The sequence below is a fragment of the Streptomyces sp. NPDC051576 genome (genome assembly GCF_040681835.1).
Taxonomy (GTDB): domain Bacteria; phylum Actinomycetota; class Actinomycetes; order Streptomycetales; family Streptomycetaceae; genus Streptomyces.
This window is the reverse complement of the sequence record NZ_JBFAZO010000002.1, coordinates 809790-867460: the sequence shown is the minus strand read 5'-3', so window position 1 is coordinate 867460 and position 57671 is coordinate 809790. Positions and strand designations below refer to the sequence as shown.

At 70.2% G+C, this 57671-nt stretch carries 47 protein-coding genes and 1 riboswitch (1 of these 48 only partly in view); of the genes, 34 read left to right on the top strand and 13 right to left on the bottom strand.

Annotated features, from left to right (window positions below; translation table 11 throughout):
- Positions 1-97 precede the first annotated feature (97 nt).
- From nrdR to AB0M63_RS09465, 3 genes are all read left to right on the top strand, one after another.
- Complete coding sequence (gene nrdR / locus AB0M63_RS09475; protein ID WP_355902265.1) at positions 98-649, top strand: transcriptional regulator NrdR; 552 nt, start codon at positions 98-100, stop codon at positions 647-649.
- Between the two features lie 165 nt (positions 650-814).
- On the top strand, positions 815-3709 hold the full coding sequence (locus tag AB0M63_RS09470; RefSeq protein WP_366018957.1) for a vitamin B12-dependent ribonucleotide reductase: 2895 nt from the start codon (positions 815-817) through the stop codon (positions 3707-3709).
- A 171-nt stretch (positions 3710-3880) separates the two neighbouring features.
- A complete protein-coding gene (locus AB0M63_RS09465) occupies positions 3881-4576 on the top strand; it encodes a DUF6215 domain-containing protein (protein ID WP_366018956.1) in 696 nt (231 codons plus the stop codon).
- A gap of 20 nt (positions 4577-4596) precedes the next feature.
- Here the strand turns inward: AB0M63_RS09465 and AB0M63_RS09460 are convergent, their stop codons facing one another.
- The gene (locus AB0M63_RS09460) at positions 4597-5133 is read right to left on the bottom strand and encodes a TerD family protein (protein WP_355902259.1); all 537 of its coding nucleotides are present in this window, start codon (positions 5131-5133) and stop codon (positions 4597-4599) included.
- A 152-nt stretch (positions 5134-5285) separates the two neighbouring features.
- On the opposite strand from AB0M63_RS09460, the gene AB0M63_RS09455 reads away from it, so the two are divergent.
- The 3 genes from AB0M63_RS09455 (at position 5286) to AB0M63_RS09445 (ending at position 7636) form a co-directional block, all read left to right on the top strand.
- Complete coding sequence (locus AB0M63_RS09455; RefSeq protein WP_355902257.1) at positions 5286-5891, top strand: YdbC family protein; 606 nt, start codon at positions 5286-5288, stop codon at positions 5889-5891.
- 140 nt (positions 5892-6031) lie between these two features.
- Positions 6032-6691: a histidine phosphatase family protein gene (locus tag AB0M63_RS09450; RefSeq protein WP_355902255.1), complete on the top strand. Its 660-nt coding sequence runs from the start codon at positions 6032-6034 to the stop codon at positions 6689-6691.
- A gap of 12 nt (positions 6692-6703) precedes the next feature.
- Positions 6704-7636: an ADP-ribosylglycohydrolase family protein gene (locus AB0M63_RS09445; protein ID WP_366018955.1), complete on the top strand. Its 933-nt coding sequence runs from the start codon at positions 6704-6706 to the stop codon at positions 7634-7636.
- 210 nt (positions 7637-7846) lie between these two features.
- Here AB0M63_RS09445 and AB0M63_RS09440 read toward each other — a convergent pair whose 3' ends face one another.
- Positions 7847-9394, bottom strand: a complete 1548-nt coding sequence (locus tag AB0M63_RS09440; RefSeq protein ID WP_355902251.1) for an MFS transporter — start codon at positions 9392-9394, stop codon at positions 7847-7849.
- A gap of 187 nt (positions 9395-9581) precedes the next feature.
- On the opposite strand from AB0M63_RS09440, the gene AB0M63_RS09435 reads away from it, so the two are divergent.
- The 3 genes from AB0M63_RS09435 (at position 9582) to AB0M63_RS09425 (ending at position 11698) form a co-directional block, all read left to right on the top strand.
- Complete coding sequence (locus tag AB0M63_RS09435) at positions 9582-10205, top strand: TetR/AcrR family transcriptional regulator (RefSeq protein WP_355902249.1); 624 nt, start codon at positions 9582-9584, stop codon at positions 10203-10205.
- An 81-nt stretch (positions 10206-10286) separates the two neighbouring features.
- On the top strand, positions 10287-10988 hold the full coding sequence (locus AB0M63_RS09430; protein WP_355902247.1) for a ribonuclease HII: 702 nt from the start codon (positions 10287-10289) through the stop codon (positions 10986-10988).
- Between the two features lie 68 nt (positions 10989-11056).
- On the top strand, positions 11057-11698 hold the full coding sequence (locus AB0M63_RS09425) for a hypothetical protein (protein ID WP_358849731.1): 642 nt from the start codon (positions 11057-11059) through the stop codon (positions 11696-11698).
- Between the two features lie 267 nt (positions 11699-11965).
- On the opposite strand, the gene AB0M63_RS09420 is transcribed toward AB0M63_RS09425, so the two are convergent.
- Complete coding sequence (locus tag AB0M63_RS09420; RefSeq protein WP_366018954.1) at positions 11966-12601, bottom strand: hypothetical protein; 636 nt, start codon at positions 12599-12601, stop codon at positions 11966-11968.
- A 368-nt stretch (positions 12602-12969) separates the two neighbouring features.
- Between AB0M63_RS09420 and AB0M63_RS09415 the strand changes: the two genes are divergently transcribed.
- The 8 genes from AB0M63_RS09415 (at position 12970) to AB0M63_RS09380 (ending at position 26352) form a co-directional block, all read left to right on the top strand.
- Entirely contained in the window at positions 12970-15129 is a 2160-nt protein-coding gene (locus AB0M63_RS09415; RefSeq protein WP_366018953.1) for a RecQ family ATP-dependent DNA helicase, read from the top strand.
- A 168-nt stretch (positions 15130-15297) separates the two neighbouring features.
- Entirely contained in the window at positions 15298-16815 is a 1518-nt protein-coding gene (locus AB0M63_RS09410) for a DUF4192 family protein (protein WP_366018952.1), read from the top strand.
- A gap of 605 nt (positions 16816-17420) precedes the next feature.
- Complete coding sequence (locus AB0M63_RS09405; protein ID WP_366018951.1) at positions 17421-19403, top strand: glycogen debranching N-terminal domain-containing protein; 1983 nt, start codon at positions 17421-17423, stop codon at positions 19401-19403.
- 130 nt (positions 19404-19533) lie between these two features.
- The gene (locus tag AB0M63_RS09400) at positions 19534-20292 is read left to right on the top strand and encodes an NUDIX hydrolase (protein ID WP_355902241.1); all 759 of its coding nucleotides are present in this window, start codon (positions 19534-19536) and stop codon (positions 20290-20292) included.
- Positions 20293-20383: 91 nt separating this feature from the next.
- Positions 20384-22396 carry an ATP-binding cassette domain-containing protein gene (locus tag AB0M63_RS09395; RefSeq protein WP_366018950.1) on the top strand — a complete coding sequence of 671 codons (2013 nt, stop codon included), beginning with the start codon at positions 20384-20386 and terminating at the stop codon, positions 22394-22396.
- A gap of 162 nt (positions 22397-22558) precedes the next feature.
- Positions 22559-23446, top strand: a complete 888-nt coding sequence (locus AB0M63_RS09390) for an FCD domain-containing protein (RefSeq protein ID WP_355902237.1) — start codon at positions 22559-22561, stop codon at positions 23444-23446.
- Between the two features lie 373 nt (positions 23447-23819).
- Complete coding sequence (locus AB0M63_RS09385) at positions 23820-25361, top strand: RNA polymerase sigma factor (RefSeq protein WP_355902235.1); 1542 nt, start codon at positions 23820-23822, stop codon at positions 25359-25361.
- A 133-nt stretch (positions 25362-25494) separates the two neighbouring features.
- Positions 25495-26352 (top strand): serine protease, encoded by an 858-nt coding sequence (locus AB0M63_RS09380; protein ID WP_355902233.1) that lies wholly within the window; start codon positions 25495-25497, stop codon positions 26350-26352.
- 116 nt (positions 26353-26468) lie between these two features.
- On the opposite strand, the gene AB0M63_RS09375 is transcribed toward AB0M63_RS09380, so the two are convergent.
- Positions 26469-26702 (bottom strand): hypothetical protein, encoded by a 234-nt coding sequence (locus AB0M63_RS09375; RefSeq protein WP_355902231.1) that lies wholly within the window; start codon positions 26700-26702, stop codon positions 26469-26471.
- 443 nt (positions 26703-27145) lie between these two features.
- Here AB0M63_RS09375 and AB0M63_RS09370 point away from each other — a divergent pair, with 443 nt between their 5' ends.
- The 6 genes from AB0M63_RS09370 to AB0M63_RS09345 all read left to right on the top strand — a co-directional run bounded on the left by AB0M63_RS09370 (position 27146) and on the right by AB0M63_RS09345 (position 34065).
- Complete coding sequence (locus tag AB0M63_RS09370) at positions 27146-29266, top strand: DNA topoisomerase IV subunit B (RefSeq protein WP_355902229.1); 2121 nt, start codon at positions 27146-27148, stop codon at positions 29264-29266.
- A 227-nt stretch (positions 29267-29493) separates the two neighbouring features.
- Positions 29494-30018 (top strand): DUF1453 domain-containing protein, encoded by a 525-nt coding sequence (locus AB0M63_RS09365; protein WP_366018949.1) that lies wholly within the window; start codon positions 29494-29496, stop codon positions 30016-30018.
- Positions 30015-31166, top strand: a complete 1152-nt coding sequence (locus tag AB0M63_RS09360; protein WP_366018948.1) for a histidine kinase — start codon at positions 30015-30017, stop codon at positions 31164-31166. The genes AB0M63_RS09365 and AB0M63_RS09360 overlap by 4 nt, the downstream gene beginning before the upstream one ends.
- A complete protein-coding gene (locus tag AB0M63_RS09355; RefSeq protein ID WP_355902223.1) occupies positions 31163-31849 on the top strand; it encodes a response regulator transcription factor in 687 nt (228 codons plus the stop codon). The genes AB0M63_RS09360 and AB0M63_RS09355 overlap by 4 nt, the downstream gene beginning before the upstream one ends.
- Positions 31850-31918: 69 nt before the next feature.
- Positions 31919-32479: a DUF485 domain-containing protein gene (locus AB0M63_RS09350; RefSeq protein WP_366018947.1), complete on the top strand. Its 561-nt coding sequence runs from the start codon at positions 31919-31921 to the stop codon at positions 32477-32479.
- Positions 32476-34065, top strand: coding sequence for a cation acetate symporter (locus AB0M63_RS09345; RefSeq protein WP_355902219.1), 1590 nt, complete (start codon positions 32476-32478; stop codon positions 34063-34065). Before AB0M63_RS09350 ends, AB0M63_RS09345 begins: the two co-directional genes overlap by 4 nt.
- A 65-nt stretch (positions 34066-34130) precedes the next feature.
- Here AB0M63_RS09345 and AB0M63_RS09340 read toward each other — a convergent pair whose 3' ends face one another.
- Positions 34131-34823 carry a response regulator gene (locus AB0M63_RS09340; protein ID WP_355902217.1) on the bottom strand — a complete coding sequence of 231 codons (693 nt, stop codon included), beginning with the start codon at positions 34821-34823 and terminating at the stop codon, positions 34131-34133.
- 159 nt (positions 34824-34982) lie between these two features.
- Between AB0M63_RS09340 and AB0M63_RS09335 the strand changes: the two genes are divergently transcribed.
- The 3 genes from AB0M63_RS09335 (at position 34983) to AB0M63_RS09325 (ending at position 37793) form a co-directional block, all read left to right on the top strand.
- On the top strand, positions 34983-35798 hold the full coding sequence (locus AB0M63_RS09335; RefSeq protein ID WP_355902215.1) for an ABC transporter ATP-binding protein: 816 nt from the start codon (positions 34983-34985) through the stop codon (positions 35796-35798).
- Positions 35788-36666 carry an ABC transporter permease gene (locus AB0M63_RS09330; protein ID WP_355902213.1) on the top strand — a complete coding sequence of 293 codons (879 nt, stop codon included), beginning with the start codon at positions 35788-35790 and terminating at the stop codon, positions 36664-36666. Before AB0M63_RS09335 ends, AB0M63_RS09330 begins: the two co-directional genes overlap by 11 nt.
- A 77-nt stretch (positions 36667-36743) precedes the next feature.
- Positions 36744-37793: an ABC transporter substrate-binding protein gene (locus AB0M63_RS09325; RefSeq protein ID WP_366018946.1), complete on the top strand. Its 1050-nt coding sequence runs from the start codon at positions 36744-36746 to the stop codon at positions 37791-37793.
- Positions 37794-37864: 71 nt separating this feature from the next.
- On the opposite strand, the gene AB0M63_RS09320 is transcribed toward AB0M63_RS09325, so the two are convergent.
- The 4 genes from AB0M63_RS09320 to AB0M63_RS09305 all read right to left on the bottom strand — a co-directional run bounded on the left by AB0M63_RS09320 (position 37865) and on the right by AB0M63_RS09305 (position 42598).
- Positions 37865-38545 (bottom strand): response regulator, encoded by a 681-nt coding sequence (locus AB0M63_RS09320; RefSeq protein ID WP_355902209.1) that lies wholly within the window; start codon positions 38543-38545, stop codon positions 37865-37867.
- Entirely contained in the window at positions 38542-40212 is a 1671-nt protein-coding gene (locus AB0M63_RS09315; RefSeq protein ID WP_366018945.1) for a sensor histidine kinase, read from the bottom strand. Before AB0M63_RS09315 ends, AB0M63_RS09320 begins: the two co-directional genes overlap by 4 nt.
- A gap of 136 nt (positions 40213-40348) precedes the next feature.
- On the bottom strand, positions 40349-41287 hold the full coding sequence (locus AB0M63_RS09310) for a sucrase ferredoxin (protein WP_366018944.1): 939 nt from the start codon (positions 41285-41287) through the stop codon (positions 40349-40351).
- A 54-nt stretch (positions 41288-41341) separates the two neighbouring features.
- Entirely contained in the window at positions 41342-42598 is a 1257-nt protein-coding gene (locus tag AB0M63_RS09305; RefSeq protein WP_355902203.1) for a citrate synthase, read from the bottom strand.
- Positions 42599-42695: 97 nt separating this feature from the next.
- On the opposite strand from AB0M63_RS09305, the gene AB0M63_RS09300 reads away from it, so the two are divergent.
- On the top strand, positions 42696-43862 hold the full coding sequence (locus AB0M63_RS09300) for a citrate synthase/methylcitrate synthase (RefSeq protein ID WP_355902201.1): 1167 nt from the start codon (positions 42696-42698) through the stop codon (positions 43860-43862).
- A gap of 181 nt (positions 43863-44043) precedes the next feature.
- Here AB0M63_RS09300 and AB0M63_RS09295 read toward each other — a convergent pair whose 3' ends face one another.
- Positions 44044-44280: a hypothetical protein gene (locus tag AB0M63_RS09295; protein WP_086772214.1), complete on the bottom strand. Its 237-nt coding sequence runs from the start codon at positions 44278-44280 to the stop codon at positions 44044-44046.
- Between the two features lie 148 nt (positions 44281-44428).
- Positions 44429-44995, bottom strand: a complete 567-nt coding sequence (locus tag AB0M63_RS09290) for a DUF6082 family protein (RefSeq protein ID WP_355902198.1) — start codon at positions 44993-44995, stop codon at positions 44429-44431.
- A 306-nt stretch (positions 44996-45301) separates the two neighbouring features.
- Here AB0M63_RS09290 and AB0M63_RS09285 point away from each other — a divergent pair, with 306 nt between their 5' ends.
- Positions 45302-46390 (top strand): GTP-binding protein, encoded by a 1089-nt coding sequence (locus AB0M63_RS09285; RefSeq protein ID WP_366018943.1) that lies wholly within the window; start codon positions 45302-45304, stop codon positions 46388-46390.
- 7 nt (positions 46391-46397) lie between these two features.
- On the opposite strand, the gene AB0M63_RS09280 is transcribed toward AB0M63_RS09285, so the two are convergent.
- Positions 46398-48854 (bottom strand): DNA topoisomerase IV subunit A, encoded by a 2457-nt coding sequence (locus AB0M63_RS09280; protein WP_355902194.1) that lies wholly within the window; start codon positions 48852-48854, stop codon positions 46398-46400.
- Between the two features lie 332 nt (positions 48855-49186).
- Between AB0M63_RS09280 and AB0M63_RS09275 the strand changes: the two genes are divergently transcribed.
- From AB0M63_RS09275 to AB0M63_RS09260, 4 genes are all read left to right on the top strand, one after another.
- Positions 49187-50551 (top strand): pitrilysin family protein, encoded by a 1365-nt coding sequence (locus AB0M63_RS09275; RefSeq protein WP_355902369.1) that lies wholly within the window; start codon positions 49187-49189, stop codon positions 50549-50551.
- Positions 50548-51936 (top strand): pitrilysin family protein, encoded by a 1389-nt coding sequence (locus tag AB0M63_RS09270; RefSeq protein WP_366018942.1) that lies wholly within the window; start codon positions 50548-50550, stop codon positions 51934-51936. The genes AB0M63_RS09275 and AB0M63_RS09270 overlap by 4 nt, the downstream gene beginning before the upstream one ends.
- A 204-nt stretch (positions 51937-52140) precedes the next feature.
- A riboswitch (cyclic di-AMP (ydaO/yuaA leader) is annotated at positions 52141-52305 on the top strand.
- Between the two features lie 13 nt (positions 52306-52318).
- Positions 52319-53074, top strand: coding sequence for a M23 family metallopeptidase (locus AB0M63_RS09265; RefSeq protein ID WP_366018941.1), 756 nt, complete (start codon positions 52319-52321; stop codon positions 53072-53074).
- Between the two features lie 187 nt (positions 53075-53261).
- Positions 53262-53921: a GntR family transcriptional regulator gene (locus AB0M63_RS09260; protein WP_355902188.1), complete on the top strand. Its 660-nt coding sequence runs from the start codon at positions 53262-53264 to the stop codon at positions 53919-53921.
- Positions 53922-54092: 171 nt separating this feature from the next.
- On the opposite strand, the gene AB0M63_RS09255 is transcribed toward AB0M63_RS09260, so the two are convergent.
- Positions 54093-54374 carry an HPr family phosphocarrier protein gene (locus AB0M63_RS09255; RefSeq protein ID WP_046257077.1) on the bottom strand — a complete coding sequence of 94 codons (282 nt, stop codon included), beginning with the start codon at positions 54372-54374 and terminating at the stop codon, positions 54093-54095.
- 188 nt (positions 54375-54562) lie between these two features.
- Here AB0M63_RS09255 and AB0M63_RS09250 point away from each other — a divergent pair, with 188 nt between their 5' ends.
- Both AB0M63_RS09250 and AB0M63_RS09245 read left to right on the top strand, forming a co-directional pair.
- On the top strand, positions 54563-57364 hold the full coding sequence (locus AB0M63_RS09250; protein WP_366018940.1) for a GNAT family N-acetyltransferase: 2802 nt from the start codon (positions 54563-54565) through the stop codon (positions 57362-57364).
- A 76-nt stretch (positions 57365-57440) separates the two neighbouring features.
- Positions 57441-57671: the 5' portion of a DUF5998 family protein gene (locus AB0M63_RS09245; protein ID WP_355902183.1), read on the top strand. The gene runs 357 nt beyond the window's last position; 231 of the gene's 588 nt are visible here — the first part of the coding sequence; the start codon lies at positions 57441-57443; the stop codon falls past the right edge of the window.

Here is a 57671-nt window from a genome sequence, read left to right as displayed (position 1 = left end):
TCACAGTCTCGGCCATCGCCTATGCTTGGGGCTGCTTCGAGAGGCCCAAGGGGTCTCACGAGGCTATTGAGTCTGCTGTGAGGGAGGGTTGGAGATCATGCACTGCCCCTTCTGCAGGCACCCCGACAGCCGTGTCGTCGACAGCCGTACGACCGACGACGGCACGTCGATCCGCCGCCGCCGCCAGTGCCCTGACTGCTCCCGTCGTTTCACGACCGTGGAGACGTGCTCGCTCATGGTGGTCAAGCGGTCCGGAGTCACCGAGCCTTTCAGTCGTACCAAGGTCATCAACGGTGTGCGCAAGGCATGCCAGGGACGGCCTGTCACCGAGGACGCACTCGCCCAGCTCGGCCAGCGGGTCGAGGAGGCGGTGCGGGCCACCGGAAGCGCCGAACTGACCACCCATGACGTCGGGCTGGCCATACTCGGCCCGTTGCAGGAGCTCGACCTCGTCGCCTATCTGCGATTCGCCTCCGTCTACCGGGCGTTCGACTCGCTTGAGGACTTCGAGGCCGCGATCGTGGAACTGCGGGAAGCGACGCCAGGCCCCGCCGCGGACGACGAAGACGCGGAATCGGGGAGCCAGGAGGACGACGGCGGGCCCGGAGGGACTGTTCAGGTCCCCGTGCCCGCCCACTCCGCCGACTGACCGGCGGGCCGGAACGGGGCGGAGACCCCGGTTCCGGCCGGTGGTCGGCGGACCAGGACTTGTTGCGGGGCCATGAGCGTGTGGGCGGCCGCGACACCAGACAAACACTCTGCCACGGGAACATCGTGGCATTTCAGGGCGTTTTTGCCTGTACAGGGAGGCGGCATGACAGAGACGGCGAGCGGTCCGGCACGAGGTTCCCGCGCGAAGGGAACCAAGGCCACCAAGGGACTGCGCATCGAGCGTATTCACACCACCCCCGGCGTGCATCCGTACGACGAGGTGGAATGGGAGCGCCGTGACGTCGTCATGACCAACTGGCGCGACGGCTCGGTCAATTTCGAGCAGCGTGGCGTCGAGTTCCCCGGCTTCTGGTCGGTGAACGCGGTCAACATCGTCACCAGCAAGTACTTCCGCGGTGCCGTGGGCACCCCGCAGCGTGAGGTGAGCCTCAAGCAGCTCATCGACCGCATCGTGAAGACGTATCGGAAGGCCGGCGAGGACCACAAGTACTTCGCCTCGCCCGCCGACGCCGAGATCTTCGAGCATGAGCTGGCGTACGCCCTCCTGCACCAGGTCTTCAGCTTCAACAGCCCCGTCTGGTTCAACGTCGGGACCCCGCAGCCCCAGCAGGTCTCGGCCTGCTTCATCCTGGCCGTCGACGACTCCATGGAGTCGATCCTCGACTGGTACAAGGAAGAGGGCATGATCTTCAAGGGCGGTTCCGGCGCGGGCCTGAACCTGTCCCGCATCCGCTCCTCCAAGGAGCTGCTCTCCTCCGGTGGCAATGCCTCCGGTCCGGTCTCCTTCATGCGCGGCGCCGACGCCTCCGCGGGCACCATCAAGTCCGGTGGCGCCACCCGCCGCGCGGCCAAGATGGTCATCCTGGACGTCGACCACCCCGACATCGAGGACTTCATCCAGACCAAGGTCAAGGAAGAGGAGAAGATCCGCGCCCTTCGTGACGCGGGCTTCGACATGGACCTGGGCGGCGACGACATCACGTCGGTGCAGTACCAGAACGCCAACAACTCGGTCCGCGTGAACGACACGTTCATGAAGGCTGTCGAGAACGGCGACAAGTTCGGCCTGACGTCCCGCATGACCGGCGAGGTCATCGAGGAGGTCGACGCCAAGCAGCTCTTCCGCAAGATGGCCGAGGCCGCCTGGGCCTGCGCCGACCCGGGCATCCAGTACGACGACACCATCAACCAGTGGCACACGTGCCCGGAGTCCGGCCGTATCAACGGCTCGAACCCGTGCAGCGAGTACATGCACCTGGACAACACGTCCTGCAACCTCGCCTCGCTGAACCTGATGAAGTTCCTCAAGGACGACGGCAAGGGCCACCAGTCCTTCGAGGTCGAGCGCTTCGCCAAGGTCGTCGAGCTCGTCATCACCGCGATGGACATCTCCATCTGCTTCGCGGACTTCCCGACCCAGAAGATCGGCGAGAACACGCGCGCGTTCCGCCAGCTCGGCATCGGCTACGCCAACCTCGGTGCCCTGCTGATGGCGACGGGCCACGCGTACGACTCCGACGGCGGCCGTGCCCTCGCCGGTGCCATCACCTCCCTGATGACCGGCACGTCGTACAAGCGCTCCGCCGAACTCGCCGCTGTGGTCGGCCCGTACGACGGTTACGCCCGCAACGAGCAGCCGCACCTGCGCGTCATGAAGCAGCACGCCGACGCCAACACCACGGCCACGCGCGTGGACGACCTGGACACCCCGATCTGGGCCGCGGCCACGGAGTCCTGGCAGGACGTGCTGCGCCTCGGCGAGAAGAACGGTTTCCGTAACTCGCAGGCGTCCGTCATCGCCCCGACCGGCACCATCGGTCTCGCGATGTCCTGCGACACCACGGGACTTGAGCCCGACCTCGCGCTGGTCAAGTTCAAGAAGCTCGTCGGCGGCGGCTCGATGCAGATCGTCAACGGCACCGTCCCGCAGGCCCTGCGCCGCCTGGGCTACCAGGAGGAGCAGGTCGAGGCGATCGTCGCCCACATCGCCGACAACGGCAACGTGATCGACGCCCCGGGCCTCAAGACCGAGCACTACGAGGTGTTCGACTGCGCCATGGGCGAGCGCTCCATCTCAGCGATGGGCCACGTCCGCATGATGGCCGCCATCCAGCCCTGGATCTCCGGCGCGCTCTCCAAGACGGTCAACCTGCCGGAGACGGCGACCGTCGAGGACGTCGAGGAGGTCTACTTCGAGGCCTGGAAGATGGGCGTCAAGGCGCTCGCGATCTACCGCGACAACTGCAAGGTCGGCCAGCCCCTCTCCGCGAAGACCAAGGAGAAGGAGAAGGCGGAGGTCACCGCCAAGGCCGAGGACACCATCCGGACCGCGGTCGAGAAGGTCGTCGAGTACCGGCCCGTCCGCAAGCGCCTCCCCAAGGGCCGCCCGGGTATCACGACCTCCTTCACGGTCGGCGGCGCCGAGGGCTACATGACCGCCAACTCCTACCCGGACGACGGTCTTGGTGAGGTCTTCCTGAAGATGTCGAAGCAGGGTTCGACCCTCGCGGGCATGATGGACGCCTTCTCGATCGCCGTCTCCGTAGGCCTGCAGTACGGCGTGCCCCTGGAGACGTACGTCTCGAAGTTCACCAACATGCGCTTCGAGCCGGCCGGCATGACGGACGACCCGGATGTGCGGATGGCGCAGTCGATCGTCGACTACATCTTCCGCCGCCTGGCGCTCGACTTCCTGCCCTTCGAGACGCGGTCCGCGCTCGGCATCCACTCCGCCGAGGAGCGCCAGCGTCACCTGGAGACCGGTTCGTACGAGCCGACCGAGGACGAGGTCGACGTAGAGGGCCTGGCCCAGTCGGCGCCGCGCACCCAGGAGTTGAAGGCCGTCGCCGCACCGAAGGCCGCGGTCGAGGCGGCCAAGCCCGCCCCGCAGCAGGCGCACACCAGCGCCGAACTGGTGGAGATGCAACTGGGCATCCAGGCGGACGCCCCGCTGTGCTTCTCCTGCGGTACGAAGATGCAGCGGGCCGGTTCCTGCTACATCTGCGAGGGGTGCGGCTCGACCAGCGGATGCAGCTGAGCCAGAGCATCCGCTTGACGTGAACTAGCTGCTCAGGGCGGCGGAGCCGGGATTCCGGCTCCGCCGCCCTCGGCGTTTCCCGGCCCGGGCGAATCCGGTTTCCCAGTGGAACGATCAGCAGTTAATCTCCCTCAGCGCGCATAGGTCGCGCACAGGGGAGGGTGGGGGGCAATGGTCGACGATTCCGTCGAGCCCGAAAGAGGTATGAGGGCGGGGGCCCAGGCAGTCGCGGCGGTGGTAGTGGTCGGCGGCGTGCTGGGCGGTATGTGGGGACTCGGGGGAGTCCTGCCGAAGACATCGGCACAGGACGGCAAACCGGCGACCTGTACGGCGAGCACGGACGGCACACTGCCGGCGAAGTACGTGTCGCCGACTGCGCTCTGCACGGCGCTGAACCGCGCGGACCTACCGGTCCTCCTGGGGACACCGGACGAGCATGCGGAGACCGCCTCGGGGAGTGCGGGCTGGATGACTCTGGCCGGTGGAACCAAGATCGCCAGTCCTGAGGCCGACGTCGACCTGAGGACCTATTCCGTGCGGCTGTCGGCGTCCTACGACGACATTCCCGTCACGCAGGCGGCCCGATATCTGGACTCGACCTCGCAGGTGAAAATGGTCCTGGGGCACCCGGCCGTCGTCTACTCGGACCGGACCATCGCGATCAGCTTCAATCTCGGTGGCGGCAAGGCCAGTACGGGTCCTGGGGGCATCGCCCGCAGTCTGCTGGTCTCCACGAGCGAGAAGGACGGCGGCGACTCCTTCGAAATATCCATCTGGCGTCAGGACGACGTGCCGCCCGACGACGAGGCGCTGTTCCGCATCGCGGAAGAGGTGCTGCCGACGGTCCCGGGCTGGACCGCCGGCTGACGACTCGTCCGGGGCAGGGCTCAGGACTGCTGTGCCCTGCCCATCGTCCTGGTGAAGGTCGCGGGATCGTCCTCGAAGCCCTGGATGCCGGGGTGGAAGTCCCAGCTTCCGGACTCGTCCCGGACGAACTCCCCGACCGTCGCCGCCGTCGCACCGAGGACGTCACCGAAGTCGTCCTCGGTGAGGACGGTGTACCCCTCGCGGATGCGCAGCTTCGGGTTCAGGACGTTCACGAACGTGCGGTGCGCGACACGCTGTTGGATGACCACGCCGACCACCACACGCGCGTACCGGTCGGCGAGCCGGTCGAGTTCCAGCGTCATGACCTCGTCCCAGCCGAAGCCCTTGCCGTCCTTGCTGTCCCGGTTGAGATAGATGGTGCCGTCGGGGGAGCGGCTGTCGAAGTACACCGCGTAAGCGGGAGCGCCGTACGGATCGTTCGCCACATAGGTCGCGGCCACGATGTCCAGATCGACAGGCGGCTGCCCCGTGGGACTCGGATCCCACTGAAGCCCGACTTCGGCTTTGCGGATCCCCTTGTTGAGGCCGTTGACCACAGTTCCCCTTCCCCGTTCGCCTCGATCGCGCGCCCCAACTGCTGGGCAATCAGCGTTCGTTGTCCATCGTGCCACGCGCGCGGGGGCGTGTGCGCCGACGATCTCCGCCGGAGCGTGACCGGCGCCACGCTCCGTGGCCTTACGATGGCGCCGTGCTGGTCAAGTGGATTCGCTGCACCGTGGTTGACCGCCGCGGCTTCGAGCGCGGGCAGCGAAAGTGGGCGGGGCTTCTGGGGGAGCCGGGATTTCGGGGACAGGGGGGAGGCTGGAGCCGGGCGCGGCCCGGAGTGGCGCACATCTTCGCGTTCTGGGAGAGCCGTGCCTTCTACGACTCCTTCATGGCTCGATCCCATGACCGGCTGGCGTCGGCCCAGGTGGGCACCTTCAAGGACACGCAGGTCAAGCTGTTCGACCATCGCTTCGACGTGAAGACGGGCTTCGAACCGCGCTTCACCGACGCCGACCTGGTGCGGGTGGCACTGTGCCGTGTCCACGAGGAGCGCGCCGAGCACTTCACGCTGATGCAGGAGAAGGTCTGGAATCCCGCGATGGCCGGTTCCCCGGGCATGCTCCGCGGACTGTTCGGCGAGGCCCCGGGACACGAGTTCATGGTGCTCTCGATGTGGCACTCGGCCGCCGAACACGGCAAGTACCGCGCCGAACGCGTGGAACGGCTCGCACTGAGGGCCCAGATCGAGGCGGACGTCGCCTCCCTCACGGGTGACATCGTGCAACTGGAACCGAGCTGGATAGTTTGAGATCCGGACTGACTCAACCGGCGTCCCGGTGTGTGAATCGTGCGCCCCTATGTGTCCCATCGGGCAGAATTCGTGTGACCTACGCCGTATGGAGCCCGTACGACTGCTCGATATGCCGTCACTCGATCTAGGGTTTTGGCATGGCACGACCACGGCGCATCGTCCTTGTCCGGCACGGCGAGTCAACGGGCAATGTTGATGACACCGTGTACGAGCGTGAACCCGACCATTCCCTGGCGCTGACCGACCAGGGCTGGCGACAGGCGGAGGAGACCGGCAAGCGGTTGCGGGAGGTGTTCGGCCGGGAGCGCATCAGCGTGTACGTCTCCCCGTACCGCCGTACGCACGAGACCTTCCGCGCCTTCCACCTCGACCCCGAGCTCGTGCGCGTACGCGAGGAACCCCGGCTGCGCGAACAGGACTGGGGGAACTGGCAGGACCGGGACGACGTCCGCCTCCAGAAGGCGTACCGGGACGCCTACGGGCACTTCTTCTACCGGTTCGCCCAGGGTGAGTCCGGCGCCGACGTGTATGACCGGGTCGGCGGCTTCCTGGAGAGCCTGTACCGCAGTTTCGAGGCCCCCGACCACCCGCCGAACGTGCTCCTGGTGACGCACGGCCTGGCGATGCGGCTGTTCTGCATGCGCTGGTTCCACTGGACGGTCGCGGAGTTCGAGTCGCTGTCCAATCCGGGGAACGCCGAGATGCGGATGCTCGTTCTGGGAGACGACGGCAGGTATGCGCTGGACCGGCCGTTCGACAGTTGGCGGGATCCGGAGCCGTACGGGATCAGTGGATAGGGTGGCGGATCGATGATCGCTGACTCCGCCCTCGACTCTTCCGACTCCTCCCATCCTTCTGACGTGCGCCTGAGCCGCGCCCTGGCCAGCCTGCGGGGGCTGGCCGTGGGGGACGCGCTGGGCTCGCAGTTCTTCGTGCCCGCGAACCACCCGCTGCTCAAGCGCCGCGAGCTGCCCCCGGCGCCCTGGCAGTGGACCGACGACACAGAGATGGCCTGCTCCGTGGTCGCGGTCCTGGCCACCCACCACCGCGTCGACCAGGACGCCCTGGCCCGTTCCTTCGCCGAGCGGCACGACTTCGATCGCGGCTACGGCCCCGCGGTCAACCGGCTGTTGCGCCTCGTTCGTGAGGGCGGCGACTGGCGCGAGCTGTCCGCAGCGCTCTTCAACGGCCAGGGATCGTGGGGCAACGGCGCCGCGATGCGGATCGCACCCCTGGGTGCCTGGTACGCGGACGATCCCGAGCAGGCGACCCACCAGGCGGAGATCTCGGCGTACCCCACGCACCAGCACCGTGAGGCCGTGGTCGGCGCCATGGCCGTCGCGGCGGCCGCAGCGCTGGCCGCGTCCCCCGACGGCCCGCCCAGCGCCGAGGCGCTCCTCGACGGCGTCATCGCACTCGTACCGAAGAGCGCCGTCGGCGCGGGGCTCCGGCGCGCGCGGGACATGCTCGACTACGCGGACGCCGGCACCGTCGCGGCGGTACTGGGTTGCGGCCGTCGTACGACGGCACACGACACGGTCCCCTTCGCGCTCTGGTCGGCCGCCCGAGGGCTCGGCGACTACGAGCGGGCGTTCTGGGCCACCGCCCAGGTCGGCGGGGACGTGGACACCACCTGCGCCATCGTGGGCGGTGTGATCGCCGGTGGGAAGGCGGGGACGCCACCCGCCGCGTGGGTGGAGCGGACGGAGGCGCTGCCGGACTGGGTTCCGACGTCCGCCTGACGCTTCGGACTCCCCGCCGGGCAGCCTCACCCCACGCGACTGAAACTCTCTGTGCCTGCCGGGAACTCTCCGTGACCGCTTGGCCGTTGTCCTGGCAGCCGCGCTGCGACACATGAGTCCGCACGGGCAGACAGGACACGACAGTTGTAGGGGGTGGTCATGAGGTGTTCGCCGGTGCCGGTCGGCCGGGCCCTCGCCGGGCCCGACCGGTCAGCCGATTCCTGGACCCGCAGTCCCCGCGAGGGCGTCGAGGTCGCTCTTGCGGACCCGGATCACCAACCAGGCGGTGACCAGGGCGAGTGCGGCCATCGCGGCGGCCGGGACGAAGGCCGTCGAGATGCCGTGCGCGAGCACTTCGTGCCCCCATGGCGCCGGCAGTTGATGGGTCTTGCCGAACTCGGCCTTCTGCTCGGCCGATCCATCGGTCAGGAACTGCGGCAACTGCTTCTTCGCCTCGTCCTTGCTGGCCGAGCCGAACACCGTGGTCAGAATGGACAGACCGAGCGAACCACCCACCTGCTGCATGGCGTTGAGCAGCGCGGACGCCGCGCCCGCCTCGTGTTGGGCGACACCGGAGACGGCGGTGATCGTCAGCGTCACGAAGTTCAGGCCCATGCCGAACCCGAACACCAGCATGGGGCCCAGCACTCCGCCGACGTAGGAACTGTCCGAGCTGATGAGCGTCTGCCAGGTGAGCCCGATCCCCGCGAGGGCCGAGCCGACGAGCATGAACGGCCGGGGGCCGAACCTCGGCAGGAAACGCTGGGACAGTCCCGCGCCGGCAGCGATCACGACCGTCACCGGCAGGAAGGCCAGACCCGCCTGGATCGGGCTGTACCCCAGCACGTTCTGCACGAAGAGCACGATGTAGAAGAACATGCCGAACATCGCGGCGGCCAGGCTCAGCATGATCACGTACGTGCCCGAGCGGTTGCGGTCGGCGAACATCCTGAGCGGGGTGATCGGCTCCTTGGCCCGGGACTCGATGATCACGAAGGCCAGCAGCAGGACGGCCGCCGCGCCGAAGGACCCAATGGTCAGGGTGTCGCGCCAGCCCTGGTCCGCCGCGCGGATGAAGCCGTAGACGAGGGACGCCATGCCCGCCGTCGAGGTCAGCGCGCCCGCGATGTCGAACCGGCCGGTGTGCCGTTCGGACTCGCTGATGTACACCGGCGTGAGTGCGGCGATCAGCAGGCCGATCGGCACGTTGACGAAGAGCACCCAACGCCAGTCGAGCCACTCGGTGAGCATGCCGCCCGCGAGCAGACCGATCGCGCCGCCGCCCGCCGAGACCGCGGCGAAGACTCCGAACGCCCTGTTCCGCTCCGGGCCTTCGGGGAACGTGGTGGTGATCAGCGCGAGCGAGGTGGGCGATGCGATCGCGCCACCCACGCCCTGGAGGACGCGTGCGGCCAGCAACTGCCAGGGTTCCTGGGCGAGTCCGCCGAGCAGCGAGGCGAAGGTGAAGAGCAGGATGCCGGCCGTGAACACCCGTCGCCGGCCGAGGATGTCGCCGGCCCGGCCGCCGAGAAGCAGCAGGCCGCCGAAGGTGAGCGTGTACGCGCTGACGACCCAGGTGAGGTCGGTGGTGCTGAAACTGAGCGCGGCTTGAATGTGCGGGAGCGCGATGTTCACAATCGTCGCGTCGAGTACCACCATGAGTTGGCAGGCCGCGATGACTGCGAGCGCGATGCCGGGATGCCCCTCCCGGCGGGCCGCTCCTGGCTTTGGGTCCTTAATCAACTGAGAGGTTGTCACTATGGGTCCCCCACAAGTGCGTTAGTGAACGCTCGCGTTCACTGCCGCGTCAACGGTAGTGAGTCCCCGACAGTGAACGCAAGCGTTCACTTAACTCGCCGTCGAGCGACGCCTCCCCCGCCGCTGCCTCGGAACGCATCCCCGATCCCCGGAATCCCCCATTCCACTGCTCGCTGGAGACACTCAGATGGTTACTTCGGGCTGGACGGCCGCCCCCGCTCAGACGGCCTCCCTCCGCCGCCGCGGCGCCGTGCTCGAACGCGCGATCCTGGACGCCGCACTGGAGCAACTCAGCACGGTCGGATGGAACGCCCTCACGATGGAAGGCGTCGCCGCCGGTGCCCAGACGGGCAAGGCCGCCGTGTACCGGCGCTGGTCCTCGAAGGAGGACCTCGTCGCGGACGCGTTGCAGGCCGGACTGCCACGACTGGACGAGGCGCCCGACCTCGGGAACGTGCGCGAGGATCTGCTGGCGCTGTGCACGCAGGCGCGCGACGCGATGTTCTCGCGCCCCGGATTCGCCCTCCGCGCGGTGATTCACGAATGCGACACCGTGCAGGCCGAGCGCTTCCACGGCGTGATCTTCGAAGGGGTCGTGGAACCCGTGATCCGGCTACTCCGCGACGCCATCAATCGCGGAATGGAGCGGGGTGAGGTTCGTCCCGACGCGTCCAACGGCTACGTCTTCGATGCCATCCCGGCGATGATGATGTACCGATCGAAGATGTGCGGCAGTGAATGGGGAGACCGTGACATCGAGGAGATGATCGACCAGTTGATGCTTCCGCTGCTCCGACCCGGCAATGCGTGAAGCCGACGCGGAACGGTCTTGGAGAGCTTGGGGAAACCTGGGTGTCGCAGGGGGTTCCGGGCGGCGTAGTCTAAGGGCGCCATGCCGTACGAACCACCTACTCACACCGTCGAGCGCTCACTCCGCGCCACGACCGGAGCCAAGGTCATCGCAGGCGTCGACGAGGTGGGACGCGGCGCGTGGGCCGGCCCCGTCACCGTCTGCGCGGCGGTCACCGGACTGCGCCGGCCTCCCGAAGGTCTCACCGACTCCAAGCTCATCGCCGTCAAGCGACGCACCGAACTCGCCGAGGAACTCCGCAAGTGGGTCACGTCGTACGCCTTGGGGCACGCCTCCCCGGAGGAGATCGACGACCTGGGGATGACGGCGGCCCTGCGACTTGCCGCGGTGCGTGCGCTGGAGACCTTGCCCGTTCGCCCCGACGCGGTCATTCTCGACGGGAAGCACGATTACCTCGGGGACCCTTGGCGGGTTCGTACGGTGATCAAGGGCGACCAGTCGTGTGTGGCGGTCGCGGCCGCATCGGTGATCGCCAAGGTTCAGCGCGACAAAATGATGGCCGAACTGGGCATCGACCATGCAGACTTCGCTTTCGCGGCCAACGCCGGGTATCCCTCGCCCGTGCACAAAGCCGCGCTGGAGGAGCGGGGCCCCACCCCGTACCACCGGTTGTCGTGGGCGTATCTTGATGCGCTGCCCCAGTGGCGGCATCTCAAGAAGGCCCGTAGCTGGGCGGAGGGAACCGTTCCGAAGATCGAGGGCCAACTCGGCTTCGACTTCTGACCGTCCCGCTCGCACTCATGTGCCACCCGCCGACGCGAGCCGTACCAACGTTTGATAAAAATCAGCTCATGCCTCTCATTCCCGAGGAGCCTCAGATTCACGAGAGTGCCCAGGGTCCCCGCGCCACCCCGGCCAGCGGCCGCGTCGCGCCGACCCCCCGCCCTGTACCCGGCCCCCGCCCCGCGGCGCCGCCGCGTCCCGGTCGCCCCGGCCCCCTGCGGCCCACGGCGCCGGCGCAACGGACACCGCGCGACGTGGCCGTAGCCAAGCCCGGACCGTCGGGTCCGGCTGCCCCCACCGCCTCCGACACCGCTGTGGCGACCCCGCAGATCCAGCTCGTCCCGGCCTCGGCCGAGGGTGCGCTGGACGCCGCGGAGGAAGCCGTCGACCTGCTCCTGGAGTCGGGCCGTACCCCTGGTGACGTGCTGGTGATCACCACCGGCGAACCGCACCCGTGGGCCGCCCATGAACTGTCCTTCGGCGAAGCGTCCTACTGGGCGCAGCACGACGCGCGCGACGACGTCTTCTACGCGGACGCCGCCGTGGCGGGCCGGGCCGCGTCCCGTCCCGTCGTCGTGGTCGCCGTCAACGGAGGCCAGGCCGCCGTTGCCGCCACCGCGCTGCCCCTCGCCCTCGGCCGGGCCGGTGCCCTGCTGATCGTCTGCGGCGACCCGCAGCAGATCAACTCGGTGCTGGGCGCGGGCGTCTGAGCCGTCTCCGGAACTCTCGGAGGGCGACGGCGGGCGGGTAGGCGCCGTCGCGACGGCCTGTGCACGGTGGGGCGTTCGGCGTGCGCGGATTGCTGGTCCGACGGCTGGTGCGGCCGGTGAAGCGTGCCCTCCTTGGGGGCGCCGCTCCCGTACGTGGTGCGCCGTGACCGTGGCGTGCAGGAGGAGTCTCCACGTCGGGCGGCCCGGCGCCGTACGGACTCCGCGGTGATGCGTCGCATGGTCCGGGCCTGGCGCCCGGACCGGGTTTCAGCGGGCCGCGGCGCGGCGCAGAACCTCTGAGGCGGCGCCACCGGTGCGGGGCAGCAGGGGCGGTACCTCGGACATGGCGAAAGGTTCCGGCGCGGAGTCCGCGCTGGGCCGTCGGCCGCCGCGCCCCTCGCCGAGCACCTGCCAGCCGTCACGGGTCAGCGTGATGTAGGCCCCGCAGCGCAGCCCGTGCAGCGTGCAGGCGTCACGCAACCCCCACATCCACGCGCCGTCCTCCTGCGTCCAACGCGCGTCCCCCTCACGGCAGTAGAGCAGCACGGCCGTGCGCACCGGGGTGCGGCGGCGCAGATCGTGCGGGATGACGCGGCGTAGTTGCGCGAGCAGCGCGTTGCGGAACATCCAGCCGTCGGCCGGGACGGACCGGCGGACGAACGAGGCGCTCGCGAGCAGCCGCTCGTCCGGGTCGAGGACGGCCACGACCGCCGTCGCCGGTCGGGGGCGATGCCGGGAGTGCAGCCCGCTGACGACCTCGCGGGGATTGCGCAGCAACGGGATTCCGGCTGCGGCCCATTCGGAGGGTTCGAGCATACGGGCGAGGGGGTTGGCGGAAGCGGCGGACAGGTCGGCAGGCGTCGACGTGGATGCCGCGGAGGACGGAGCGAATCCGAAGGTCACGGTCCTCCCTTCGGCTACGCGCCCACACTTCGGGCGGGGTCGGATTCGGGGGAGCGCACACCGCAGCAGAGCCCTACCGGATCACGGACGAGCCGTGCGGGGAGCGGACTCCAATTCTTGCTGTCGAACTGGGATGCGGCAACGAGCAAATGGGGCCACAGACCGCTATCTGACGGTCTGTGGCTTATATCCCTACCCATTGCGTCACCCGGTGACGCCTGGGACGTTCGAGCACGACACTTTCGTACGCCATGGAGGTGCGGGAGGTCCAGAGGGAGCTGGTCGGACCGGCTGCGGGACACGGTCCGGCGCTCTTCGCCGCGGCGGGGGATTGGGCCGTTGTCAGTGGCGTGAGGTTGCATGGAGGCATGAACAACCAGGAGCTGCGCACCGAAGCCGACACCATCCTCGCCGAGCTGGTCGGTGACCCGAGCGGCACGGCGCGGCTGCGGGAGGACCAGTGGCAGGCGGTGGCAGCCCTCGTGGAGGAGCGCCGGCGCGCGCTGGTGGTGCAGCGCACCGGCTGGGGCAAGTCGGCGGTGTACTTCGTCGCCACCGCCCTGCTGCGCCGACGTGGCTCCGGGCCCACGGTGATCATCTCGCCGCTCCTGGCGCTGATGCGCAACCAGGTCGAGTCGGCGGCGAGGGCCGGGATCCGGGCGCACACCATCAACTCGGCCAACCCGGAGGAGTGGGACGCGATCTACGGGGAGGTCGAGCGCGGCGAGACCGACGTTCTCCTGGTCAGTCCGGAGCGGCTCAATTCCGTGGACTTCCGCGACCAGGTGCTGCCCAAGCTCGCGGCGACGACCGGCCTGCTGGTGGTCGACGAGGCGCACTGCATCTCCGACTGGGGGCACGACTTCCGCCCCGACTACCGCCGGTTGCGGGCGATGCTGGCCGAACTGCCCACCGGCGTACCGGTGCTGGCCACCACCGCGACCGCCAACGCGCGCGTGACCGCCGATGTGGCCGAGCAACTGGGCACCGGAGCGGGCGAGGCCCTGGTGCTGCGCGGACCGCTGGAGAGGGAGAGCCTGCGGCTCGGGGTCGTCCAACTGCCGGACGCGGCGCACCGTTTGGCCTGGCTCGCCGAGCACCTGGACGAGCTTGCGGGCTCGGGGATCATCTATACGCTCACCGTGGCCGCCGCCGAGGAAGCCACCGCGTTCCTGCGCCAGCGCGGCTTCAAGGTGGCCTCGTACACCGGGAAGACGGAGAACGCCGAGCGGCTGCAGGCCGAGATCGACCTCCAGGAGAACCGGGTCAAGGCGCTGGTCGCCACCTCGGCGCTGGGCATGGGCTACGACAAGCCGGACCTGGGCTTCGTGGTCCACCTCGGCTCACCTTCCTCGCCGATCGCCTACTACCAGCAGGTGGGTCGTGCGGGTCGCGGTGTGGCCCACGCCGATGTGCTGCTCCTGCCGGGCAGGGAGGACGAGGCCATCTGGCGCTACTTCGCCGATACGGCCTTCCCGCCCGAGACGCAGGTCCGCCAGACCCTCGCGGCCCTCGCCGACGCGGGGCGGCCGCTGTCCGTGCCGGCCCTGGAGACGGCGGTGGAGCTTCGCCGCAGCCGCCTGGAGACGATGCTGAAGGTCCTGGACGTCGACGGAGCCGTCAAGCGTGTGAAGGGCGGGTGGACGGCCACCGGAGCCGAGTGGGTGTACGACGCCGAGCGGTACACCTGGGTGGCCAAACAGCGGGCGGCAGAGCAGCAGGCCATGCGCGACTACGTGAGCACGTCCCAGTGCCGGATGGAGTTCCTGCGTGAGCAGTTGGACGACGAGGGGGCGGTGCCGTGCGGCCGTTGCGACAATTGCGCGGGCGCCTGGATCGATTCCTCCGTCTCGGCGGAGACGCTGACGGGAGCGACGAAGGAACTTGACCGCCCGGGGATGGAGGTCGAGCCGCGCCGGATGTGGCCGACCGGGATGGCCGCGCTGGGCGTCGACCTCAAGGGACGTATCCCGGCCAAGGACCAGTGCTCGACGGGGCGCGCCCTCGGGCGGCTCTCGGACATCGGCTGGGGCAACCGACTGCGCCCGCTGCTCGCCGAGAGCGCGCCCGACGGTCCGGTCCCCGACGACGTCCTGAAGGCCGCGGTGGCCGTCCTCGCCGACTGGGCGCGCTCTCCGGGCGGTTGGGCACCGAATGTCGCGGACGCCTCCGCCCGTCCGGTGGGAGTCGTGGCCGTACCGTCCCTGGCCCGCCCGCAACTGGTCGGTTCCCTCGCCCAGGGCATCGCGACCATCGGCCGGCTTCCCCTACTGGGCACCCTGACGTACACCGGGCCGGACGGCACACACGCGGCACGCCGCAGCAACTCCGCCCAACGCCTCCGGGCCCTGTCCGACGCCTTCACCGTCTCCGAGGAACTGGCCGGCGCCCTGGCCGGCTCTCCAGGCCCCGTCCTGCTCGTGGACGACTACGCCGACTCCGGCTGGACCCTCGCTGTCGCCGCGCGTCTGCTCCGCCGGGCAGGCAGCGAACAGGTTCTTCCGCTGGTCCTGGCCGCGGCAGGCTGAGATTCCCGTTGGCGGGGGACTCCGGCTGGGCCGTCTCGGTCGGGCAACGCGATCGGACCCCTGATCGCTCAAGCCGAGTTGGCCGTACCGAACCTCATGTGGCGTGTCCCTGACCGGACTTATCCACAGGCTCAAGCGGGATGTCGTGATCCGCGAGATCGTCGACGCATGACGAATCACAGCGAAACGACCGGATCCTCCGAAAACGGCGACATCGACCCCACCGCGTACGACCGACACGGCACCGAACACCAGGTCACCCTGCGCTCGCCGGGCGAACTCGCCGACGCCCTGCCCTACTTGCTCGGGTACCGCCCCGAGGACAGCATCGTCCTCGTCGCCCTGCACGATCGGGGCGGCCGGGGTCGGTTCGGCGGTCGGGCCAGGCTCGGCATTCCCGCGGGCGCGGACGACTGGGCGTCTGTGGCGCAGCAGTTGGCCCACGGCCTGGTCACCGGCAGCGAGCGCCGAGGAACCCGGCCCGAGCAGATGATCGCCTACGTCTGCCAGGAACCGGCGCCGGGAGAGTCGGGGCGTCAGGTCATGGAACGCCTGCGCCCGCTCGTGCAGAGCCTGCGCACGGAGTGCGGCCGCCTCGACGTGGCGGTGATCGAGGCGATCTGCATCTCGGACGGCCGCTTCTGGTCGTACTGCTGCCCGATCGAGGGATGCTGCCCGGTCGACGGATCCCCGATGGGCCTGCCCGGCACCTCCGTACTGGCCGCGGCGGCGACCTACGCAGGGCTCCAAGTGCGCGGCACACTGCGCGAGTTGCGCGCCAGGCTGCTGCCCTGGGAGACGGCCGCCGCGCTGGAGCAGGAAGCCGCCCTGGACGCCGCCGGTATGGCCCTGGTCCCCAGGATCCTCGACGACGCCAGCCGAGCGGACGTGGCGCGGGAGACTCTGGAGCTCGCCCGGCGGATCCTGAGCCGGTTCGCCGCGGCACCGCTCGTGACCGGCGCACTCCAGTCGGACCTGCGCGACGATCTGCTGCTCGCCCACGACGAGGCCGCCACGCTGATCCTCGGCCTCCAGGACCGCACCACCCGTGACCGCGCGGCCGAATGGATGGAAGGCGAGGACGCGGGCCCGGCCCTCCGCCTCTGGCGCGCACTGGCCCGCCGCTGCGTCGGATCGTACGGCGAACACGCGGCGGCTCCCCTCACGCTCGCCGGTTGGGTCGCCTGGTCGACCGGCGACGACCTGGAGGCCCGGGAGGCGCTGGCCATGGCCCTGGGCGCGGACTCCGATTACCTGTTCGCCCGCCTGTTGCACCAGGCCTGCAACGAAGGCCTCGACCCGGAATCGATCCGCCGCTGCCTGCGCGCGGAACGAGAGGGCCGGGCAGAGCCTGTGGAAGCAGGGGCCGAGGCCGCCGATGTTTCTCTCACGCGGGACGCGAGCGGCCAGGGTGGCGATCCGGCACCGGCGGTCTCAGTCACGGCCTCCCGCCGTCGGCGACGCGCACGTACCGATGCCGACGGAGTCGAAGGCCGCCCTCGTCCTTCGGGGGCGGACGGCCGCCGACCCGGAACGGACGGATCCCGTCCGCCCACACCCGCACAGGGCACCGCACGCCCCGGCGGCACACGTCCGCGCACCTCTGGGAAGGGCGGTCAACGGCGTTACGACACCTGCTCGGAAGCGCCCCGCCCGGGGAGCAACGGCATTGAGGGGGACAGGTGATCAAGGGGTGGGGGAGTGGAGGGCAGTCCGGCCGGTCCGGTGGGCGTTTCGGTGCGTTCGGAGACTGGTGCCGCAGGATCGTCGGGGCGCCGGCGGTGGCTCCACAAGTGGTGCACGAGCCCAGGGTGCGGGGTGGTGCCGCGCTGGCCGCGGGGCACGCGGCGCGGGGAACACGTGCGGGCGGCCGATGGATCGGCCGCCGGGCTGCCGGCGACCGAGACAGGGATCGGGGAACGGACGCGGGCTGGCCCCCGGCGCCGCGCCGCCATTCGGTCGGCTTCCCCGGTCGAGGGCGTGACCAGGAGGAGCCCGTGTCCGTTCACCTGAGTGGCGGAACGCCTGAACGGGCCGCGTCGCCGCCCAGCCCTTGTCCTCCCGGAACCCTCCGTCCGGCGCCGAACACGTCTCAGGCGCACAGAGCGCAGAAGAAGCCGCCCATGCACCCGCCGCCTCCGCCCTCCGCCGACGACGAGCGCCTTGACTCCGGTGCCCCTGAGCCCCACCAGTCACCTCGTCGGCCGACAGAAGGCCGGACCCCCAGCCAGATCCGCCGCCCACCGCCGCCCCCGCCTCGGCCCTCTTCCCTCTCCCCTCCTCAGACCCTCTTGCCGCGAGCACCTCGCCCGACGCCCCGCCGCTCCCTCGAACTGCCCCCCACCCACACCACCTTGATCTGCGTAGCCCTCCCGGGCCTCGCGGTCTCCACCGAGCAAGGGCAGTTGAACGGCCGTGGATTGGAGGGCTTCTACCGCGCGGGCCGGCGTGTGCTCTCCCGCTGCCAGGTGCGAGTGGCCGGACGGGAACCGCTGCCGGTGCAGGCCAGAATGACGGCGGCCGACCGCGCCCGTTTCGTGGGCACCGTGCGGGTGGCTCCCGACTGCGGCCCGGACCCGGACCTCGTCGTCGAGCGGACCCGGCACGCCGACGGTACGGAACGCATCACCCTGCGCAGCGTGTCCTGGCGCCCGCTGCGCCTGCCGGTCGAGGTGGCGCTCGGCACGGACCTGGCGGACCTGGGCGCGATCGCCGCGGGCAGCACGGGCCCCGAACTGCCCGCCAGCGTGCACGACTCCGGGCTGCGCTGGTCCGGTGCCACCGGGACCTCCGCGGTCACGGCCGATCCGCCGCCCGCCGACGCGCTGGCCTCCGCGGGACTGCTGCGCTGGGAGTTCGAACTGCCACCTGGCGGCACGGCGAGCGTGGAACTTCGGGTACGGCCGGACGGCGCGGGACCGGTCCGCGCCGTGGGTCACGGTGCGACCAGCCCCCTGGCCTCCGCGCGAGCGGCCGGTGACGACCCCCGGATCCAGGTGCTGCTGCGGACCAGCATCGAGGACCTCCAGGCACTGCTGCTGCGCGACCCCGCGCACCCCTCCGACACCCATCTCGCGGCAGGGGCACCGTGGCGCTGCGGTCTGGCCCCGGCGGAGTCGCTCGCGGCGGCTCGCATGACACTGCCCCTCGGCACGGGGCTTGCCGCCGGCACACTGCGGATCCTCGCCCGTACTCAACTCCAGGGCGCCGGAGCACAGTCGGGCATGATTCCCGGACCGCGCCGCGACGCCGGGCCGCATCTGCCGCCGGGCTGCACGGGGACGGAGGCGACCCTGCTCTTCCCGGTGCTGCTCGCGGAGGCCCGCCGCTGGGGGCTGCCGGAGCAGCAGACGCGGGAGTTGCTGCCGGCCGCCGAACGCTGTCTGACCTGGCTGCGGACCACCGTGGGCGACGGCACCTACCTTCGTGACCCGCACCCCGGCGGGCCCGTCCGGTGCGAAACGCAGGCTCACGCCCACAGGGCCGCACTGCTCGGTGCCGATCTGCTCGACACGTTCGGCAGACCCGGCGGTGCCGAACTGCGGGAGTGGGCCCAGGAGTTGCGCACCGCGTTCCGCACGGACTTCTGGTTCGGGGACCTGGGCGGCGGCCGTCCCGCAGCGGCCCGGGCTCCCGACGGGCACCTCGTACCGCACCTCGGCGCGGCCGCGGCCCACCTCCTCGACACCGGACTGTCGGGCGGCGGCGAGTACGCTCCCGGCCTGCTCGACAAGGTACGGACCGAACAACTCGCCCGGCTCCTCGGCGGCCCGGCCATGGACTCGGGCTGGGGGCTGCGCGGCCTGGGCGCGAAGGAGCCGGGATACAGCCCGTTCGGTCACCGGAGCGGAGCCGTGCGAGTGTCGGAGACGGCGATCGCCGTCGCGGGCCTGGCCGTTGCCGGGTGCGAGAAGGAGGCGACCTCGCTGCTGCGGGGCGTGCTCGCCGCGTCGGAGGCGTTCGGACACCGGCTCCCCGAGATGTACGCGGGGGAGCAGCGCACGGACGGGAGCGTTCCCCTTCCCCACCCGGCGGCCTGCCGTCCGGCGGCCACGGCAGCGGCCGCCGGAGTGCTGTTGCTGACCACCCTCGCGGGCGTCCGTCCCGACGTCCCTGCCCGGACGGTCACCCTCCGCCCGGTGCGCAGCGCACCTCTGGGCGAGATCGGCCTGACAGGGCTGCGGGTCGCGGGCGCCCCCTTCTCCGTACGGGTCGGCCGCCTCGGTGTCGCCATGGTCGAGGAGGCTGCCGACGGTCTGCAATTGGGAGCGTGACCTCGTACGAGGCCCGGTGGGCCGACGGCCTGAAGCGGAGGACGGGCCGCCTGTCGCACCGAAGTGGATCAGTCATGGCGGTACCGACGAAGGGAGTGTTTATCGTCAGGCAGACGACTATGATCGCCGCATGTCCTACGACCCGTCAGCGTATCCGCCCTTCGCCGTCACCGTGGATCTGGTCGTGCTGACCGTGCGCCGCCATGCTCTGTGCGGGCTTGCGGTACGCAGGGGCGAGCCGCCGTTTCAGGGACGCTGGGCGCTGCCCGGCGGCTTCGTGCGGGCCGACGAGGATCTGGCGCAGGCCGCCGCGCGCGAGCTGGCCGAGGAGACGGGACTGCGCGCCCATGACCCGGCCGTCCCGGTCCAGGACAACGGAGCGCATCTGGAGCAGCTCGCGACCTACGGCGACCCCAAGCGAGACCCGCGGATGCGTGTGGTCAGCGTCGCTCATCTCGCGCTCGCTCCCGACCTGCCCGCACCCCGCGCCGGCGGCGACGCCAGCAACGCGCGCTGGGCGCCCGTCGAGGAGCTGCTGCACCAGGGCGCGTTCGGGCGCGACGGCGATCCGGTGGCGCCCCTCGCCTTCGACCACGCGCAGATCCTGTCCGACGGGGTGGAGCGCGCCCGTTCGAAGATCGAGTACTCGTCCCTGGCCACGGCCTTCTGCCCCACCGAATTCACCGTCGGTGAGCTGCGCCGTGTCTACGAGGCGGTGTGGGGTGTGGCGCTCGACCCGCGCAACTTCCATCGCAAGGTGACCGGCACGCCCGGCTTCCTGGTCCCGACGGGCGGTACGACGACCCGTCAGGGCGGCCGCCCGGCACAGTTGTTCAGGGCCGGCGGAGCCACCCTGCTCAACCCGCCGATGCTGCGCCCCGAGGTGTGACGCCGTAGCACCCCGACGGAGGCGATCAACCCTTGCGGAGTGGGCCGTTCGGTGCCCGGAAAAACGGACATAGCGCGCTATCTTGCTGTGGGTGATCCAGGCCTTCGGACTGACCAGCAACGCCCGCAAGGAGCATCCGCCCGCCGTCGACGACGTCTCCTTCGAGGCTCGCGCGGGCCGTGTCACCGCGCTCCTCGGAGCACCGGGCGCGGGCAAGACGGCCGCGCTCAGGCTCATGCTCGAACTCCAACAGGGGCGTGGCATCACCTACTTCAGGGGGCGCCCCCTGCACCGCATCGCCCACCCCTCGCGCGAGGTCGGCGTCCTCCTGGGCGATGTGCCGGGACATCCCGCCCGATCCGTCCGCGGTCATCTCCGCATGCTGTGCGCCGCGGCGGGAGTTCCGGCCCGGCGCGCCGACGAAGTCCTCGAAGTGGTCGGCCTCGTCAGTCTGCGCGACGAACGACTCGGCAGCCTCGCGCGCGGCATGGACCGTCGCCTCGGCCTCGCCTGTGCCCTGCTGTCCGACCCGCACACACTCGTGCTGGACGAACCCGCGGACGCGCTCTCCGCCCGCGAAAGCCGTTGGCTGTACGGCATGCTGCGCGCGCACGCCGCCCAGGGCGGCACGGTTCTCTTCACCACGGCCGAACCCAAGGAGGCCGCCCGCCACGCCGACCGGGTCGTCACCCTGGAGCAGGGCAGACTCGTCGCCGACCAGGAGGCCGGAGACTTCGCCCGCACCCGGCTGCGCCCCCGCGTAGCAGTCCGCAGCCCGCACGCCGCACGCCTCGCCGCCCTGCTCGCCAAGGAGGCCCGCACCGCGCACCGCTCCGTCGAAGTCGTACGGGAGGACGGCAACCGCCTTTCCGTGTACGGCAGTACGTGCGCCGACGTCGGCGATACGGCGTTCCGGCACGACATCCTCGTACACCAACTCGCGGATGAGATCGGCGACATGGGGCCCGGGGCCGGGGCGCCCCCCAACCGTGATCCGGAAGCCGTCGCCGAGCGGCGAGTGTCGTACCCGCCGCCGACAGCCGAGACGTCGTCGCCCCTCACGGACCTGCCGCCCGCCCGCAGTCCACAGCCGCTCACCACCGCGCTGACGACCGCGGAACCGTCCGCCGGGGAAGAACCGGAACCCGCGGCCGAACCCCACGCGGCCACCGCTGGTCCTCGCACGCCGAATCCCGCCGGCTCCCGACTCGTTCCCCTCATCGATCCCGAGGAGGCCGCCGGCACCTGTATCCCCGCACGTGTCCCGCGCCCGTCCCAAGCCCTCACCCCTGCCGCCCTGTCGCCCCTCCCGCCCCCCATCTCCGTCCGCTCGGCTCCCAGTCCGCTGCGCCCGCTCCGCTACGAGCTGCGTCGTGCCACCGGAGTCGGTACCGGCTTCCTGACCGGGGCCGCCGTACTCGTCGTGTCCGCCCTCACCACGCTGCTGCTGGCCCGGATCGGCCACACCCCGCAGCCGCGTCTGCTGGCCGCGTGGCCGCGCGAACTGCCCCTGCCGCCCGCGGCGCTCGGCGCGGGACTGCTCGGGGCGTTCGCGTTCGGTGACGAGTTCCGTCACCCTGCCCTGGCGGCGGATCGGGGCACCGTGCCCCGCAGGATGGGGCTCCTCGTCGCGAAACTCCTCGTCTCCGCCGCCACCGCGCTGCTGCTGGCCTTCCTCACGGTGGGCTGCGACGCCGAAGTGCTCTACCTCGTCTACGGACGGGAGCTCTCACAGGTTCCCGCCGACTGGCTTTCGATGAGCGCGAGTTGGATCGGACTGGTCATCGGCTGTGCCTGGGCCGGCGTTCTGGCCGCGGGCATCTTCCGTTCCACCACCGCCGGACTCGCCGCGGTCGTCGCCGTACCGGTTCTCGTCGTACCCCTCGTGCACAAGGCCCTGGAGGGGCCAGTCGTACGGACCGCGGAAGGCTTTCCGCTGCGGTTGCGGAAGGTGTTCCTGCTGCAGTGGCCCTTCGGGGGAGAGCGATATCTGTCCGCGGCCGCGCGCGTGATCGCCCAACCCGTGGGCGGAGCACTGACGTTGTCCCTTGCCGCCCTGCTGTGCGCCTACCTGCTCACGACCCTTCGTAGCAGGGTCCGATGACGATCGTCCGCACCCTTGGGGTCCCGCTCTGCGCACAACTCCCCGCAGAAAGCCCAATTCTTTCCGATAAGGCGTCAATTGCGACGGGGTGAGCGATCACCCTTTCGTGTGCTTTTCACCAAAGACCTCAAGGGAGTTGGAGACAGCGCCGACAAAGGATCCGTGAGTACCCTTGCGCACACCATGATGACCGCCGCCCGCTCCGCAGACTCCGGTCTCGCCGGCCCGGGCGAACTCGACCGCTACCCCTATGCCGAGGCGCCCGTCACCGAGCGCCTCGGAGCCCCCTCCTGGGACGGTTCCGACCCCGAGCTGGGCCGCGTGGGCCGACGTGCCGCGGGCAGCCGCGGACGCGGGTTGCACGGCCAACTCGTCCAGCAGCTCGGTCAGATGATCGTCTCCGGGGACCTGGGCGCCGACCGCCCGCTGGTGCCCGAGGAGATCGGCCAGCGTTTCGAGGTCTCCCGCACCGTCGTCCGCGAGTCGCTCCGCGTCCTGGAGGCCAAGGGCCTGGTCAGTGCCCGCCCGAACGTCGGCACGCGCGTGCGTCCCGTCAGCGACTGGAACCTCCTCGATCCGGACATCATCGAATGGCGCGCCTTCGGCCCGCAGCGCGACAATCAGCGCCGCGAGCTGAGCGAGCTGCGCTGGACGATCGAGCCCCTCGCCGCGCGCCTCGCCGCCGGGCACGGGCGCGAGGATGTCCAGCAGCGCCTCTGCGACATGGTCGAGATCATGAGCCACGCCATGGGGCAGGGTGACGCGCTGACGTTCTCCCGCGCGGACGCCGAGTTCCACTCGCTGCTCATCCAGGTCGCGGGCAACCGCATGCTGGAGCACCTTTCCGGGATCGTGTCGTCGGCCCTCCAGGTCTCCGGCGGCCCGGTCACGGGCTGTGACCGCCCGAACGACGCGTCCCTGGGGCACCACGCCCGGATCGTCGACGCCCTGGCGGCCGGGGACGGTGCGGCGGCCGAGGCGGCCATGCGGCAGCTCCTCATCGTGCACCCCGAGGTGGAGCGCGTGGTGCCCGCCCCGCGCGAACACTGACGCCCGTTTCCCGCCGGACCCCGCAGGATCCTTCACGGAATCCGGCGGGGTCCCGGCGGTCCGACGGGGTGCCGGATCTCCCTGAGAGGTGCCCGTCACGGCAGTGGGTGACCTCCTCTGCCCGTGTCTGACCGTTTTTGAACGCTTACGGGGTGTGACTCGGGCCACGCAGATTGGGCGTAACGCTCGCGGGAACTGCGCGATGACCTAAGAGGTGACAGCCGCGGAAGGGAATACGGACGCCGTTCAAGGCGCTGTGTTTCTTCCCGGCCCCAACCCGCGCCGTCGGCCCATCCCCAAGTCGGCGGTCGTCGGTTCCTGTCCGTACCGGACGGGGCCGGAAGCCGTTTTCCATCGTTCCGAGAGGTTGTTCGTGTCGGCCAGCACATCCCGTACGCTCCCGCCGGAGATCGCCGAGTCCGTCTCTGTCATGGCGCTCATCGAGCGGGGAAAGGCTGAGGGGCAGATCGCCGGCGATGACGTGCGTCGGGCCTTCGAAGCTGACCAGATTCCGGCCACTCAGTGGAAGAACGTACTGCGCAGCCTCAACCAGATCCTCGAGGAAGAGGGTGTGACGCTGATGGTCAGTGCCGCGGAGCCAAAGCGCACCCGAAAGAGCGTCGCAGCGAAGAGTCCGGCCAAGCGCACCGCCACCAAGACGGTCGCCGCGAAGACGGTGACCGCCAAGAAGGCCACCGCCACCGCCACTCCGGCCGCGCCCGTCGTCGACGCTCCCGCCGAGGACGACGCCCAGAAGGCCGCTGCCAAGAAGACGACGGCGCCCGCCAAGAAGACGGTCGCCAAGAAGGCCGCCGCCAAGAAGACGACACCGGCGGCCAAGAAGACCAGCGCCAAGAAGGACGACGCCGAGCTCGTCGACGAAGAGGCGACCGAGGAGACCCCCGCCAAGACCGGGGACGAGCCCGAGGGTGCCGAGAGCGCCGGCTTCGTACTCTCCGACGAGGACGAGGACGACGCGCCGGCCCAGCAGGTCGCCGCCGCCGGTGCCACCGCCGACCCGGTCAAGGACTACCTCAAGCAGATCGGCAAGGTCCCCCTCCTCAACGCCGAGCAGGAGGTCGAGCTCGCCAAGCGCATCGAGGCCGGTCTGTTCGCCGAGGACAAGCTGGCCAACGCCGACAAGCTCGCCCCCAAGCTCAAGCGTGAGCTGGAGATCATCGCCGAGGACGGCCGCCGCGCCAAGAACCACCTCCTGGAGGCCAACCTCCGTCTGGTGGTCTCTCTGGCCAAGCGCTACACCGGCCGCGGCATGCTCTTCCTGGACCTCATCCAGGAGGGCAACCTCGGTCTGATCCGCGCGGTCGAGAAGTTCGACTACACCAAGGGCTACAAGTTCTCCACGTACGCCACCTGGTGGATCCGTCAGGCGATCACCCGCGCGATGGCCGACCAGGCCCGCACCATCCGTATCCCGGTGCACATGGTCGAGGTCATCAACAAGCTCGCGCGCGTGCAGCGCCAGATGCTCCAGGACCTGGGCCGCGAGCCCACCCCGGAGGAGTTGGCCAAGGAACTCGACATGACCCCGGAGAAGGTCATCGAGGTCCAGAAGTACGGCCGCGAGCCCATCTCCCTGCACACCCCCCTGGGTGAGGACGGCGACAGCGAGTTCGGTGACCTCATCGAGGACTCCGAGGCCGTCGTCCCGGCCGACGCGGTCAGCTTCACGCTCCTCCAGGAGCAGTTGCACTCCGTCCTGGACACCCTGTCCGAGCGCGAGGCCGGTGTGGTCTCGATGCGCTTCGGTCTCACCGACGGTCAGCCGAAGACCCTCGACGAGATCGGCAAGGTGTACGGGGTCACCCGTGAGCGCATCCGCCAGATCGAGTCCAAGACCATGTCGAAGCTGCGCCACCCGTCGCGTTCGCAGGTGCTGCGCGACTACCTCGACTAGGTCGTAGTCGTACGACACGGAAGGCCCGGTTTCCCCCTCGGGGGCCGGGCCTTCGTGCTGACTTGCGGGTGCGGGGCGTGGTGCGCTGGATCACTCTGGGTCTCTCATCACCATCCCAGAGTGAGGAACGTGCATGCGTCGTCCCCTTGCCCGGGCGCTGACCCGGCCGCTGGTCCTGGCGGCTGCCGCGTCCGCCATACCGCTGGTCTCCGCGTCCCCCGCGGCCGCCGACAGCGTCGTCGTCGGCGGATTCCCGGTCGATGTCTCCCAGAGTCCATGGACGGTGGCGCTGTCCAGCCGTGACCGGTTCGGAGGTACCCGGGCCGGACAGTTCTGCGGCGGGGCGGCCGTGAGTCGGACCACCGTGCTCACCGCGGCCCACTGCATGGGCGACGACGTCCTGGGGGCACCACCGCACCGGGCGGCAGATCTCAGGGCCGTCACGGGCCGCACGGACCTGCTCTCGGGCCGGGGCAAGGAGGTCGCCGTTCGCGAGGTGTGGGTGAATCCGGAGTACGACCCCGTCAGCAACGCCGGGGACTTCGCCGTGCTCACCCTCGCCGATCCGCTGCCACAGGCCTCGGTCATCAGAATGGCGGCCGCGGGCGACGCGGCCTACGAACCGGGCACGGCCGCCACGGTCTACGGCTGGGGCGACCTCAGCGGCAGCGGTGACTACGCGGGCTCTCTGCACGCGGCACGCGTGCACGTGCTGCCCGACGCGCGCTGCGAGGAGGCGTATCCGGCCGGTGGCGACGGCACCTACCTCCCCGGGGCCATGCTGTGCGCCGGAGAGGCCGAGGGGGGCCCTGACGCCTGTCAGGGGGACAGCGGGGGACCGCTGGTCGCCCAAGGACGGCTGATCGGGCTCGTGTCGTGGGGCAGTGGGTGCGGGCGGGCCGGGAGTCCCGGCGTCTACACCAGGGTGTCCGACGTCATGCGGACACTGAGCCGCCATCGCGGATCGCCGGGGCCGCACAGGGGCGCCTGACGGAGTCCGGGAGGCATCGGCGGGTACGAGGACGGGCGGCCCCGCTCCTGTGGTTCAGGAGCGGGGCCGCCCGTCGCCGGCCTGTGCCGGTGCTGGCTCGTCGTGGACGCGAAGTGTCAGCGCTCTTCTTCAGGAGTGCTCGCAGCGGGAGCGGAGGTCAGCCGCTCCGACTCGTCCTGTATCTCAGCGGCGATCTTCTTGAGTTCCGGCTCGAACTTGCGGCCGTGGTGGGCGCAGAAGAGCAGTTCTCCGCCGCTGAGCAGGACGACGCGCAGGTATGCCTGGGCGCCGCAGCGGTCGCAGCGATCGGCGGCCGTCAGCGGGCTCGCGGGGGTCAGAACAGTAGTCACGTCGCCTCTTCTCTAGCTCGACGAGCTGTCGTACCAGGGTCAACATCCAACCAGCCCGAAAACGTTCCCGCTCGGGGCTTTTCCTCGAAAAATTCTTCCGGGGCGGCTGTCTGCTGCCGGTTGGCGGCGAATGTGCCGTATTGCGTGTCTATGTGTCTGTACGGGTTCGCGCTGTCTGTCGGGGGGTCGGTCCTCCCGGCTGGCTTGCCGGTTGTTGTTGAGGACGTGCCCGGAGCCTAAATGGTTCATGCCCCGAAGGGAACGTGATATGTACTTCACTCCATCGAGGGATCGAACAGGTATACGACCCTGGACTAGTGTGAGGAGGAGACGAGGGTGGCGTTACAACGGCTCTACCAGGCCTCGGTACCCTCTGAGCGGCAACCGAAGCCGGGCCCTTACCCAAAAGGGCCTCATCTGAAATTCAGCGAGGAGCGAACCGCGTGACCGCCGAAACGTCCGTGCCGTCGACAGCGCTGCTGGCAGGAGCAGACCGGGACGGTTCCAACTACACCGCGCGGCACCTGCTCGTCCTTGAGGGGCTAGAGGCCGTACGCAAGCGCCCGGGTATGTACATCGGGTCGACCGACAGCCGTGGCCTGATGCACTGTCTGTGGGAGATCATCGACAACTCCGTGGACGAGGCCCTCGGGGGCTACTGCGACCACATCGAGGTGATCCTGCACGACGACGCCTCGGTGGAGGTCCGGGACAACGGCCGGGGCATCCCGGTCGACGTCGAGCCCAAGACCGGCCTCTCCGGTGTCGAGGTCGTCATGACCAAGCTGCACGCCGGCGGCAAGTTCGGCGGTGGCTCCTACGCCGCCTCCGGTGGCCTGCACGGCGTGGGCGCCTCCGTGGTGAACGCCCTGTCCGCGCGGCTGGACGTCGAGGTGGACCGCAGCGGCAACACCCATGCCATCAGCTTCCGGCGCGGTGTACCGGGCTCCTTCGGCGCCGCGGGTCCGGACGCCTCGTTCGAGCCCGGTGGCCTGCGCAAGGCCAAGCGGATTCCCAAGACCCGCACCGGCACGCGCGTGCGGTACTGGGCCGACCGCCAGATCTTCCTCAAGGACGCCAAGCTCTCCCTGGAGAACCTGCACCAGCGGGCCCGCCAGACCGCGTTCCTGGTGCCCGGGCTGACCATCGTCGTCCGCGACGAGTACGGCCTCGGCGAGGGCGGCAGCAAGGGTGAGGAGTCCTTCCGCTTCGACGGCGGCATCAGTGAGTTCTGCGAGTACCTGGCGAGCGACAAGCCGGTCTGCGACGTACTCCGCCTCTCCGGGCAGGGCACCTTCAAGGAGACGGTCCCGGTCCTGGACGACCACGGCCAGATGACCCCCACCGAGGTCACCCGCGAACTCGGTGTCGACGTCGCCATGCGGTGGGGGACGGGTTACGACACGACCCTCAGGTCGTTCGTCAACATCATCGCCACGCCCAAGGGCGGCACCCATGTGACCGGCTTCGAGCAGGCGGTCACCCAGACGCTGAACGAGGTGCTGCGCGCCAAGAAGATGCTGCGTGTCGCCGAGGACAACATCGTCAAGGACGACGCGCTGGAGGGGCTCACCGCGGTCGTCACGGTCCGCCTCGCCGAGCCCCAGTTCGAGGGCCAGACCAAGGAGGTCCTCGGTACGTCGGCGGCCCGAAGGATCGTGAACACCGTGATCGCCAGGGAGCTCAAGGCGTTCCTGACCTCCACGAAGCGCGATGCCGCGGCACAGGCCCGCGTGGTCATGGAGAAGGCGGTCTCCGCCGCCCGCACGCGTATCGCGGCCCGGCAGCACAAGGACGCGCAGCGCCGCAAGACGGCCCTGGAGTCCTCCTCGCTGCCCGCCAAGCTCGCCGACTGCCGCAGCGACGACGTGGAGCGCAGCGAGCTGTTCATCGTCGAGGGAGACTCCGCGCTCGGCACCGCCAAGCTCGCCCGGAACTCCGAGTTCCAGGCGCTGCTGCCGATTCGCGGCAAGATCCTCAACGTCCAGAAGTCGTCCGTCACCGACATGCTGAAGAACGTCGAGTGCGGGGCGATCATCCAGGTCATAGGAGCGGGGTCGGGGCGCACCTTCGACATCGACGCGGCCCGCTACGGCAAGATCATCATGATGACCGACGCCGACGTGGACGGATCCCACATCCGCTGTCTGCTCCTGACCCTGTTCCAGCGCTACATGCGGCCCATGGTCGAGGCCGGCCGGGTGTTCGCCGCGGTACCGCCGCTGCACCGCGTCGAGCTGGTCCAGCCCAAGAAGGGCCAGGACAAGTACGTCTACACGTACTCGGACCGTGAACTGCGCGAGAAGCTCCTGGAGTTCCAGAGCAAGGGCGTCCGGTACAAGGACTCCATCCAGCGCTACAAGGGTCTCGGCGAGATGGACGCCGACCAGTTGGCCGAGACGACGATGGACCCCCGCCACCGCACCCTGCGCCGGATCAACCTCTCCGACCTGGACGCGGCCGAGCAGGTCTTCGATCTGCTGATGGGCAACGACGTGGCACCGCGCAAGGAGTTCATCTCCAGCTCGGCCGCCACGCTGGACCGGTCGCGGATCGACGCCTGACCCTCGGGGCGCCCCAACCGTCGCGCGGGCCTCGGCCCGGACCCGTCCTGGGCCCGGACCGAGGCCCGCGCCGTCGGTCGGCTCCACCCGCGGGTGGAGACCGGGGCGGTGTGGGGATCCACCCACGATCCACCCTGGCGCCGATCTGCCGGCCGGCGGATCTCCGTAGTTTCGAAGACGTCGGCAGCGCTCGCCGCCGGCATCCTCTTCCGCTCACGGAGGCTCTGATGTCCGGGCTCGTCAACACGCTGGTGATCGTGGCGGTCGTCGCGGTGGTGATCGTGCGGCAGTTCGGTGCGCGCCGGATCGGCACCGACCGGCGCTGGTGGCTCCTCCCCGTGATCCTCGCGGTCGTCGCGCTGCGCGAGCCCGGCATACTCGACGCCCACCACCGCACCGCGTCGGCCCTCCTGCTCGGCGTCGAGGTGGTCATCGGGCTCGCCACCGGAGCCGGCTGGGCCTGGACCACGCGCCTGTGGACCGAGGCGGACGGTTCCGTGTGGAGCAAGAGCACCAAGGCGAGTGCGGGAGTCTGGATCGTCGGCATAGCCCTGCGCGCCGGCCTCTTCGCCCTCGGAGCGGCCGTGGGTGTGCACCAGGACAGCTCGGCCCTGATGCTCGGTCTCGCGGCCACGCTGCTGGTCCGCTCCGGCGTCCTGGTCTGGCGGGCCCAGTCGCACAGCGGAGTGGCCGTACCGGCTCCGGCGTACGGTTTCGGCATGGCGAGGCCCGCCCGGAAGGAGCGCGTGTGACCGAGAACGCCTGGACGCGCTGGCCCTCGCGGGAGGCGCTGGGCCGGGAGGGAATCTCCCGGCCGCGGCGGCTGCTCGCCTGGGCCGTCCGGCTGCTGGTGCTGGGCATGCTGCTGTGGGGCGCCTTCACCGGTGACCACGTCCGCGGCTGGGCCCTGGCCGGGGGCGTGGCGGGCGTCCTCGTGACCGCGGCCCTCGCCTGGGCGTTCTGGCGCACGACACTTGCCCACAGGCTCTGGCCGTCGGTGGCGCTCATCGCCGCGCTCCTCGGGATGGCGATCGCGGGACAGGCCGTCGGCTTCACGGTCCCGGCCCTGGTCGTCTGGTGCGGCTGCGCGGTCAGTTCGCTGGAGCGGCTTCCCATCGCGGTCGCTCTGCCCGTGACATCGGTGTCCCTCGCGACGTTCGCCGCGGTCAACAACGACGTATGGCTGACCACCGCGGTCACGACAGCGGGGCTGGCCCTCGCCGGATACACGCTCCGCCTCGACTCCGAGGCCAGGGGCAACGCCCAGCGGCTGCTCACCCAGGAGCGCATGGCGCGCGCGGCCGAGGCCGAGTCCGCCGCACTCGCGGAGCGATCCCGGATCGCCCGGGAGATCCACGACGTGCTGGCCCACAGCCTCTCGGCCCAGCTTGTGCACCTGGAGGCGGCCCGGCTGCTGATCGAGCGGGGCGCCGACCGGGAGACGATTCTCGAACGGGTCGTGGCGGCACGGGGGATGGCCCGCGACGGCCTCGCCGAGACCCGGCAGGCGCTGTCCGCGCTGCGGGGCGAGATGACCCCGCTGGAGGACTTCCTGACCGAGATCGTCGCCACGACCGGTGGTGCCCGGGTCACCGTTACGGGTGATCGGAAGCAGCTCTCGGCAGAGGCGTCGCAGGCCGTCCGCAGGGTCGCCCAGGAGGCCCTGACGAACGTCCGCAAGCACGCCCCGGGCGCCAAAGTGCTCCTTCAGTTGGACTACGGCGAGCACGAAGTGACCCTGGACGTAAGGGACTCGGGCGGCTCGCCCGGCGAACTGACCGGGTCAGGAGGTGGGTACGGTCTGCTGGGCATGCGGGAACGCGCCGAGTTGCTGGGCGGTTCGCTGCGTGCCGAGCCGGACGAGGAGGGGTTCGTGGTGACGCTGAAGGTGCCCGCATGACGGAGGAGGCCGTGAAGAGGCCCGCGCGGGTCGTGGTCGCGGACGACCAGACCGTCGTACGGGAAGGCATCGTGATGCTGCTCGGGCTGCTGCCCGGGATCGAGGTCGTCGGCGCCGCGGGTGACGGGGACGAGGCGGTGCGGCTCGTCGCCGAACTCGCCCCGGACGTGGTCCTGATGGACCTGCGCATGCCGCGCTGCGACGGTGTCGAGGCGACCCGGCGGATCCGTGCGGAGCATCCCGGCACGCAGGTCGTGGTGCTGACGACGTTCGCGGACGACGCCTCGCTGTTCCCGGCGTTGAGCGCGGGCGCACGCGGCTATCTCACCAAGGACGCGGGCGGCGACGAGATCGTCCGGGCCGTGCAGAGCGTGCTGTCGGGGGACGCGGGGCTGTCGCCGAGCATCCAACGGCGGCTGCTGGAGCGCCTGTCGGAGCCTGAACTGCCGTCGCAGCCGGGGCCCGCCGAGCCGCCGGACGGGCTCACCTCCCGGGAGACCGAGGTGCTGCTGCTGATCGCCGAGGGTCTGAGCAACCAGGAGATCGCCCGCAAGCTGCATGTCTCCACTGCGACGGTGAAGACCCACATCAACAACCTGTTCGCCAAGACTGGGCTCAAGGACCGTGCGCAGGCGGTGCGTTACGCCTATGGCAAGGGCCTGGTGCGGCCACCAGCGGGTTGAGTCACCTGATGGGGTGAAGACAGAGGAGAAGAAGAGTCGGGGATCTTCCCGTTCTGTCCATCCTTGGGCATGCAGTCAAGCAACGGTCGTCCCCGCGGTGGCGGGAGTGGTCACGAGAGCCCGGCCGAGAACCACGAAGGTCATGGTCCGACCCCCGCCGAGGCATCCGGAAAGGTGAGGTACCACGATCCGTGGTACGACGCACTCGCCTCCGGCTGGGGCGAGTTGGACGGCACGGGCGTGCCCGCCGCCGAGGTGCCGTCCGCCCGCAGGGAGGACGGGGGAGGGGCGCTGCGCGCCGCGGACGTGTATCTGGAGGTGCAGCGCAGCGCCGCCTTTCAGGAGGTACGCAGCCGCTATCTGAGGTTCGTGGTGCCGGCGGTGGCCGTGTTCTTCACCTGGTACGTGGCCTACGTCGTCGCCGCGACGACCGCGCCCGGGCTGATGGCCAGGCCCGTGGCGGGTGCCGTGAACGTGGCGATGCTCGCGGGGCTCGGGCAGTTCCTCACCACCTTCCTGTTCACCTGGGCCTACGCCCGGCACGCGCGGCTGCGCCGGGACCGGGCCGCGCTCGAACTGCGGTGGGACACCCAGGAACTGACGCGTGGCGTCCGAGGCGGTGTTTCGTGACCGGCAATCATCAGACGCTGGCGTTGCTGCTGTTCAGCGGGTTCGTCGCCGTCACCCTGGGGATCACGACCTGGGTGAGTCGCAACCGGCACGGTTCGGCGGAGGAGTTCTATGCGGGCGGGCGGCTCTTCTCCCCGATGGAGAATGGTTTTGCCATCTCGGGCGACTACATGTCGGCCGCCTCCTTCCTCGGCGTCACCGGGCTCATCGCGCTGTACGGCTACGACGGCATGCTGTATGTGGTCGGCTTCTTCGTCGCCTGGTTGGTGGTGCTCTTCCTGGTCGCCGAACTGGTGCGCAACTGCGGGCGGTTCACGCTCGCCGACGTGATCGCCGCGCGGATGAGCGAGCGGCCGGTGCGGATCGCGGCGGGAACTTCCTCGGTCACCGTGTCCGTTCTGTATCTGGTGGCACAGATGGTGGGCGCGGGCAGTCTGGTGTCGCTGCTGCTGGGCGGGACGAGCCCGGCCGCGCGGGCGTGGACCGTCATCGGCGTCGGCGCGCTCATGGTGATCTATGTGTCGTTGGGAGGGATGCGGGCCACCACCTGGATCCAGATCGTCAAGGCGGTCCTGCTGCTCAGCACCACCGTCGCGCTGACGGTGCTGGTCCTGCTGCGCTTCCATGGGAACGTCGACCGGTTGCTGCTCACCGCCGCCGACCGCAGTGGTCATGGCCTGGCGTTTCTGGCGCCGGGGCTCAAGTACGGCGGGGACTGGACCGCACGGTTCGACTTCATGAGCCTGGGCCTGGCCCTCGTCTTGGGGACGGCCGGGCTGCCGCACATCCTGTCCCGCTTCTACACCGTGCCGACCGCGCGGGCCGCGCGCCGTTCGGTGATCTGGTCGATCGGGCTCGTCGGCGGCTTCTATCTGATGACGATCGTGCTCGGCTTCGCCGCGGCCGCGATCGTCGGACCGCAAGCAGTACAGAAGTCGAACGCGGCGGGGAACACAGCGGTCCCGCTGCTGGCGCTCGACCTGGGCGGCGCCGACTCCACAGGAGGAACGGTCCTGTTCGCGATCGTCGCCGCCGTGGCCTTCGCCACGATCCTTGCGGTGGTCGCCGGCATCACACTGGCCTCCTCGGCGTCCGTGGCCCATGACCTGTACGCGTCGCTGCGCCGCCGGCGTGCCAAGCCGTACAGCGAGGTCGCGGTGGCGCGGACGGCCGCTGTCGGGATCGGCGTGGTCGCGATCGCGCTGGGCCTGCTCGCCAGGGACCTCAACGTCGCCTTCCTGGTGGGCCTCGCCTTCGCCGTCGCCGCCTCCGCGAACCTCCCGGTGCTGCTCTACTCGCTGTTCTGGCGCGGCTTCACCACCCGCGGCGCCGTCTGGGCCGTATACGGCGGACTGATCCCCGCGCTGGCGCTCGTGGTGTTGTCGCCGGTCGTGTCGGGCAGTCCGGATTCGCTGTTCCCGGGCGTCGACTTCCAGTTCTTCCCGCTCCAGAACCCCGGCCTCGTCTCGATCCCGCTGGGCTTCCTGGCCGGCTGGCTCGGCACGGTCACCTCGCCGGAGGTCCCGGACGAGGCCAAGCACGCGGAGACCGAGGTACGGGCGCTGACGGGGGCGGGGGCCGTGTAGCGGGGGCGCCCGCCGTCCTCGTAGGAGCGCGGTCCGGTCGTCGTACGGCTCCGGCGAGCGTCCGGCTACGGCGCCACCCAGGCGTAGCGGTGTTCCGGGCGGCCCGTGTCGCCGTACTTGAGGGAGAGGCGGAGGCGGCCGGCCTGTTCCAGGTGGCGGAGGTAGCGCTGGGCCGTGGAGCGGCTCAGGCCGGTCTCGGCGGCGACCTCGTGGGCCGAGAGCGGGTGTCCGGCGCTGTGGAGGACGCCGCAGATCAGATCGGTGGTCGGTTCCGAGTGACCGCTGGGCAGACCGGGGGAGGCCGGCACGGGTGTCGTACGCAGGGCGCCGAAGATGCGGTCGACCTGCTCCTGGCCGGCGACGCCACGGCCGCCTACGCGGTCGACCGTGCGGCGCAGGGCGGCGTACGAGTCCAGGCGGGTGCGCAGCGCGGCGAAGGTGAACGGCTTGACCAGGTAGTGCAGGGCGCCCAGGCGCATCGCCCGCTGCACGGTCGTCACATCGCTGGCCGCCGTGATCATGATGACGTCGGTCGTGTGGCCCTGTTCCCGCATGCGGTGGACGAGTTCGAGACCCGTCTGGTCGGGCAGATAGTGGTCGAGCAGCACCAGGTCGATGGCTCCGCGTTCCACGGTGGCCAGCGCCTGGGCAGCGCTGTGCGCGCGGGCGGTGACCCGGAATCCGGGAACCTTTCCCACGTACTTGGCGTTGATCTCGGCGACGCGGAAATCGTCGTCCACGACCATGACGTCAATCATTGGGCCTCTTTCCTCAAGGCCAAGTGAGCGTTAAGCCCATGTTTCGGCTCCGCAGTTGTAGCGCGAGCAAAACGAGCACAACAGGCTCTTGCGAGCAAAAGAATGGCTTGCGCCCAGAAGACTGCTGTTGTGGTCCGGGCCACATCTACGGTCCCGGCCATGAGCGCAGACACCAGCCCCGCCATCGAGCTACGGGGCGCGAGCAAAACCTTCAGGACCCCGTCGGGGGGTCTGCACACGGCTGTCAGGGAGCTTGATCTCACTGTCGGGCGTGGCGAGTTCGTGGCGGTCGTCGGCCCCACGGGCTGCGGCAAGTCGACCACGCTGACCCTCGTCAGCGGGCTGGAAGAGCCCTCCGAGGGCGATGTGCTGGTGGCCGGTGAGCCGGTCTCCGGCGTCGGCGACAAGGTCGGCTTCGTCTTCCAGCAGGACGCCACCTTCCCCTGGCGCACGGTCCTGTCCAACGTCATGGCGGGCCCCCGCTTCCGTGGCGTACCGAAGGCCGAGGCAAAGGCGAAGGCGCGCGAGTGGCTGGCCCGGGTCGGGCTGTCCGCCTTCGAGGACCGCTATCCGCACCAGCTCTCCGGCGGTATGCGCAAGCGCGTCGCGCTCGCCGCGACCTTCGTCAACGACCCCGAGATCCTGCTGATGGACGAGCCGTTCTCGGCGCTCGACGTGCAGACCAGGGCTCTGATGTCGGACGAGCTCCTGGAGTTGTGGGAGGGCACCGGCGCCTCGGTCGTCTTCGTCACCCACGACCTGGAGGAGTCCATCGCGCTGGCCGACAAGGTCGTCGTGATGACCGCCGGGCCCGCCACCGTGAAGCAGGTCTTCGACATCGACCTGCCGCGGCCCCGCAAAGTCGAATCCGTGCGCCTGGAGCCGCGGTTCATCGAGATCTACCGCGAGATCTGGGAGTCCCTCGGCGAAGAGGTCCGCATCACGCGCGAGAGGGGTGCGGCCAATGTCGCCTGACGTCATGCCCGAGGCCCAGGTGGCGCTGACCATGACCGAGCCCGGCAACAAGACGGACCGCGCCCATTCACGCGCGCGTGCCGCCCGTCAACGCAGGATCGGCGTCGGGGCGGCGAGAGTGCTGCTCCTGGTCGCCGTTCTCGGCCTGTGGGAATGGCTCGCGCGGGCCAAGGTCATCGATCCGTTCAACTTCTCGATGCCCTCGAAGATCTGGGACCAGATCTACACCTGGGTCATGCACGGGACCGCGCTCGGTTCCCTGGGCGAGCAGATCTGGTACACGCTCCAGGAGGCGCTGGTCGGCTGGATCATCGGTGTGGTCGCCGGTGTCGTGCTCGGTATCGCGCTCGGGCGGATCACCTTGCTCGCCGACATCCTTGGTCCATACATCAAGGTGCTCAACTCCATACCGAGGATCGTCCTCGCCCCGATCTTCGTGATCTGGTTCGGACTCGGACCGGCCTCCAAGATCGCGTCGGCCGTCGTGCTCGTCTTCTTCCCGGTGTTCTTCAACGCCTTCCAGGGCGCCCGCGAGGTCGACCGCAACCTGGTGGCCAACGCCCGCATCCTCGGCGCCAGCGACCGCAGGGTGACCCTTCAGGTGGTCATCCCGTCCGCGACCTCCTGGATCTTCACCAGCCTCCACGTCAGCTTCGGCTTCGCCCTCATCGGCGCGATCGTCGGCGAGTACATCGGCGCGACCAAGGGCATCGGCCTGCTCGTCGCGCAATCGCAGGGCACCTTCAACGCGGCCGGTGTGTACGCCGCGATGGTGATCCTCGCGGTCGTCGCCCTCCTCGCCGAAGGCCTCCTCACCTTCGCCGAGAACCGCATCTTCCGCTGGAAGCCGTCGGGCTCCGACAGCTGAACGGCCCCTCGGGCCAACCCTGTTGACGAGGCCCCCCTTCCTCCCCGCACCGCACCCTCACAAGGACGTGAACCGCCATGCGCAAGACCGCCAGATACACCGCCCTGGCCGCCTCGGGCCTGCTCGCCCTCTCCTCCCTCACCGCCTGCGCCAACGACGCGGCCTCCACCGCCTCCACCGGCTCCGACGGCAAGGGCGAGAAGGTCAAGATCATGGTGGGTGGCCTGGACAAGGTCATCTACCTGCCCGCGATGCTCACCCAGCGGCTCGGCTACTTCGACTCCGAGGGCCTCGACGTGGAACTGCTGAGCGAACCGGCCGGCGTCCAGGCCGAGACCGCGCTCGTCTCCGGGCAGGTCCAGGGGGCGGTCGGCTTCTACGACCACACGCTCGACCTCCAGGTGAAGGGCAAGTCGGTCGAATCCGTCGTGCAGTTCTCGCAGGCGCCCGGCGAGGTGGAGGTCGTGTCCACCAAGGCGGCCGGGAAGGTCACGTCGGCCAAGGACTTCAAGGGCAAGAAGCTCGGCGTGACCGGCCTCGGCTCCTCCACCGACTTCCTCACCAAGTACCTCGCCGTCAAGAACGGCGTCAATGTCAGCGACTTCACCCCGGTCGCCGTGGGCGCGGGACCGACCTTCGTCGCCGCGCTCCAACAGGGCTCCATAGACGCCGGTATGACGACCGACCCGACCGTCGCCACGATCCTCGACAAGAAGGCCGGCAAGATCCTCGTCGACATGCGGACGCCCGAGGGATCGCAGGCGGCGCTCGGTGGACCGTATCCCTCGTCAAGTCTGTACATGCAGACGGACTGGGTGAACAGCCACAAGTCCACTGTGCAGAAGATGGTCAATGCATTCGTCAAGACGCTCAAGTGGATGTCCACCCACAGCGCCACCGAGATCGCCGGCAAGATGCCCGCCGACTACTCCCAGGGCGACAAGGCGCTCTACGCCGCCGCGATCAAGAGCACGCTGCCGATGTTCACCAAGGACGGCGTGATGCCGACGAACGGCCCGGAGACCGTCGAGAAGGTGCTCAAGGCGTTCAACCCCACCATCAAGAACGCCGATGTGGACCTCGACAAGACATACACGACCGAGTTCGTGAAGAACGCGACAGGCTGACAGCCCCGCCGTCGGCATCCGTATAGGTGGAAGGGGTACGGCCCCTTCCCCCGCCCACACAGGCCGTGCCCTCAGGCGCGGGTCGCCCACACGTAACGGTGTTCCGGGCGGCCCGCGTCGCCGTATTTGAGCGTCAGCCTGGCCCGTCCGGTGCGTTCCAGGAGCTTCAGATAGCGCTGGGCGGTCTGCCGGCTCACGCCTGTGCGGTCGGCGATCTCCTGGGCGGACAGGGGGCCTGCGGCGTTCATCAGGCACTGGCGCACGAGTTCCGCGGTGGTGGGGGAGTGCCCTTTGGGCAGCCCGGGCTCCGACGGCGTGGACAGGGCGCCGAAGATGCGGTCCACTTCCGCCTGTTCGGCCTCGCCGCCGCCGTCGAGGGTGCGGCGCAGTTCCGCGTACGCCTCCAACTTGGCCCGCAGGCCCGCGAAGGCGAAGGGCTTCACCAGGTACTGCAACGCGCCCTGCCGCATCGCCGCCTGGACGGTCGTCACGTCCCGGGCCGCCGTCACCATGATCACGTCTGTCTGGTGGCCCCGTCGGCGCATCTCCTGGACGACCGCCAGTCCCGTCTCGTCGGGCAGATAGTGGTCCAGCAGGACCAGGTCCAGCCGGGGCAGTGTCTCCAGCCGGTTCAGCGCCTCGGCGGCGCTGTGCGCCTCGGCCGCGACATGGAAGCCCGGCACTTTCTCGACGTAGGCGGAGTTGACCCGCGCGACCCGGGTGTCGTCGTCCACGACCAGGACCTCGATCATCGCGACTCCTCCTCGCCGACGGTCTCCCCGGAGGCGGCGAGGGCGGGCTCCAGGTCCGGCTCCGTCAGCGCCTCGGGCAGCACGACCACGAACTCCGCACCCCCGCCGTACGCCTCCGTCACCACCGCGCTGCCGCCCTGCCGTTCGGCGAGCCGACGCACCAAAGAGAGCCCGATACCGCGTTTGCCGTGTGCCGGGGGCTTCTTGGTGGACCAGCCCTCCGTGAAGACCAACTCCCGTTGTTCCTCCGGGATCCCGGGTCCCGTGTCGCGCACCCGGAGCACGGCCGTACGTCCTTCCGTCCGCAATTCGGCCTCCACGCGTGCGTGCGGTGTGCCCGCGACGGCGTCGAGCGCGTTGTCCACCAGGTTGCCGACGACAGTGACCAGCCCGCGCGGGTCGATCAGCCGGTCCGGCAGCCAGGTCCGGTCGGAGATCCACAGGGCGACGCCCCGCTCGGCCGCGACGGTCGCCTTGCCCACCAGGAGGGCGGCGAGCAACGGGTCCTGGATCTTCTCGGTGACCTGCTCGGCGGTGGCCCGGTGGTCGCCCACCACCTCGCCGACGAACTCCACAGCGTCGTCGTACATCTCCAGTTCGAGCAGCCCCAACAGGGTGTGCATGCGGTTGGCGTGCTCGTGGTCCTGGGCGCGCAGGGCGTCGATCAGGCCGTGCGTCGAGTCGAGTTCGCGGCCGAGCTGCTCCAGTTCGGTGCGGTCGCGCAGGGTGGCGACGGCGCCGCCGTCGTCGGTGGGCATGCGGTTGGTGACCAGCACGCGCTGCCCGCGGACGGCGAGCAGATCGGTGCCGGTCACCCGGCCGGCCAGGACATCGGTCGTCCGTCCGTCACCGAGCGCCTCGTCCAGGGACCTGCCGACCGCCTCGTCGCCGATGCCCAGCAGCCGCCGCGCCTCGTCGTTCAGGAGCCGTATGCGGCCCGCGCGGTCCAGGGCGACGACGCCCTCCCTGATGCCGTGCAGCATCGCCTCGCGCTCCGAGAGCAGCGCCGAGATGTCCGAGAAGGCCAGGTCCCGGGTCTGTCGCTGGACCCTGCGGGAGATCAGCCAGGCCGCCAGCGCGGCCACGGCGAGAGCGCCCCCCGCGTACGCCAGCAGCCCGGGGATCGTGCTGATCAGTTGCGCGCGGACGCTGTCGTACTTGATGCCCACCGAGACGGCCCCGACGATCGTGCCGTCGGCGTCGCGCAGGGGCACCTTGCCGCGGGCCGAGCGGCCCAGGGTGCCCTTGTCGATCTCCTTGACCTCCTGGCCGGCCAGGGGCTCGCCGGGAGAGGTCGAGACGAACCGGCCGATCTCGCTCGGAGTCGTGTGCGACCACCGCATGCCCCGCCAGTCCATCACGACCACGTACTCGGCCTTGGTGGCCTTGCGGATCCGCTCGGCCTCCTTCTGCACGGGCCCGTTCACACTCGGGGGCGTGTTCTGCACGTCCCTGATGATCTGTGGCTGCTGTGCGGTGGTCTGGGCGATGGCCAGGGCGCGGTTCATCGCCTCCTGGTCGAGCTGTTTGCTCAGCGGCGCCAGGAACAGCCCGGTCGCCAGGACCGCGACTCCCGCGGCGATCGCCAACTGCATCAGCAGCACCTGCGAGAACACCCGCCGCGGCAGCCCGAGGCGACGGCGACGTGCGGGGGGAGTGGGGCTCATACCCATGACGGTACGTGGAGGGCCGGGGCCTGCCCCAGGGGTGTGGTGCGGATCTCTTGACCAATTCTTGGGAAAACGGCTCCCAGGAGCAGCCTGTTTTCCGAGGACGTAGGTCAGGGCCCCGCTGTCGCGAGAGTCAACCCGTCGGCGCCGTCGTCAGTTCGCGCACCGCCACCACGTCCATCCGCGCCGGTGAGCCGAGGACCGACGTCCCGCAGCTCTCCGGGCGGGGCGGCAGAGAGGCGCCCTGGGCGACGATCACCCGCCAGTGGCGTCCGTCGACGTGCGCGACGGTCACCTCCCACCGCGGTGCGGCCCCGTCCGTCCGTACGACACTCAGCGCGTCCACCGCGTACTCGCCCGCCGCCGTCCGCACGGCCAGCTCCGCCGCCTGGCCGGGCCGCTCCCATGCCGAACCGCCCCGGCAGCCCTCGACGACCACCCGGCCCTCCTGGACGCCGTGCAGGATCTCCTTGACGGCGTGGGCCTCGGCCCGCCCGTACGCGTATCCGTACGGCAGGACGAGCACGGTCGGCGAGAAGCGGTGACCCCCCAGATGGGTGACCTCCCAGGCGCCGTCGACTCCGGAGGCGGCCAGTTCCGCCGCGAGAGGGCGACCGAGGAGTGCGCAGCAGCGGTCGCGCTTGCCGTTGGTGCACACGAGCGCGAGCGGGTCAGCGGTGTGGACCCGCCCGCCGAGCGCCGAGCCGAACGAGCGCGGGTCGCCCGCTCCGAGGGCGGCGAAATCAAGGGCGAGCAGGTCTTGCGGTTCGGTGGTCGTGGCGCTGTGCAGCCATGCGTTTCCGGGAACGGTGTGGGCCGCGTACACCTGGCGCACCCGTGACGGCGCGGGGTCGGCGTGCCGCCCCGGGCGGCGGATGAGTGCGATCCGCACGCCTGTGTGCGCGGCGGCCGCTTCCAGGGCACGCCCCAGTGCGGGGTCCAGGTGGCTCGAAGTGAGCGCTTTGGCACCCCAAGGACCGGGCTGTTCCAGGAGCAGCCACGTCGTCGCCGTGGCCGCGGTTCCGGAAATGGGCTCGTCGAGGTCCCGAGAGACGGTCGCGCACGTACTCACAGAGGTGAGCCTAACCTGACTTGACCCGGGGCGACTTCCGGCCGTGCTCGTGTCCTACTCCGGTAGTGGCTGGGGCGGTTTCGGCCCTACGTAGTGACCGCTGGGCCGCATCCGCAGCGGGCGCTCGCCGTACTCCTCCAGGGCGTGCGCGATCCAGCCCGCCGTACGGGCGACGGCGAAGACCGTCTCGCCCGCCGTGGAGGGCATCCCGGAGGAGACGGTGAGTACGGCGAGCGCCAGGTCGACGTTGGCGTGCAGCGGGGTGTGGCGGGCGGTGGTGGCCACGATGTCTCGCGCCGCCGCGAGGGCGGGCCCGGTGCCCGGGATCTCCTCCAGGAGTGCGAACAGGGCACGCGCGCGTGGGTCTTCGCCCGGGTAGAGCCGGTGGCCGAGTCCGGGGATGCGGCGGCCGGCGCGCAGTTCGTCGGCGACCACCGGGGCCGCGTCGCCCTGGTCGAGCACGTCGAGCAGCAACCGGTGCGCCAGGCCGCTGGCCGCGCCGTGCAGCGGCCCTTCGAGCACGCCCAGGCCGGAGGAGACGGCCGCGTAGGCGTGCGCGCGGGCCGAGGCGGCGACCCGTACCGCGAGCGTGGACGCGGCCAGGTCGTGGTCGACGAGCAGGCCAAGTGCCGTGTCCAGGACGCGCAATGACGCCTCGTCAGCTGGTTGCCCGCTCAGCCGGGCCCACAGGCGGTGGGCCAGCGAACCCTCGTCGCGATGGGCGCGCCGCACCGGCGGCAGGGCGGCGACGAGGGTGGGGATGAGAATGCGTGCCGTGCCGAGCACGGCGTCCTCGGACAGGTCGAAACGCAGCGGGTCCGCCGTCGCCGCCGCGATGGCCGCGACACGCAACCGGTCGGTGGGGCCGGTGTGTTCGGGCAGCGCGTCCACCGCGCGGCGGGCGACGGCGACGGCCGACTTGGGCGCGGTGAACGTGATCCCGGGACGCAGCTCCCCGGTCCACAGCCACTCGGCGATCTCTTCGTAGGAGTGGCGCGCGGCCAGCTCGGTCGCGTCGACGCCCCGGAAGTAGTAGCGGTCCTTGTCGATGAGCGTGATCCGGGTCCGCACGGACAGCTCGCCCCCGGAGCCCGAACTCCCGCTGCTCTCCCGCCTGTTGCGCCGGGCGAGCGCCTGCACCTCCTTGGCGTCGAAGGTGCTGCCCCGGCCGCTGGGCTCACGTCTGCTGCCCAACTGCCCGCGACTCACGTACGCGTACACGGTCTCGGGCTTCACGCCGAGCAGCTCGGCGGTCTCCTTGGTGCTCAGTCGGCGCTCGGGGTGACCGGGAGCAGGTTCTTGATCGCGCATGAACGACACCGTATCCATCTGTCGATTGGTTGATTCAATCAATATTGACAGAGATTGAGTCAACCATGGACATTGAAATCAAGTCCAGGGAGGAAACATGTCCATCAACAGGACCACAGCCACTCGTGTCGAGGTACCGCGAGGACTCGCGGGCGTCGTCGTCACCGACACCCGAATCGGTGACGTCCGGGGGACCGAGGGGTTTTACCACTACCGCCAGTACTCCGCCGTCGAACTCGCGCAGACCCGCGGCTTCGAGGATGTCTGGCATCTCCTGGCCCACGGCGAACTGCCGGACGCCGAACGGAGCGCCGCCTTCGCCGCGGAGACGGCCGCGCTGCGCCGGCTGCCCGACGAGGTGCGGGCCGCGCTGCCCGCCGTGGCGGCGGCGAGCGGTACGTCCGGACCGCTGTCCGGCATGCGTACGGCGTTGTCGCTGCTCGGCGCCGCGAAGGGCTTCCGGCCGGTCTACGACATCGACGCCGACGCGCGTCGCGAGGACGCCCTCGTGGCCTCCGCCGCCGTACCGACACTGCTGACCGCGCTGTACCGGCTGGGGCAGGGGCTCGACCCCGTGGAGCCGCGCGAGGACCTCTCCTACGCGGCCAACTACCTCTACATGCTGACGGGTTCGGAGCCGGACAAGCAGCAGGCCAGGGCGATCGAGCAGTACTTGATCTCCACCATTGACCACGGATTCAATGCGTCAACGTTCACCGCGCGAGTCATCGCGTCGACGGGGGCGGACGTGGCGGCCTGCCTGGTCGGGGCCGTAGGGGCGCTCTCGGGCCCGCTGCACGGCGGCGCGCCCAGCCGCGCCCTGGACACCCTGGACGCGATCGGCACCCCGGACCGTATCGCCCCCTGGATCCGCGAACGAGTCCTCGCCGGCGACCGCATCATGGGCTTCGGACACGCGATCTACCGCACGGAGGACCCTCGTTCCCGGATGCTGCGCGAGGTCGCCCAGCAGTTCGGCGGGTCGCGGGTCGAGTTCGCGGTCGAGGTGGAGCGGCAGGTGGAGGCCATCCTCGCGGAACTCAAGCCGGGCCGCGAACTCCACACGAACGTCGAGTTCTACGCGGGACTGGTCATGGAACTGTGCGGGCTGCCGCGGGAGATGTTCACCCCTACGTTCGCGGCCGCGCGGGTGGTGGGGTGGAGCGCGAACGTGGTGGAGCAGGCGGAGGACTCGAAGATCATCCGGCCGGTCGCGCGGTATGTGGGGACCGAGGCGCCGGTGGCGGTCCCGCTGATGAGCTGAGGCGGCCCCGGAAACGCGTGTGGCCTGGTGCCGTTCTGGCGCCAGGCCTCATGGGTGGTGATCGAGCAGTGACGGGGGTGGCGGGCTGCTCGCCGGTAGGTGCCGGACTCGCTCACGGTTGCGGGCGGCCGGGGAACGGGGACGGGACGGTCTTTGGTGGACGCGTGCTCGTGCGGGGCTGTCAGGCGTCGGGGATGTCTGCCTTGGCTCGAATCAGCGTTTCCCGACTCACGACGACGATGCGTTCGTAGTCGGCGCGTGCGGCGTCCGCGGGCAGTTCACCGTCCAGCGCCTCGGTTGCCTCGGTGCCGATGACGGCGAAGTTGCCGTCACTGAGTTCGAACACATCGGGGCAATTGGCTCCTGAGTTGCTGCCACGGGCACTCGGGGGCACACCGATGCGGCGCACGATCTTCAAGGGTTACCGGTCCTTACACAAGGTGTGGGCACAGCTGTGATCAGCAAAGTACTGTGACACACGAGGTCTGCGTGGCGACATTGAGAAAGAATCACCCGGCTGTGTACGTGATGCTGAAGGGTTGACGTGTGGTGCCGCGTCAGTGAGGTCAGTCGGCCGGTGGGGTGCCCACCACCCACCACTCGTCGGTCTCCGCCTCATCGAGGTCCGTGACCAGGCCGTCGACGATACGGCCGATCACGGCCTCGTCGGACGACTCGCTCAGGGTCGCCCGCTGAGCCTGCGACGCCTCCCAGTACTCCCGGAACAACGGGCTCTGGAAGAACTCGCGCAGATACCTGTACAGCTCGTCCCGGTCCAGGATCCCGGCCCGATACAGATGGAAAAGGTGGACGTACCACGCGTTGGCATAGAAGAACTGCCGGCGCTTCTCCACCGGGATGCTCTTGTCGTAGGTGTCTATCACCGCGGCGAGGGAGGGATCGTCGATGGCGCGCGCCAGCAACTCCCAGTGCATACGCTGCTGATGCGCCAGAGCCTTGCGGCGGATCGCCAACTCCTCCAGTTCCAGGCGCCGTTCCTCCAACCGTTGTTCGGCCAGGCGGGCGGCTTCCAGGTGTCGCTGGCGTGCCGCCAGTGTCATCGTCGCGGTGGCGAGCAACAGGCTGAGCGCCGCGGAGCCGACCCTCCCTACCGAGTACTTCCTTGTGGCCATGTCAACAACCCCCGAATCAGGCGGCCGTCCGCCGTTCGCCGGGGTGCGGGTCGACTGATGGGCGGCGCTTGCCATCTCCCAGAGTGCCGAGCGGCTCTGATCGGCGGGGAGGCGGAGAGGAGGCGCACGGAGGGAAGCGAGGGTCGCACGAACCGGCGCCTTCCCCAACGTCTGCCCCGCAAGTGCTGCTAACAATCGTTCACTTCGCGGCGATTCTTCCGGCTCGTATCCTGGGGCGGCATTCAACCTCCGTACGTGTGCCGGACCGCGAGCCGGTGCACGCGTCGGCGTGAAAGAGGTCGCACGTTGAGCCAGCAGAGCCCGGGCGCAAGCCCGCAGATCCCCGTCGTCGTACTCGCCGGATTCCTCGGTTCCGGCAAGACGACCCTGCTCAACCATCTCCTGCACCGCAGCGGAGGCAGTCGTATCGGGGCGATCGTCAATGACTTCGGGGCGATCGAGATCGACGCGCTGGCCGTCGCCGGGGCCCTCGGCGACTCGACCGTCTCGCTGGGCAACGGGTGCCTGTGCTGCGCCGTCGACGCCAGTGAACTCGACACTTACCTGGAGCGACTCGCGCGGCCCTCAACCGGTATCGACGTCATCGTCATCGAGGCCAGCGGACTCGCCGAACCGGAGGAACTGGTGCGGATGCTGCTCGCCAGCGAGCATCCGGGGATCGTGTACGGCGGGCTCGTCGAGGTCGTGGACGCCGCAGAGTTCGACGACACCCGCGCCAAGCACCCTGAGATCGACCGGCATCTTGCCCTCGCGGACCTCGTGGTCGTCAACAAGCTGGACCGGGCGCCGGACGCCGAGCGCGTCCTCGGCCTCGTCCGCTCGCTCACCGACCGTGCCGCCGTCGTGCCCGCGACGTACGGCCGTATCGACCCGGAGTTCCTCTTCGACTGTCGGCCGAGCGAGGAGCGCGTCGGGCAGTTGACCTTCGACGATCTGCACGAGCACACCGGCGACGAGCAGCACGCCGGCCATCTGCACACCGCCTACGACAGCCTCTCCTTCGTCGCCGACGACACGCCCATGGACCCGCGACGGCTGATGGCGTTCCTGGACAGCAGACCCGAGGGGCTCTACCGCATCAAGGGGTACGTGGACTTCGGCGCCCACGATCCGCGCAACCGGTACGCCGTGCACGCCGTCGGACGCTTCCTGCGCTTCTATCCCGAGCCCTGGCCGAGCGGCGACCCCCGGCTGACCCAGCTCGTGCTCATCGGTACCGGCCTCGACATGCCGGCCCTCGGTAAGGAGCTGGAGGCGTGCAAGGACGGCGACGCCCCACACGCCGACGAGCATGGCATGTGGGGCGTCCTCCGCTACGTACAAGAGCCGGACCAGGAACCGGAGTTGGACCAAGAGCCGGATCCGGAGGCCTGACCGCGGGTTACACGGGGCCCGCCACCACCGACACCGTCTTCGCCAGTGACACGCCCGAACCGTCGCGTCGCGGGTCCATCTCCGGGAGCTCCGCCGGTGTGCCGTCCCGCTGTGCGGCCTTCGCCGGTACGGCGCCGGCCCAGGCCAGGGAGAGACAGTCCTCGCCCTTCAGGAAGCGCTGGCAGCGGACGCCGCCGGTGGCACGGCCCTTGCGGGGGTACTGGTCGAACGGGGTCAGCTTGGCCGTCGTCTGGACGGAGTCGTCCAGGGTGCCGCGCGAGCCGGCGACCGTGAACACCACGGCGTCCACGGCGGGGTCGACGGCCGTGAAGGAGATGACCTTCGCGCCCTCGGTGAGCTTGACGCCCGCCATACCGCCGGCCGGGCGGCCCTGGGGGCGGACCTGGGATGCCTGGTAGCGCAGGAGTTGGGCGTCGTCCGTGATGAAGACCAGGTCCTCCTCGCCGGTGCGCAGCTCGATCGCGCCGACGATCCGGTCGCCGTCCTTGAGCGTGATGACCTCCAACTCCTCCTTGTTCGTGGGGTAGTCGGGGACCACGCGCTTGACGACGCCCTGCTCGGTGCCGATCGCGAGACCGGGGGAGGACTCGTCGAGGGTCGTCAGGCAGATGACCGTCTCGCCGTCGTCCAGGGAGACGAACTCCGAGATCGGCGCGCCGCCGGAGAGGTTCGGCGCGGACGCCGTCTCCGGGAGCTGGGGCAGGTCGACGACGTTGATCCGCAGCAGACGGCCCGTCGAGGTGACCGCGCCCAACTCGCCGCGTGCCGTGGCCGGGACCGCCGAGACGATCACGTCGTGCTTGGTGCGCCGGGCGTCGGCGTCCTCCGGGAAGGGCTCGCCGTTGGCCGTACGGGCCAGCAGACCCGTCGAGGAGAGCAGGACCCGGCACGGGTCGTCGGCGACCTGGAGCGGCACGGTGGCGGCGGGGGCGCCCGCCGACTCCAGCAGGACCGTACGCCGGTCGGTGCCGAACTTCTTCGCCACCGCGGCCAGTTCGGTCGAGACCAGCTTGCGCAGCTCGGTGTCCGACTCCAGGATGCGGGTCAACTCCGCGATCTCCGCGCGGAGTCGCTCCATCTCCGACTCCAGCTCGATCCGGTCGAACCGGGTGAGCCGGCGCAGCGGCGTGTCCAGGATGTACTGCGTCTGGATGTCCGACAGGGAGAAGCGCTCCATCAAGCTCTGCTTCGCCTGCGCGGAGTTGTCGCTGGAGCGGATGATCCGGATGACCTCGTCGATGTCGACGAGCGCGGTGAGCAGGCCCTCGACCAGGTGGAGGCGGTCGCGCCGCTTGGTGCGGCGGAACTCGCTGCGTCGCCGTACGACGTCGAAGCGGTGGTCGAGATAGACCTCCAGGAGTTCCTTGAGGCCCAGCGTGAGGGGCTGACCGTCCACCAGCGCCACGTTGTTGATGCCGAAGGACTCCTCCATCGGCGTCAGTTTGTAGAGCTGTTCCAGGACCGCTTCCGGTACGAAGCCGTTCTTGATCTCGATGACCAGGCGCAGGCCGTGGGCGCGGTCGGTGAGGTCCTTGACGTCGGCGATGCCCTGCAGCTTCTTCGCGCCGACCAGGTCCTTGATCTTGGCGATCACCTTCTCCGGGCCGACGGAGAAGGGCAGTTCGGTGACGACGAGGCCCTTGCGGCGCGCCGTCACGTTGTCCACGGCGACGGTGGCGCGGATCTTGAAGGTGCCGCGGCCCGTCTCGTACGCGTCCCGGATGCCGGTGAGGCCGACGATCCGGCCGCCCGTGGGCAGGTCGGGGCCGGGGACGTGGCGCATCAGGGTGTCCAGGTCCGCGTTCGGGTAGCGGATCAAGTGGCGGGCGGCCGCGATGACTTCGCCGAGGTTGTGCGGCGGCATGTTGGTGGCCATGCCTACGGCGATGCCCGACGAGCCGTTCACCAGGAGGTTCGGGAAGGCGGCGGGCAGGGCCACCGGCTCCTGCTCCTGGCCGTCGTAGTTCGGGGCGAAGTCGACCGTGTCCTCGTCGATCGACTCGGTCATCAGGTTCGCGGCCTCGGAGGGCCGGCACTCGGTGTACCGCATCGCGGCGGGCGGGTCGTCGTTGCCCAGCGAGCCGAAGTTGCCGTGGCCGTCGGCCAGGGGCACGCGCATGGAGAACGGCTGGGCCATGCGCACCAGGGCGTCGTAGATCGACGCGTCGCCGTGCGGGTGCAGCTTGCCCATGACCTCGCCGACGACACGCGCGCACTTCACATAGCCGCGGTCGGGGCGCAGGCCCATCTCGTCCATCTGGTAGACGATCCGTCGGTGGACAGGCTTCAGGCCGTCCCGGGCGTCCGGCAGGGCGCGGGAGTAGATGACCGAGTACGCGTACTCAAGGTAGGAGCCCTGCATCTCGTCGACGACGTCGATGTCGAGGATCCGCTCCTCGAACGAGTCGTCGGGCGGCGGGGTCTTCGTGCTGCGGCGGGCCATCGCTGCCGGCTCCTCTTTTCTGGTCGCTCGCCTGGGGGTCGCTCCCCTTCGGCTCACTCGTGCTGAAGCGTGAACGGGGTCTGACGTGAACCATTGTGGACCGCGGCACTGACAACGCGGACCAGGACCCGGCGTCGGCCGCTCGGCTCCGTCACCGACGGCTGCCGCGTGGGTCCACGTGTGCGACTGCCCGCAGGCTACGCGATCTCGCTCTGGGCGTACGTCCGCCGGGAACTTCGCCGACGGTCGGCACGCTTGCATACAGTGGCGGGACGAGCAGGATTTCTGCGGTTCCAGCCAGAGAATCCGCGATGGAAGGGACGTACATGCCCATGGGTCACACGGCCACCGCCGAGGCAGGCTCCGGCGGCCTGACAGCGACCGAACACCGCTTGGCCAACGGTCTGCGCGTGGTGCTCTCCGAGGACCACCTGACCCCGGTCGCGGCGGTGTGCCTCTGGTACGACGTCGGTTCCCGCCACGAGGTCAAGGGTCGGACCGGCCTGGCTCACCTCTTCGAGCACCTGATGTTCCAGGGCTCAGGACAGGTGAAGGGCAACGGCCACTTCGAACTGGTGCAGGGCGCGGGCGGTTCGCTCAACGGCACCACCAGTTTCGAGCGCACCAACTACTTCGAGACCATGCCCACCCACCAGTTGGAGCTCGCCCTCTGGCTCGAAGCCGACCGGATGGGTTCCCTGCTCGCCGCCCTCGACGACGAGTCCATGGAGAACCAGCGGGACGTCGTCAAGAACGAACGCCGCCAGCGCTACGACAACGTGCCCTACGGCACCGCCTTCGAGAAGCTGACCGCCCTCGCCTACCCGGAGGGCCACCCCTACCACCACACCCCCATCGGCTCGATGGCGGACCTGGACGCGGCCACCCTGGAGGACGCGCGCGCGTTCTTCCGCACCTACTACGCGCCCAACAACGCGGTCCTGTCCGTGGTCGGCGACATCGACCCCGAGCAGACGCTCGCCTGGATCGAGAAGTACTTCGGGTCCATCGCGTCGCACGACGGCAAGCCCGTGCCCCGCGACGGCACGCTGCCCGAGGTGATCGGCGGCCAGTTGCGCGAGATCGTCGAGGAGGAGGTCCCGGCCCGCGCCCTGATGTGCGCCTACCGCCTGCCGAACGACGGCACGCGCGCGTGCGACGCGGCCGACCTCGCCCTCACCATCCTCGGCGGCGGCGAGTCCTCGCTCCTCTACAACCGCCTCGTACGACGCGACCGTACGGCCGTCGCCGCCGGGTTCGGGCTGCTGCGGCTGGCCGGAGCGCCCTCCCTGGGGTGGCTGGACGTCAAGACGTCCGGTGACGTCGAGGTACCGGTCATCGAGGCCGCCATCGACGAGGAACTCGCCCGGTTCGCCGCGGAGGGTCCCACGGCCGAGGAAATGGAGCGCGCCCAGGCCCAGTTGGAGCGCGAGTGGCTGGACCGGCTCGGCACGGTCGCGGGCCGCGCCGACGAACTCTGCCGCTACGCCGTCCTCTTCGGTGACCCGCAGCTCGCCCTGACCGCCGTACAGCGCGTCCTGGACGTGACGGCCGAGGAGGTCCAGGAGGTCGCCAAGGCACGCCTGCGCCCCGACAACCGCGCGGTGCTCGTGTACGAGCCCATCGCCGACGAAGATGACGAAGCCGACGAAGCAGCGGCCGCGGCCACCGACGAGAACGAGGAGGCGGCCAAGTGACCGAGCTCGCCACGATGGAATTCCACCCGCAGCCCCAGGCGGGCGAGGCCAGGCCCTGGGCCTTCCCGGCGCCCGAGCGCGGCACGCTCGGCAACGGCCTGACCGTCCTGCGCTGCCACCGCCCGGGCCAGCAGGTCGTCGCCGTCGAGGTGCTCCTGGACGCGCCCCTGGACGCCGAACCGGCCGGCCTGGACGGCGTCGCCACGATCACCGCGCGCGCCTTCTCCGAGGGCACCGACAAGCACTCCGCCGAGGAGTTCGCCGCCGAACTGGAGCGCTCCGGCGCCACCCTCGACGCGCACGCCGACCACCCCGGCCTGCGCCTGAGCCTGGAGGTCCCGGCCTCGCGCCTGGCCAAGGGGCTCGGTCTGCTGTCCGACGCGCTGCGGGCGCCCGCCTTCGCGGACAGCGAGGTCGAGCGGCTGGTCCGCAACCGCCTCGACGAGATCCCGCACGAGACGGCCAACCCGTCCCGCCGCGCGGCCAAGGAGCTCTCCAAGGAGCTGTTCCCGGCGACCTCGCGCATGTCGCGCCCGCGCCAGGGCACCGAGGAGACCGTCCAGAAGATCGATTCGGCCGCCGTACGCGCCTTCTACGACCGCCACGTCCGCCCCGCGACGGCCACCGTCGTGGTCGTCGGCGACCTCACCGGCATTGACCTGGACGCGCTGCTCGCCGACACCCTGGGCTCGTGGACGGGCTCCTCCGCCCAGCCGCGCCCCGTGCCCTCGGTGACCGCCGACGACACCGCGCGGGTCGTGATCGTGCACCGGCCCGGCGCCGTCCAGACGCAGTTGCTCATCGGACGGGTCGGATCCGACCGGCACGACCGCGTGTGGCCGGCCCAGGTGCTCGGCACGTACTGCCTCGGCGGCACCCTCACCTCCCGCCTGGACCGCGTCCTGCGCGAGGAGAAGGGCTACACCTACGGTGTGCGGGCATTCGGCCAGGTGCTGCGCTCGGCACCCGACGGCACCGGCATCTCGATGCTCGCCATCAGCGGCTCCGTGGACACCCCGAACACGGGTCCCGCGCTGGACGACCTGTGGACGGTGCTGCGCAAGCTCGCGGAGGGCGGACTCACCGACGCCGAGCGGGACATCGCCGTACAGAACCTCGTCGGGGTGGCGCCGCTCAAGTACGAGACCGCCGCGGCCGTGGCGAGCACCCTGGCCGACCAGGTCGAGCAGCACCTGCCCGACGACTACCAGGCGACGCTGTACCGGCAGCTCGCCGCGACCGGCACCGTAGAGGCCACCGCGGCGGTCGTGAACGCCTTCCCGGTGGACCGTCTGGTGACGGTCCTGGTCGGTGACGCGGAGCAGATCAAGGAGCCGGTTGCGGCTCTCGGCATCGGTGAAGTGACCGTCGTCCCGGCCGAGTAGGGAGCCGGGTAGCGGCACGCGCGCGTGTGGGGCCCTGGTGGCTGAGGCGTCACCAGGGCCCTCTCATGTCCGAATTGGGGGAGAGGTTGCCTGTCTGCCCTGTGGCATGCGCTACAAAAACCGTGATCCGTTTGGGGATTGAAAGTGGCCCCCCTTAGCGTCGGTCCGGCTGTCCGTCAGGCACCGCGCCGCACCAGCGGCACCGGACAGTCATCGCCGAGTCCCCGTACGGCGCGAGCCAGGGGAGCCGGGGACCCACATCAAGAGTCCCTGGGGTGAATCGGACGCCCGCGCACCGCGAGGGGGTCCGTAGGAGACCTTCCTGCTCCGAACCCGTCAGCTAACCCGGTAGGCGAGAAGGAAGGAAAGGACCAGCCACTTCATGGCGTTCACCCGCGCCACCGGGAAGCACCGTCGCCCGAGCCGGACCCACCGCACCACCGTTCGTGCCGCCAGTGTCGCGGCTCTCGCCACCTCCGGCGTCGTCGGCACCCTGGCCGCCGCCCCGGCGTTCGCCGCGGAGCCCGCCGCCGAACAGACCGGCCTCACCCCCGTCATCGCCATGGGCGACTCCGTGGCCGAGAAGATCGACGCCCAGGCCGCAGCCCAGAAGCAGGCCGCCGCCGAGCAGGCCGCCAAGGAGATCGCCCGGGCCAAGGCCGCCGCCCTGGCCAAGGCGGAGCGCGACGCCGCGGCACGCGCCGCCCGCGCGGCCGAGCGCAAGAAGCTCAACACCTTCGTCGCGCCGGTCTCCAACTCGTATGTCTCCACCGGCTACAAGACCGGCGGTTCCCTGTGGTCCTCCGGTGCCCACACGGGCATCGACTTCCACGCCTCGACCGGCACCTCCGTCCACGCGGTGGGCTCCGGCACCGTCGTCGAGGCCGGCTGGGGCGGCTCGTACGGCAACCAGGTCGTGATCAAGATGGCGGACGGCATGTACACCATGTACGGCCACCTGTCGTCCATCGGCGTCTCCGTCGGTCAGACGGTCACCCCGGGCCAGCAGATCGGCCTCTCCGGGGCGACCGGCAACGTCACCGGACCGCACCTCCACTTCGAGGCCCGCACGACCGCCGAGTACGGCTCCGACGTCGACCCCGTCGCCTACCTCCGCAAGCACGGCGTGAACGTCTGACGACGCACCACCGCACTTCCCGAAGCCCTGGCCCGCCGGCCGGGGCTTTCGGCGTTTGTGGACCCAGCCTGTCCAAAAAATATCCATGGATTCCGGCCCCCCGTCGGAAATTCCCGCTCATTGCAATAGAGTCACGGAACACACGTCAATCGTCGACGTTTCACGGGGATTAAGGCGGAGGTCGGACATGCGTATTCCGGCGCACTCGGTATGCACGGCGATCCGGGACGACATCGTCGCCGGTGTCTACGAGCGCGGCGGCCGGCTCACGGAGGAACTCCTCGCGCGCCGGTACGGCGTCTCGCGCGTCCCTGTGCGGGAGGCCCTGCGCACGCTGGAGGCCGAGGGGTTCGTGGTGACCCGGCGGCACGCGGGCGCGTGCGTCGCGGAACCGACCGAGCAGGAGGCCGCCGACCTGCTGGAGATGCGGATGCTGCTGGAGCCGCTCGGCGCCTCGCGGGCCGCCCAGCGGCGCACCGAGGCCCACCTCAAGGTGCTGCGCGGTCTCGTCAGGCTGGGCCAGGAGCGCGCCAGGCGGGGCAACAGCGAGGATCTGCGCTCCCTGGGCAGTTGGTTCCACGAGACGCTGGCCCAGGCCTCCGGGAGCCCGGCGCTGACCTCGATGCTGACCCAGTTGCGGCACAAGATCGCCTGGATGTACGCGGTGGACGCGCCGGCCGACCCCGTCGAGTCCTGGGCCGAGCACGGGGCCATCGTGGACGCCGTGGCGCGCGGTGACAGCGAGCGGGCGCGGGCGATCACGGCCCTGCACACCGAGCGCGCGGGAACCGCGCACCGTGTGAGGACTTCGCAACCTCCCGTAAACATGTCGGGTCTGCGGCATTAACACGGGCGCCGTATACAAAGAGGAGCTAATTCGCGGGGGATTATTTTCGCTGCCCGCAAATGGAATTGCGAAGGGCTCGCCCGGTAATTCGGACGAGCCCTTCGGGGTTGCGGTGCATCGTTGTGCATCGCTTTTGGGCGAAAAGCACGGCAACCGTCAATTGAGCGGTGCTCAGACGGTCTCGGGAAGCTCCTCAAGGCCCTCCGAGACCAGCTTCGCCAGCCGGTCGAGGGCCGCGTCCGCGCCCTCGGCCTCGGAGGCGAGGACGATCTCCTCGCCGCCCTGGGCGCCGAGGCCCAGGACCGCGAGCATGGAGGCCGCGTTGACGGGGTTGCCGTCGGCCTTGGCGATCGTCACGGGGATACCCGAGGCCGTGGTGGCCCGGACGAAGATGGAGGCGGGGCGGGCGTGAAGGCCCTCCGCCCAGCCGACGTTGACGCGGCGCTCAGCCATGTGATGCTGCCCTTCAGAGTCTCAGGGTTGTCTAGACCAGTTTCCCACACGTGAAGCGAGCCCCGGATCGGTCCCGCGGACCTCCGGAGCGAGTCGTCGGATCGCGGCCTCGATCCGACTCCCCATCGCTGTGTTCACCCACAGACTGCCTCGCGCCGTTGTCGGACGCGAGCCGTACGCTGGGGCCCATGCAGACCTCGTCGGACCGGCACGAGTACCCCGCCCACTGGGAAGCCGACGTGGTGCTGCGCGACGGGGGTACCGCGCGCATCAGGCCCATCACCGTCGACGACGCCGATCGCCTGGTCAGCTTCTACGAGCAGGTCTCCGACGAGTCGAAGTACTACCGCTTCTTCGCGCCGTACCCTCGCCTGTCCGCCAAGGATGTCCACCGCTTCACGCACCACGACTTTGTGGACCGGGTGGGACTCGCGGCCACGGTCGGCGGCGAGTTCATCGCCACCGTACGCTATGACCGCATTAGTGCCGACGGTCGTGCCGCCTCCGCCCCGGCCGACGAGGCCGAGGTCGCCTTCCTGGTGCAGGACGCGCACCAGGGCAGGGGCGTCGCCTCCGCCCTCCTGGAACACATCGCGGCCGTCGCCCGCGAGCGCGGCATCCGTCGCTTCGCCGCCGAGGTGCTGCCCGCCAACAACAAGATGATCAAGGTGTTCACGGACGCCGGCTACACCCAGAAGCGCAGCTTCGAGGACGGCGTCGTACGCCTGGAGTTCGATCTCGAACCCACGGATCGCTCCCTCGCCGTGCAGCGCGCGCGGGAGCAGCGTGCCGAAGCGCGGTCCGTACGACGGCTGTTGGTGCCCGGCTCGGTCGCGGTCGTCGGTGTGGGCCGTGCCCCCGGAGGGGTGGGCCGCAGCGTGCTCGACAACATCAGGGCCGCCGGGTTCGCCGGCGGCCTGTACGCGGTGAACCAGGCCTTCCCCGAGGAGCGGAAGGACCTCGACGGGGTGCCGGCGTACCGCTCGGTGCGCGACATCGAGGGGCCCGTCGACCTCGCGGTCGTCGCCGTCCCGGTCGAACACGTCCCCCAGGTCGTCACCGAGTGCGGCGAACACGGGGTGCAGGGACTCGTCGTGGTCACCGCCGGTTACGCCGAGAGCGGCCCCGAAGGACGCGAGCGCCAGCGCGAACTCGTCCGCCACGCGCGCACGTACGGTATGCGCATCATCGGGCCGAACGCCTTCGGGGTCATCAACACCGCCGCCGACGTCCGGCTGAACGCGTCCCTCGCCCCCGAGATGCCCCGCCCCGGACGCATCGGACTCTTCGCGCAGTCCGGCGCCATCGGCATCGCCCTGCTGTCCCGGCTGCACCGGCGCGGGGGTGGGGTCACCGGCGTCACCGGCGTCTCCACGTTCGTGTCGTCCGGCAACCGCGCGGACGTGTCCGGTAACGACGTCCTTCAGTACTGGTACGACGACCCCGACACCGACGTCGCCCTCATGTACCTGGAGTCCATCGGCAACCCCCGCAAGTTCACCCGCCTCGCCCGCCGCACCGCCGCGGCGAAGCCGCTGGTCGTGGTCCAGGGAGCGGGATCCGCCCCCCAAGGACACGCAGTACGGGCGACGAGGCTGCCGCACGCGACGGTGTCCGCGCTGCTGCGGCAGGCCGGCGTGATCCGCGTGGAGACGATCACCGAACTGGTCGACACGGGGCTGCTGCTCGCGCGGCAGCCGCTGCCCGGCGGGGCACGGGTGGCGATCGTCGGGAACTCCGAGTCCCTGGGACTGCTGACGTACGACGCGTGCCTCTCCGAGGGGTTGCGGCCCTCGCCGCCGGTGGATCTGACGACGGCGGCGACGGCGGGGGACTTCCACCGGGCCCTGTCGGGGGCGCTGGCCGACGACTCCTGCGACGCCGTCGTGGTGACCGCGATACCCGCCGTGGGCGAGGGGCCCGCGGAGGACGCGGCGCTGGCGGAGGCATTGCGGTCGGCGGCCGAAGAGGTCCCCGGGAAGCCGGTGTTGGTGGTGCACGTGGAGCTGGGCGGGCTGGCGGCGGCGTTGTCGGCCGCGACCAGTACGGCACCGCAGGCCGTTTCGAAGCGGGGGGACCATCGCCCCGCGGAACGACCGCCCACCGCGGTGCAGGCACCCGAAGGGGCCGGCCTCATCCCCGCATACCCCGCCGCCGAGCGCGCGGTCCGCGCCCTCGCCGAAGCCGTGAAGTACGCGCAGTGGCGGCGCGAGGCCGTGGACCCCGGCCGGGTGCCCGAGTTCGAGGACATCGACGAGAAGGGTGCCGCGGAGCTGATCGGCGGGCTCCTCGCGCGCGGGCAGGGGCTCACCCTCGGCGTCGACGAGACCTGCGAGCTGCTCGGGAAGTACGGCCTCGACGTCCACCGCGCGCTGCCCGCGCCCACCCCCGAAGACGCCGCCGAGGCCGCCCGCACCCTCGGCTACCCGGTCGCCCTGAAGGCCACCGCCCCGCACCTGCGGCACCGCGCCGACCTGGGTGGCGTCCGCCTGGACCTCGCCGACGAGGAGCAACTGCGGCGGGCGTACGCCGAGTTGGGCGAGCTGTTCGGCACGCCGGAGGAGTTGCGGCCGGTGGTGCAGCGGATGGCGCCGCGCGGGGTCGACACCGTCGTACGGGCCGTCATCGATCCGGCGGCGGGGGCCGTGCTGTCCTTCGGGCTCGCCGGGGCCGCCTCGCAGTTGCTCGGGGACACGGCGCACCGGTTGATCCCGGTCACGGACCGGGAGGCCGGTTCGCTGATCCGGTCGATCCGGACGGCGCCGCTCCTCTTCGGCTGGCGCGGCTCGACCCCGGTCGACACGCCTGCCCTGGAAGAGCTGATGCTGCGGGTGTCGCGGCTGGTCGACGACCATCCCGAGGTGGTCGCCGTGACCCTGGAGCCCGTCGTCGTCGCCGCGCACGGCCTGAGCGTGCTCGGCGCCTCGGTCCGCCTGGCCCCGCCGCCCGTCCGCGACGACCTGGGCCCGAGGACACTTCCCGTGTACTGACCGTGCACCTGGACAGCCGGAATCGGACAGCCCTGAGCGGTGCCTCGCAGTCAGTGGGCCACCGTAGGATGGGCGTATGGCCAAGACCAGTACGACGACCCAGGGGCTGCGTGCGGCGATCGAGCGCAGCGGCTACTACCCGGCCCTCGTGGCCGAGGCGGTGGAGGCCGCCGTCGGCGGCGAGCCGATCCGGTCGTTCCTGGTCCACCAGGAGACCACGTTCGACCAGAACGAGGTGCGCCGGCATGTGACCGTGCTGGTCCTCACCGGCAACCGCTTCATCGTCAGCCACACCGACGAGCAGGCC

Bases quoted from the DNA above. Each gene is read 5' to 3' on its own strand.
- AB0M63_RS09415 (WP_366018953.1), top strand. From the start codon at position 12,970: ATGAACAACCAGGAGCTGCGCACCGAAGCCGACACCATCCTCGCCGAG.
- AB0M63_RS09340 (WP_355902217.1), bottom strand. From the start codon at position 34,823: ATGATTGACGTCATGGTCGTGGACGACGATTTCCGCGTCGCCGAGATC.
- AB0M63_RS09435 (WP_355902249.1), top strand. From the start codon at position 9,582: ATGGTTACTTCGGGCTGGACGGCCGCCCCCGCTCAGACGGCCTCCCTC.
- AB0M63_RS09300 (WP_355902201.1), top strand. From the start codon at position 42,696: ATGTCCATCAACAGGACCACAGCCACTCGTGTCGAGGTACCGCGAGGA.
- AB0M63_RS09280 (WP_355902194.1), bottom strand. From the start codon at position 48,854: ATGGCCCGCCGCAGCACGAAGACCCCGCCGCCCGACGACTCGTTCGAG.
- AB0M63_RS09410 (WP_366018952.1), top strand. From the start codon at position 15,298: ATGACGAATCACAGCGAAACGACCGGATCCTCCGAAAACGGCGACATC.
- AB0M63_RS09260 (WP_355902188.1), top strand. From the start codon at position 53,262: ATGCGTATTCCGGCGCACTCGGTATGCACGGCGATCCGGGACGACATC.
- AB0M63_RS09330 (WP_355902213.1), top strand. From the start codon at position 35,788: ATGTCGCCTGACGTCATGCCCGAGGCCCAGGTGGCGCTGACCATGACC.
- AB0M63_RS09320 (WP_355902209.1), bottom strand. From the start codon at position 38,545: ATGATCGAGGTCCTGGTCGTGGACGACGACACCCGGGTCGCGCGGGTC.
- nrdR (WP_355902265.1), top strand. From the start codon at position 98: ATGCACTGCCCCTTCTGCAGGCACCCCGACAGCCGTGTCGTCGACAGC.
- AB0M63_RS09380 (WP_355902233.1), top strand. From the start codon at position 25,495: ATGCGTCGTCCCCTTGCCCGGGCGCTGACCCGGCCGCTGGTCCTGGCG.
- AB0M63_RS09315 (WP_366018945.1), bottom strand. From the start codon at position 40,212: ATGAGCCCCACTCCCCCCGCACGTCGCCGTCGCCTCGGGCTGCCGCGG.
- AB0M63_RS09470 (WP_366018957.1), top strand. From the start codon at position 815: ATGACAGAGACGGCGAGCGGTCCGGCACGAGGTTCCCGCGCGAAGGGA.
- AB0M63_RS09305 (WP_355902203.1), bottom strand. From the start codon at position 42,598: ATGCGCGATCAAGAACCTGCTCCCGGTCACCCCGAGCGCCGACTGAGC.
- AB0M63_RS09250 (WP_366018940.1), top strand. From the start codon at position 54,563: ATGCAGACCTCGTCGGACCGGCACGAGTACCCCGCCCACTGGGAAGCC.
- AB0M63_RS09445 (WP_366018955.1), top strand. From the start codon at position 6,704: ATGATCGCTGACTCCGCCCTCGACTCTTCCGACTCCTCCCATCCTTCT.
- AB0M63_RS09325 (WP_366018946.1), top strand. From the start codon at position 36,744: ATGCGCAAGACCGCCAGATACACCGCCCTGGCCGCCTCGGGCCTGCTC.
- AB0M63_RS09465 (WP_366018956.1), top strand. From the start codon at position 3,881: ATGGTCGACGATTCCGTCGAGCCCGAAAGAGGTATGAGGGCGGGGGCC.
- AB0M63_RS09350 (WP_366018947.1), top strand. From the start codon at position 31,919: ATGCAGTCAAGCAACGGTCGTCCCCGCGGTGGCGGGAGTGGTCACGAG.
- AB0M63_RS09430 (WP_355902247.1), top strand. From the start codon at position 10,287: ATGCCGTACGAACCACCTACTCACACCGTCGAGCGCTCACTCCGCGCC.
- AB0M63_RS09275 (WP_355902369.1), top strand. From the start codon at position 49,187: ATGGGTCACACGGCCACCGCCGAGGCAGGCTCCGGCGGCCTGACAGCG.
- AB0M63_RS09450 (WP_355902255.1), top strand. From the start codon at position 6,032: ATGGCACGACCACGGCGCATCGTCCTTGTCCGGCACGGCGAGTCAACG.
- AB0M63_RS09365 (WP_366018949.1), top strand. From the start codon at position 29,494: ATGTCCGGGCTCGTCAACACGCTGGTGATCGTGGCGGTCGTCGCGGTG.
- AB0M63_RS09355 (WP_355902223.1), top strand. From the start codon at position 31,163: ATGACGGAGGAGGCCGTGAAGAGGCCCGCGCGGGTCGTGGTCGCGGAC.
- AB0M63_RS09290 (WP_355902198.1), bottom strand. From the start codon at position 44,995: ATGGCCACAAGGAAGTACTCGGTAGGGAGGGTCGGCTCCGCGGCGCTC.
- AB0M63_RS09335 (WP_355902215.1), top strand. From the start codon at position 34,983: ATGAGCGCAGACACCAGCCCCGCCATCGAGCTACGGGGCGCGAGCAAA.
- AB0M63_RS09425 (WP_358849731.1), top strand. From the start codon at position 11,057: ATGCCTCTCATTCCCGAGGAGCCTCAGATTCACGAGAGTGCCCAGGGT.
- AB0M63_RS09400 (WP_355902241.1), top strand. From the start codon at position 19,534: ATGTCCTACGACCCGTCAGCGTATCCGCCCTTCGCCGTCACCGTGGAT.
- AB0M63_RS09255 (WP_046257077.1), bottom strand. From the start codon at position 54,374: ATGGCTGAGCGCCGCGTCAACGTCGGCTGGGCGGAGGGCCTTCACGCC.
- AB0M63_RS09265 (WP_366018941.1), top strand. From the start codon at position 52,319: ATGGCGTTCACCCGCGCCACCGGGAAGCACCGTCGCCCGAGCCGGACC.